Genomic DNA, 56959 nt, shown 5'->3' with positions numbered 1-56959 from the left:
ATGCCGCTGTTTCGCGATGAAGTGTTTGGCCCGGTGCTGGCGATTACGCCATTCGACGATGAGGCCCACGCCTTGCACTTGGCCAACGACAGCGTCTACGGCTTGGCGGCCTCGCTGTGGACCGACGACCTCAATCGCGCCCACCGTGTGGCGCGACAATTGCGGGCCGGAACGGTGTCGGTCAATAGCGTCGACGCACTGGACGTGACCGTGCCTTTTGGCGGTGGCAAGCAGTCGGGTTTCGGCCGCGACCTGTCCCTGCATTCATTCGATAAATACACCCAGTTGAAGACCACCTGGTTTCAATTGCGCTGATAACAAAACGGAGAACTGGCGATGACCACACCACGTGACACCCGCGACTACCAGGCCGCCGACGCTGCGCACCACATTCATGCGTTCGTCGATCAGAAAGCCCTCAACGACGAGGGGCCACGGGTGATGGTCCGTGGCGAGCGCCTGCACCTGTGGGACAACGATGGCCGGCGTTACCTCGACGGCATGTCCGGGCTGTGGTGCACCAACCTCGGTTATGGGCGCAAGGACCTGGCCGCCGCGGCGAGCCGGCAGCTGGAACAGCTGCCGTACTACAACATGTTTTTCCACACCACCCACCCGCAGGTGATCGAGCTGTCCGAGCTGCTGTTCAGCCTGCTGCCGGGTCACTACAGCCACGCGATCTACACCAACTCCGGCTCCGAAGCCAACGAGGTGTTGATCCGCACGGTGCGTCGCTATTGGCAGGTGCTCGGCAAGCCCGAGAAGAAAATCATGATCGGCCGCTGGAACGGATACCACGGTTCGACCCTGGCCGCGACGGCGCTGGGCGGCATGAAGTTCATGCACGAAATGGGCGGCATGATTCCGGACATCGAGCACATCGACGAGCCGTATTTCTTCGCCCACGAAGGCAACCTGACGCCGGCCGAATTCGGTCTGCGCGCGGCACAGCAACTGGAAACGAAAATTCTCGAACTGGGCGCGGACAAGGTCGCGGGTTTCATCGCCGAACCGTTCCAGGGTGCCGGCGGCATGATCTTCCCACCCGAAAGCTACTGGCCGGAAATCCAGCGCATCTGCCGCAAGTACGACGTGCTGCTGTGCGCCGATGAAGTGATCGGCGGCTTCGGTCGTACCGGCGAATGGTTCGCCCACGAGTACTTCGGTTTCGAGCCGGACACCCTGTCCATCGCCAAGGGGCTGACCTCGGGCTACATTCCCATGGGCGGCTTGATCCTGTCGAAAAAAATGGCCTCGGTGCTGGTGGAACAGGGCGGCGTGTTTGCCCACGGCCTGACCTATTCCGGGCATCCGGTGGCGGCGGCGGTGGCGATTGCCAACCTCAAGGCGCTACGTGATGAAGGCGTGGTGACGCGGGTCAAGGATGACATTGGTCCGTACCTGCAACAGTGCCTGCGCGAAGTGTTCGGCAAGCACCCGCTGGTGGGCGATATCCAGGGCACCGGCATGGTCGCGGCGCTGCAACTGGCCGAAGACAAAAACAGCCGCAAGCGTTTCGCCAACGAGAACGACATCGCCTGGCGCTGCCGTACGATTGGTTTTGAGGAGGGCGTGATCATTCGCTCCACACTGGGCCGGATGATCATGGCGCCGGCCTTGATTGCCAGCCGTGAAGAGATTGATGAACTGATCGGCAAGACCTTGAAAGCGGTGGATCGAACGGCGCAGGAATACGGCCGGCTCTGATCTTGCTGGAAGGTCCTGCGGACCTTATCGCGAGCAGGCTCGCTCCTACATTGGATTTGTGTCGATCATCGGTAATGAGGGCGACATAGACCCCTGTAGGAGCGAGCCTGCTCGCGATTGCTTTTGTCGAATCAACATACTTCTCAAGTCTTGCACCCACCTCGGGCATCCCCGCCCACAGCGCCCTTTAGCAGTGCGCGCTAACGAGTTTTTTCATCGTTCGCATCCACATATTTCCTCATTTTCCTAATCCCGCCCTTGGGCCAACATCGATCTCCCCAGCCAGCCCAATGCTGCACACCAAAGGGTCCATCAGAGACCACAGGCCGCAGCTGCTTCAGGGCCACTGGCCGTACTGCCCATGACAAAACTAAATCAACAGCTTTGGGAGTGCTCCATGATCAAGTCCTTGCTTACCCGCGTTGCCCATCCACTGGCGGTCACCGCCATCGCCGCGACGGTCGCCACTAGCGCCCAGGCCGGCACCCTGTCCATCGGTCATACCACCTGGGTCGGCTACGGCACCCTGTACCTGGCCCAGGACCTTGGCTACTTCAAGGAAAACGGTTTGACCGTCGAGTTGCCGGTGGTCGAGGAAGCGGCGATGTACATGGCCGCGCAAGCTTCTGGTGAGTTGTCCGGCTCGGCGTCGACCATCGACGAGGTGCTCAAGTACCGTCCGCAATTCTGCTTCAAGGCCGTGGCCGCGCTGGATGACAGCCATGGTGGCGACGGCGTGCTGGTAGGCAAGGACGTCAAGAGCCTGCAGGAGCTCAAGGGCAAGGCCGTTGCGGTCAACGAAGGTTCGACCTCGCAGTTCTGGCTCTCGTATCTGCTGAAAAAACACGGCATGAGCATGAGCGACATCACCGTGCAGAACATGACGGCCGACGACGCCGCCACCGCGTTCATCGCCGGTCGCGTACCGGCTGCCGTGACCTGGGAGCCGCACCTGTCGATGGTTCGCGACAAGCAGCAGGGCAAGGTGCTGATCGACAGCAGCAGCACACCGGGGGTGATCGTCGACGTGGTCGCACTGAACTGCACCGTGATCGAAAAGCAGCCGGAAGACGTCAAGGCTCTGGTGGCCGGTTTGTACAAAGCCGTGCAGTACACCAAGGATCATCCACAGGAAGCCTACAAAATCATGGCCAAGGGCGTTGGCGGTTACCTGGCCGATCCGAAGGAGCTGGAAGCCGCCGCCCAGGGCGTGCGTTTCTACGATCAGGCCATGAGCGAAAAACTCCTGGGCTCGCCGGGCAAACCGGGTGACAGCGCACCGCTGATCAAACTGGCCAACGAGACCGCCAGCGAGCTGCAAGGCAAGCCCTACAACGTCAGCAATGACGACCTCATCGACAACCGCTTCGTCACCCCGCTCTAGGAGGCTGCATGTTCAAGCGCAATTCATGGCTGAGCCGCTGCATCACGCCCAAGACCGGTCTGCCGGTCTCGGTGATCTGGAGCGCGAGCGGTCTTGCCTGGGTGCTGTTGGTCGGCCTGTGGGCCGGCTTGTCCTACGGTGGCGTGGTGCCGGGCATGTTCCTGCCGACGCCGGGTGCGGTGGTCGAGGCCGCTGTGCGCCTCGGTCGCGACGGCACACTCGGCCAGCATGTGTGGGCCAGCGTCGAAGTGGTGATGGTCGGCTTCATCCTGTCGTCCCTGGTGGCAGTGCCGCTGGGTTTGCTGATGGGCAGCTTCCGCATCGTCCAGGCCTTTCTTGAGCCGCTGGTGAATTTCATTCGTTACCTGCCGGTGACCTCGTTCGTGCCGCTGTTCATCCTGTGGATCGGCATCGGTCTGGAGCAGCGGGTGTCGGTGATCATTTTCGGCGTGTTCTTCCAGCAACTGGTGATGATCGCGGACGTGTCCAAAGGCATCTCCAAGGACCTGATCAACGCCTCCTATACCCTCGGTTCGAACCGTCGTGACGCGGTGCTGCATGTGATCGCCCCGGCGTCACTGCCGGGTGTGCTCGACACCCTGCGCGTGACCATGGGCTGGGCCTGGACTTACCTGGTGGTGGCTGAACTGGTCGCCGCTTCCAGTGGCCTGGGTTACCTGAGCCTCAAGGCCATGCGTGGCTTCCAGGTGGATGTGATTTTCCTCGCCATCGCGATCATCGGCCTGCTGGGCTTGGTCACCGATCAACTGTTCCGTTTCCTACGCCTGAGGATTACCGCATGGGCTCAGTAACCGCCGCCACTCATCGTTTTGTCGCCCCTCAGGCTGCCCAGGTGAACGCGCCTCGGCTGCAAGTGGACAAGGTCAGCCTGCGTTACAAGAAACCCGATGGCGGTACCTTTACCGCGTTGGAGGAAGTGTCGTTCGAGGTGCCGGACCAGCAATTCGCTGTACTGGTGGGGCCTTCGGGCTGCGGCAAGTCGAGTCTGCTGTACCTCACCGCCGGCCTGGCCGAACCGACCTCGGGCGAAATTTACGTCGGCGGCCAACAGGTGGAAGGCCCCGGTGCGGATCGCGGCATGGTGTTCCAGAGCTACACGCTGTTCCCGTGGCTGACCGTGCGCCAGAACGTCGAGTTCGGCCTCAAGCGGCGCGGCATGCCAGCGGCGCAACGCAAGGACATCGTCGATTACTACGTCAATGAGGTGGGCCTGAGCGGCTTTGCCGACAACTACGCCAAGCAGTTGTCGGGTGGGATGATGCAACGCGTGGCGATTGCCCGGGCGTTGGCCAACGATCCACAGATCCTGCTGATGGACGAACCCTTCGGCGCCCTCGACAGCCAGACGCGCCTGCAAATGCAGCAGTTGTTGCTGCGGGTGTGGGGCAACAGCAAGAAGACCGTGTTGTTCGTGACCCACGATATCGACGAGGCGATTCTGCTGGGTGACCGGGTCTACGTCATGGGCGCCAGACCTGGCCGGATCAAGCAGATATTGGATGTGCCGATCGAGCGTCCACGCAACCTGGACATGGTCATGGAGCGCTCGTTCATCGAGATGAAACGCGAGATCTTCGGGCTGCTGCATGATGATCTGGAGGAGGTGCATTAAGTCGGGCATACACAGACCCTGTGGGAGCGAGCTTGCTCGCGATGGCGGCGGCACATTCAACACATCTGTGTCTGATGGACCGCTATCGCGAGCAAGCTCGCTCCCACAGGTTATGTGTCTGGCTGGAGTGAGGTGTCAGGGCGCAGCCGGCAACAGGAACCGCGCAATCACCGGCAGGTGATCGGAGATGCGCAACGTATCGTCCTGCCGCACCATGGCCTCGACCCGTTTGATCCGCGGGCTGTAGAACAGGTAGTCGACGGTCCGGTCCGGGCCGTTTAGCCCGGGGTCGTTCGGGTAATGGGTCAACCAGCGCTCGCGGTCGATACCACTGGCTTCGTTGTTGGTCGGGATCATCGGATACTTGTCCCACAGGATGTGCAACGGGCTGTCGGCGGAGTAGGGCGTGCGTTGCGCATCGGACAGGCGTCGATACTGGCCTAGCGGCAACAGGTTGAAATCCCCGCCGATCAGCCACGGCGTGCCACGGCTTTCGAATTTATCGAGAGTCCTGGCCACGGCGGTCACCTGGTTTTGCAAGGTATTGTCGGCTTGGGTCGTACGGTCCAGATGGGTATTGAGCACCGCTATTTGCCCGCCATCGCTCAACGGCAAGTAGCTCACCAGCAAGGCGTTCCTTGGTTTGAATTGGCGGCTGACCGGATTGCCCGAGGTGATGGGCAGTTGCAGCCGTTCGGCATGTTCGATCTGGTAACGGCTCAGGGTTGCCAGTTGCCGGCCGACACTGCCGAAGATGTGCGGGTTCGGCACGAAGTCGGCTTTCCAGTCGAAGGCGCTGGTGCCACAGGGATACAAGTCGGCGAGCCGCTCCTGCAGCAGTTTGAACTGGTGCTGGTAATCGCTGGCCTTGGCGCCGTCGTCCAGCTCCTGCAACAGCACGATGTCCGGTTGTTCGTCGCGAATCACCCGCGCCACTTCGTCGAGGCTGAAAGCCATGTCTTCCGCTGTGGGGCGTTCGTCGGTACCGGCGGCCAGGTCATTCCAGAATACGTAGCGCTTGCCGGCCAGGTACTGGACGTTCCAGGTCATCACCTTCAACGCCTGCCCGGGGACCAGGGTGGGAGCCTGGGCACTGCAACTGACGGGCAACACTTCTTTGGCGTCGGGGCGCCAGGTCAGGCTGTAGATCATCACGGCGATCAGACCGATCACGATCAGCAGGCCCGGCAGGGTGTAGCGCAGTAGACGGGTCATGGCTCGGCTTATTAGCGTTACAGGAATGTTCCCGAGCATACCCGAGAGCGATGGTCGCGCCCAAGGTCAGAGCGAGCTGTCATTTCTCTCAGGTAGCGGGTTGATCAGCATGAACAACCGGAACAGCACCACGCTGGTAAACAGCTGCAGGAAACTTTGGGCGCTGTCGATCAACAGCGAGATCACCGGGTTTTGCGGTTCTGGATACGCCGCCAGGGTGGCCCCCTTGAGCAGCCACAACGGCCCCATCACACACAGAATGCACAGCAGGATGCGCAGGAAGTGACCGCTGGTCAGGCGCAGGCTTTCCTTCATGGCCGCCAGCGGTGCCAGGCCGCGCAACACCAGCAGGTATTCGCCAAACGCCAGGGTCACCATCAGATAGATGCCCGGCAGGAAATACAGCGACAGGCCCAGCAGAATCAGTACCGTATTGAGCGCCGTCAGCAGGGCGAAGCGTGGCCACAGGCTTGCCGCCATCGCCAGCAGGTCGCGGTTGCGCGGCGACTCGCCCCGGCTGCGGGCGTCGAGAAACAGAATCAGCGCGGCGGTGTACAGCGGGTACACCAGCAGGCCGACGATCACGCTGATGCCGGGGAAACTGTCCGGCTCCGTGGAGTGGTCGACCACTTGTTGCAGCAGCGCCTCAAGCATCACCAGCGGCAGGCACAGCTGCACGATCTGGCCCAGATTGCGCTTGAAGAAATACAGCGAGTCACGCAGGACATCTAACGGATTCATCAGTGGGTATCGCAGGTTGGAAGCAGTGGCTCACTTTAACCGATGAAGTGCTCGGGGACGCAAACGTAAACGTTCGGTAAAGGTTATTGAAACATCTTGTTTCAGCCTCCATTAAGGTCGAGCACCTTATCCTCAGTGGAAAAGGGCAACGATTTCCCCCGGCAATCTACGAGGTCGCCATGAACAGCGAAGAACAAACCCTGATCGATGGACTGTTTTCCAGGCTGCAACAGGCCGAAACGGACTCAGCCCCGCGCGACGCCCAGGCCGAGGCGCGGATCAAGGAACACCTGACGCGCCAGCCGGCGGCAGGTTATTTCATGACCCAGGCGATTCTGGTGCAAGAGGCGGCGATCAAGAGCCTCGACGAGCAGAACCAGCAACTGACCCGGCAAGTCCAGCAGTTGCAGGCCGAACTGCAACAGGCCAAGGCTCAGGCAACCCCGGCTCCGGCACCGAATAGCGGTGGCTTTTTGTCGAGTATCTTTGGCGGCAGCTCTCGTGATCCTCAGCCCGCGCCAACCCAGAGTGCACCGCCGTCGAGCGGTGGCTGGCGTGAGCCGGGACGCTCGTCGTTCGGTTCGCAATCGCCACAGCAGAACTTCGGCGCGCCGCCGCAAAACTTTCCACAGCAAGGCTATGCGCCGCAACAGCAGGCACCGGCAGCGGCCGGCAGCGGTTTCCTCGGTGGAGCGCTGAAAACCGCGGCCGGCGTGGCGGGTGGCGTGATGCTGGCACAAGGCATCAGCAGCCTGTTCCATCACAATCAGCAACCGGAAGTCGTCGAAGTCATCAAGGAAGAGCCGGCCCAGGTCAACGACCAGGGCAACAATGGCTGGGGCGATGACCAGCGCATGGCCGGTAACGATTCCTGGAGCAACGATCAGGGCGGGCTCAGCGACGCCGACTACAGCGATGACAACTCATCGTTCTTCGGCGGCGACGACGATTCCTTCGTCTGACACATCAGTGGCAAGGGAGCTTGCTCCCTTGCCACATAGCCGATTATTCGCGGAACAATCCTTTGGGCTGGCATACTGGGCGACTTTTCGGGCCTGGTGCCTGATTCAGCCTTGAGGAAAGCCGGTGAAAAAAATCGCAGTGTTCGCCGATGTCCAGAACCTCTACTACACCGTGCGTCAGGCTTATGGTTGCCACTTCAACTATGCCGCACTGTGGGCTGACATCAGCAAACAGGGCGAGATCGTCGAAGCCTACGCCTACGCTATCGACCGTGGCGACAGCAAACAGCAGCAGTTCCAGCAGATCCTGCGCAACCTCGGCTTCACCGTAAAGCTCAAGCCGTACATCCAGCGTAGCGATGGTTCGGCCAAGGGCGACTGGGACGTGGGCATCACCCTCGACATCATGGATGCCGCCGACCATGTCGACGAAATCGTCCTGGCCTCCGGCGATGGTGATTTTGACATGCTGCTGGAGCGCATCATCAGCAAACACGGGGTACAGGCGGTGGCCTACGGCGTGCCGGGCCTGACGGCGAACTCGCTGATCCGCGCCGCCAGCCGTTACGTGCCGATCGAAGGCGCGTTGCTGCTCAAGAATTGATTTTTACGGAGTTGAACCAGGTTTGGAACGCATCGCAGTCATCGACTTTGAAACCACCGGGATCTCCCCGAGCAGCAGCTGCCGGGCCACGGAAATCGCCGTGGTGATCCTTGAACAGGGGCGCATCGTCGAGCGTTACCAAAGCCTGATGAACGCCGGCGTGCGCGTCCCGGCCTTCATCGAGCAACTCACCGGCATCAGCAACGCCATGCTGCGCACCGCGCCGTCGGCGGAGCAGGTGATGAACGAAGTGAATGAATTCGTCGGTACCACGCCACTGCTGGCGCACAACGCCGCGTTTGACCAGAAGTTCTGGGACTTCGAACTGGGGCGGATCAAACGCACCCGCCTGCAGAACTTTGCCTGCTCGCTGCTACTGGCCCGCCGGCTGATGCCCGCCGCGCCGAACCACAAGCTTGGCACCCTCACCGCGTTCGCTAACCTGCCCCACACTGGCAAGGCCCACCGGGCCATGGCCGATGCCGAGATGGCGGCCAACCTGACGGCGCATCTGGCTGACGAACTGCGGCAGAAGCATGGTTTGCGCGAGCTGTCCCATGACTTGCTGTGCAAGTTGCAGAAGGTCCCGGCGGCGAAAGTGGGCGAGCACCTCAAGCGCTATCGCGGATTCTGAATACACCGCAAATCCCTGTAGGAGCGAGCCTGCTCGCGATGGCGGAGTGTCAGTCAACATGGCTGTGAACTCTAAACCGCAATCGCGAGCAGGCTCGCTCCTACAGGGGGGCTGCTGTGTCCTTGGGTTACTTGCCATTCCCTTCGATATGCCCCAACGGCACCCGCTTCTCGATGGCGCTGGACAACACAATCGAGGTCTTGCTGAACCCGAACGTGGCAATCCGGTTGATCAGTTCTTCCAGTTCCGGCATCGAGCCCACCGCTGCTTGCATGATCACGCACGGGTCGCCGGTCACCCGATGGCATTCAGTCAGTTGCGGGATTTTGATTAGGTCGTCGTAGGCTTTCTGGTTGCCGTGCTGGTTCAGGCGCAGTTCGATCACGCACTGGATCGGCAGGCCGAGCTTGGCCATGTCGACCTTCGCCTGATAACCGGTGATCACGCCGCTGGCTTCAAGCTTGGCCACGCGCTCGGCCACGGCCGGGGCGGACAGGTTGACCTTGCGCGCCAGCTCCGCGTAGGACGCGCGACCGTTTTCCAGCAGGGCGCTGAGCAGCATGCGGTCGTATTTGTCCATGGAGCGGCTCCTGAAAATGACTGACTTTCGAAAACATGGTTTATCGCAAAAAACTCCGTGTTTTGAAAAGTGTACCGGTGCGATAAACAGGTTTTGTAACTTATTTTCCGTCGTTGGCCTTTCTAGAATAGCCGTTCACTTGTCTTGCCTGCGAGCTGCTCCCCATGCCTGGCCTCCGTCGTTTTCCCTTACCGTTGATCGCTGCCTTTTTCGCGTTGTACGTGATTTGGGGCTCGACCTACCTGGTGATCCGCATCGGCGTGGAGTATTGGCCGCCGCTGCTGCTCGCCGGGATCCGCTTTGTCATTGCCGGGACCTTGATGTACGCCTTCCTGCGCTGGCGCGGGGCACCGGCGCCGACTTGGGTGCAATGGAAAGCCGCCGGGATGATCGGCGTCTTGCTGCTGGCGTGCGGTAACGGTGCGGTCAGTGTGGCCGAGCATACGGGCGTGGCTTCCGGGGTGGCGGCTTTGGCAGTGGCGACGGTGCCGCTGTTTACCTTGCTGTGTGGATATTTCTGGGGCGCACGTAATACCCGTCTCGAATGGGCCGGGATTGTCCTCGGCTTGATCGGCATCGCCATGCTCAACCTCGGTTCCAACCTGCAGTCGAGCCCGCTGGGCGCGGCCCTGCTGATTTTCGCGGCGGCGACCTGGGCCTTCGGCTCGGTGTGGAGCAAGCACTTGCCGCTGCCTCAGGGCGCAATGGCCAGTGCCGTGGAAATGCTGGTGGGCGGCGTGGTGCTGCTGATTGCCAGCGCAGTCAGTGGTGAACACCTGGAAAAGGTGCCGCCGATCGAAGGCTGGGCCGCGCTGGCCTACCTGACCGTGTTCGGTTCGATCATCGCTTTCAACGCCTACATGTACCTGTTGAAGCACGTGCGTCCGGCTGCGGCCACCAGTTATGCCTACGTCAACCCGGCGGTGGCGGTGTTGCTGGGGATCGTGTTTGTCGGCGAAACCATCGGTATCGAAGAAGCCCTGGCGATGGCGGTAATCATCAGCGCCGTAGTATTGATTGGCCTGCCGCAGTGGCGTCGCACGCCAGCGCGGCCAGTGGTGGCGACGGCAGTACCGACAGAATCCCGTGTGAATTAGGGTAAACTGCGCGCCATTGCATCTTGTTTTGCACACTTGTTTTGAACAACCCGCGCTGAATTTTCCTACGGTACTCCCATGACTTTCGCCACCCTTGGCCTGATCGAACCCTTGCTGCGCTCCCTCGAGAAGCTCGGCTACCAGACTCCGACGCCGGTTCAGGCGCAAGCCATTCCGGCGGTGCTGGCCGGTCGCGACCTGATGGCCGCGGCCCAGACCGGCACCGGCAAGACCGCCGGTTTCGCCTTGCCGCTGTTGCAACTGCTGGCCATGGAAGGGCCGAAAGTCACCGCCAACTCGGTGCGCGCGCTGATCCTGGTACCGACCCGCGAGCTGGCTGAACAGGTTCACGAAGCCGTGCGCCAGTACGCCGAAAACCTGCCGCTGCGTACTTACGCGGTGTACGGCGGCGTCAGCATCAACCCGCAAATGATGAAGCTGCGCAGCGGCGTCGACCTGTTGGTGGCGACCCCGGGCCGCTTGCTCGACCTGTTCCGCCAGAACGCGCTGAAGTTCAACCAGCTGCAAACCCTGGTGCTGGACGAAGCCGATCGCATGCTCGACCTGGGCTTTTCCGAAGAGCTGGCGAACATTTACCGCGCGCTGCCGAAGAAACGTCAGACGCTGCTGTTCTCCGCGACCTTCTCCGATGACATCCGCCTGCTCGCCGGGCAAATGCTCAACGACCCGCTGAGCATCGAGGTCAGCCCGCGCAACGTTGCGGCCAATACGGTCAAGCAATGGATCGTGACGGTGGACAAGAAGCGCAAGCCGGAGCTGTTCGTGCACCTGATGCGCAAGGGCAAGTGGAAGCAGGTGCTGGTGTTCGCCAAGACCCGCAACGGCGTGGACGCGCTGGTGGAGAAACTTCAGGGCCTGGGCATCAATGCCGACGGCATCCACGGCGACAAACCCCAGGCGACCCGTCAGCGCGCACTGGACCGGTTCAAGGCGAGTGAAGTGCAGATTCTGGTCGCCACCGACGTAGCCGCCCGTGGTCTGGATATCGAAGACTTGCCGTTGGTAGTGAATTTCGACTTGCCGATCGTCGCCGAAGACTACATCCACCGCATCGGTCGTACCGGCCGCGCGGGTTCGACCGGCGAGGCGATTTCCCTGGTGTGTGCCGATGAAGTGAATCTGCTGTCGGCCATTGAGATGTTGACTCGCCAGACCTTGAAGCGGCAGAACGAGCCGGACTTCGAACCTGAACACCGCGTGCCGGATACCGATGCCAGTGGTCAGGTGATCAAGAAGCCGAAAAAACCGAAGAAGCCCAAGGCGTCCGGTGGTGGCGGTGGTAAACGCAATCTGGGTCGGTGGGTTGATAGCGGAGAGGTTGCGCCGGCAGAGCCTTCGATCAAACCTGTGCGCAAGGTGCCGGTGTTCAATACCGGGCCGCGTAAGCGCAAGCCTTGATTACACTCTGCGTCTGTTAGGCCGCCATCGCGAGCAAGCTCGCTCCCACAGGGGGATTTGTGAACAACGCAGACCCCTGTAGGAGCGAGCCTGCTCGCGATGGAGGCGCCTCGGTCTTCAGCCCTTGCGTTGCAACCACTCAACCATTCCAAGTCCGGCCGCTCGCCCACTGGCGAAACACGCGGTCAGCAGATAGCCGCCCGTCGGCGCCTCCCAATCGAGCATTTCCCCGGCGCAAAACACACCCGGCATTTGCTTGAGCATCAATCGCTCATCCATCGCCTCGAACACCACACCGCCCGCGCTGCTGATGGCCTCGTCCAGTGGACGGGTTTTCACCAGGGTCAATGGCAATGCCTTGATCGCGTTGGCCAGCAAGGCCATGTCGGCAAAGCAGTCGGCGCTGGTCAGTTCACGCAATAGCGCCGCTTTTACCCCATCGATACCCAACTGACTGTGCAGGTGCTTGGCCATGGAGCGCGATCCCCGGGGTTTGCTCAACGCCGCCGCAACTTTATCCACAGGCCGGCCCGGCAACAGGTCCAGATGAAGGGTTGCCGAGCCGTGCTGGTTGATCGCCTCGCGGATCGGTGCCGACAGGGCGTAGATCAAACTGCCCTCGATCCCGGTGGCGGTAATCACACATTCGCCGAGCCGTGGCACGTCGTCGTTAAGGCCGATGGCGATGTTTTTCAGCGGCGCGCCGGCGAATTTGCTGACCATCAAGTCGCTCCAGGCCTGCACCTCGAAGCCGCAATTACTTGGCTGCAACGGCGCCAGTCCTACGCCCTGTTGCTCCAGTGGCAGCATCCACGCGCCGTCCGAGCCCAGCCGCGACCAACTGCCGCCACCGAGGGCGAGCAGGGTGGCATCGGCTTGCACGGTTTTTTCGCCTTCCGGGCTGTCGATGCGCAATCCGCCACGCTCGTCCCAGCCGAGCCAGCGGTGGCGGGTGTGGATAACTACGCCGCTGTCGCGCAGGCGCTTGAGCCAGGCGCGCAGCAGCGGCGCGGCCTTCATGTCGGTGGGAAATACCCGGCCGGAACTGCCGACGAAAGTTTCGATGCCCAGGTCATGAATCCACTGACACAGCGCATCGGCACCGAAGCCGCGCAGCAGCGGGGCGATCTGCGGGGCGCGTTCGGCGTAGCGCGAGAGAAACGCCGGGTAGGCTTCGGAGTGGGTGATGTTCATGCCGCCGACGCCGGCCAGGAGGAATTTTCGTCCCACCGAAGGCATGCCGTCGTACAGGTCGACCTTGATCCCGGCCTGGCTCAACACTTCGGCCGCCATCAGACCGGCGGGGCCACCGCCGATGATGGCGACGTGAGGGGGGAGGGCTGGCGAGGATTGGGTCATGGGGTGCGCTGCGGTCTGGCGGGATAAGCCGGGCATTCTACCAGCCCCGTCCCCTGTGGGAGCGAGCTTGCTCGCGATGGCGGCGGTACATTCAGCATCTGTGGGCCTGACAGGCCGCTATCGCGAGCAGGCTCACTCCTACAGGGTTTAGAGGTGTCTTTGAAAGGGTGGTTAAAAAACGACCATCTCTCTGTAGCCTATAAGCCGTGTGGCCTGTAGTCCCTTTCACTCAGGTTATCCACAGGCAGCTCCACAGGCATTGTGGGTAAAGCATCCACAACTCAGTGACAACCTGATGACTGCCAGACGCGCTGCGCGCTGTGATGGAGGATGCCGTGACGGCGGGCCAGGGCCTGGCGGTCCTTGCTGTAGCCGCCGCCGATTACCCCGACCAGCGGAATGTCGCGGCCCAGGCAATGGCGCATCACGCTTTCATCGCGGGCGCCGACGCCTTCGTCTGTCAGCTTCAGATAACCCAGGGCGTCGTCCTTATGCACATCGACTCCGGCGTCATACAGCACCAGATCCGGCTGGTAGAGCGGCAGCAGGTAGTTGAGTGCATCGTCCACGACCTTCAGGTAATCGGCATCGCCCATGCCCTTGGGCAGCGCAATGTCCCAATCACTTTCAGCCTTGCGCGCAGGAAAATTCTTTTCGCAGTGCAGGGAAACGGTCACCGCTTCCGGGGTGTTGTGCAGGATCCGTGCAGTCCCGTCGCCCTGATGCACGTCGCAATCGAAGATCAGCACCCGATTCACCCGGCCACTTTCCAGCAGGTAATGGCTGATCACCGCCAGGTCATTGAAGATGCAGAATCCAGCCGGGTAGTCGTAGTGCGCATGGTGGGTGCCGCCGGCCAGGTGACAGGCCAGGCCATGCTCCAGCGCCTGCTCGGCCGCCAGCAACGAGCCACCAACCGCCCGCACCGTGCGCCGGGCCAGGGCTTCGCTCCAGGGCAGGCCGAGGCGGCGCTGGTCTTCGCGGGACAACTCGCCACTCATGTAGCGTTCGATATACGAAGGGTCATGGGCGAGGGCGAGAATCTCTGCGGGGCACAGATCCGGGCGCAGCAAATCAGCGTCACTTGTCAGGCCGCTGTCCACCAGGTGATCGCGCAACAGGCGGAACTTGTCCATGGGAAAGCGGTGATCCGCCGGAAACTCGGGGCTGTAGTCTTCGTGATAAATCAGCGGGAGCGGCATGATGATTTCATTCAGGAATGAGAGACGGATCCTACCAGCGTTGTAGACTTGCGACATTGAAATGGGGGGGCGGGGCACGATGGAGCCAATACTGGAGCTTGAAAGCGCTCGACTGCTGTTGCGCCAGTGGCGCGATGAAGATTTAGCGGACTTTGCGGCGATGTGTGCCGATCCGCAGGTGATGCGCTATTTCCCGGCAACCTTGAGCCGGCTGGAAAGCGCATCATTGATCGGGCGAATCCGTGGTCATTTCGCCGAGCACGGTTATGGTCTTTGGGCCTTGCAGCGAAAGGACTCTGGCCAGTTCATCGGGTTTACCGGGCTGAGCGTGGTCGGATTCGACGCGCCTTTCACCCCCGCCACGGAAATCGGTTGGCGCCTGGCCCGCGAGCACTGGGGCCTCGGTTATGCCAGTGAAGCGGCCTGGACCGCTCTGCGCTGCGGGTTCGACCGCTTGCCGCTGAAAGAGGTTGTGGCCTTCACGACGCAAACCAATCTGCCGTCAGAGAAAGTCATGCAGGCCATCGGCATGCACCATGATCCGGCGTATGACTTCGATCACCCGCGACTCGAGGCCGATCATCCGTTGCGTCGGCATGTGCTGTATCGCATCAGCCGCGAACAATGGCTGCAAACCTTGCATGGATAACCTGACACGGACGTTTACAATGGCCCTCATGGGCCCGGTCCAGAAACTGAACCGACCGTTGCAGCCAAGGCTGCGCGGCAATGTTTTGCGTGAGGAGCATCTGAATGAGCCAAGTGTTGGATGATCTGGTCGACCTGCTGACCCTGGAACCGATCGAAGAAAACCTGTTCCGCGGCCGCAGCCAGGACCTGGGTTTTCGTCAGTTGTTCGGTGGTCAGGTGCTCGGCCAGTCGCTGTCGGCGGCCAGTCAGACGGTTGAAGAGGCGCGCCATGTGCATTCGATGCACGGCTATTTCCTGCGTCCGGGCGATGCCGGGCTGCCGGTGGTGTATCAGGTTGACCGGGTGCGTGACGGTGGCAGTTTCAGCACGCGCCGGGTGACGGCGATCCAGAAAGGCCACCCGATCTTCACGTGCAGTGCGTCGTTCCAGTACGACGAGGAAGGCTTTCAGCACCAGAGCGAAATGCCGGTCGTGGTCGGTCCGGAAAATCTGCCATCGGAGCTGGAGATCACCCAGCAACGCGCGCATCTGATCCCCGAGAAAATGCGCGAAAAGCTGTTGTGCCCCAAGCCGATCGAATTCCGCCCGGTGACCGAGAAAGATCCCTATAACCCGCTGCCGTCCGACCCGGTCAAGTACGTCTGGTTTCGCGCCGACGGGGCTTTGGCCGATTCGCCGGCGCTGCATAAGTATTTGCTCGCCTACGCATCGGACTTTGGCTTGTTGACCACCTCGATGCAGCCCCACGGCAAGTCGGTGTGGCACAAGGACATGCAGGTCGCCAGCCTCGATCACGCACTATGGTTCCATCAGGATCTGCGTGCCGATGACTGGTTGCTCTACGCGATGGACAGCCCGTGGGCCGGCAACTCGCGTGGGTTCTCCCGTGGCAGCGTATACAACCGCGCCGGGCAACTGGTGGCCTCGGTCACTCAGGAAGGCTTGATCCGTCATCGCAAGGACTGGGCATGAGCCTGGCCGACTTGCGTCACTGGGTGTTCGACATGGACGGCACCCTGACGGTCGCCGTGCACGACTTCGCGGCCATTCGCGTGGCGTTGGCGATCCCTGCCGAACACGACATCCTGACCCACCTCGCCGCGCTGCCGGCCGATGAAGCCGCAGCCAAACATGCGTGGCTGCTGGAGCATGAGCGGGACCTGGCCCTCGGTTCGCAACCGGCACCGGGCGCAGTGGAGTTGGTGCGCGAGCTGGCCGGGCGCGGTTATCGCCTGGGCATTCTCACGCGCAATGCCCGGGAGTTGGCGCATGTCACGCTGGAGGCCATTGGCCTGGCCGACTGCTTTGCACTGGAGGATGTGTTGGGCCGCGATGATGCTCCGCCCAAACCGCATCCGGGCGGGCTGCTGAAACTGGCCGATGCGTGGAAGGTGCCGGCGAGCGAGATGGTGATGGTCGGTGATTACCGCTTCGATCTCGATTGCGGGCGAGCGGCGGGTGCACGCACGGTGCTGGTGAATCTGCCGGATAATCCATGGCCGGAATTGACCGACTGGCATGCGGCGGATTGTGTGGAGTTGCGGCAGATGCTGTTGGCTTGAAGAGTTTGTCGCCTGCTAAATCGCCATCGCGAGCAAGCTCGCTCCCACATGTGATCTCTGGTGTTCACAAATGATGTGTTCACCGCAAAATCCTTGTGGGAGCGAGCTTGCTCGCGATGGCGTCAGATCAGGCAGTACATAACCTACTGACCAAACAAAGCCTTCTGCCCCTGCGGCGAGATAAACATCCCATCCCCGTCATGCCCGACTCCTGGCACTTCAACCAGTTGCTGCTTCAACCCTTGCGGTTGCAGCCGCTTCAGATAATCAAAGTAAAAACGCCCGCGCGCCAATCGATACGGCCCTTGCGCCCTGGCCTCACAGCTCTTGTCCAGCGCCGGATGATTCGGGTCGGTGTCCTGCTGGCCCAGTAGATAAACGATGTCACGCTTGAGGTACTTTTCCTGCAGTTGTGCGGGAGTTTGTCCTTCGGCGTAAGCGGGCAAATCCGTCAACCCATATTTCCAGCGATTGAACTGCGGGCACCCCGCGTGGCTGAACGCCACGGGCCGGCGCTCATCGAAATAAGCGTAGGAGGACGGATTGGCGATCACGTAGCGCACCTGCACGCCAGCCGCATCGAGGCCGGACTGCGCGTGACCGAGCAATGCATAGCGCTGAACCACCTGCGCGCCGCCGGAGTGCCCGGCGATGACGATTTGCTTCACCTCCGGAAACTGCTGGCGGTCACCCAGGCGGGCGATGATTTCGTCGAGCGCGGCGTAGGAACTCAGCCGAAACGGCGCCGTGGACTCTCCGCCGGCCATCCACTCATTGTCTTGCCAACGCAAAACCGTGTCGGCCACCGGATGGACCGCAACGTCGGTTTCATTGAGAAACTGCGGGGCGATCACCAGTGTCATCGCGCTCTGTCCGGCGAGTTCGGCGGCGTGTTCGCCGCTTTGCAGATAGGTTTGCGCATTGCGCGAGCGCCCGTGGATGAGGATCAGCACCCGTTCGATCTTTGCCGGGGCGGGGCTGATGCCCACCGCTATTTCACCTGATTTCAACAGCAGGCGCCCGGGGCTGAGTTCCTTGACGCCATGTTCCGCAGCCTGGGCACTTGCGCTAACGATCAGTACAGCCAGCAACCAATTCTTCATTTACAGATTTTTCGTCGCAAAGGTATCGCACTGGCTTACCTGGCCTTGGGCGAAACCGGTTTTGAACCAGCGCACCCGTTGCGCCGACGTACCGTGGGTGAACGAGTCCGGGACCACGCGGCCCTGACCCTGTTGCTGCAAACGATCGTCGCCGATGGCATTCGCTGCGTTCAATGCTTCTTCAATGTCGCCCGGCTCCAGCCAGTTCAGGCGCTTCTGCGCATTGTTGGCCCAGACGCCGGCCAGGCAGTCGGCTTGCAGTTCCTGACGAACCAGCAACCCGCCGTCGCCTTCCATCTGCCGGCCTTGTTGGCGTGCGGCCTGAATTTTCGCGGAAACCCCGAGCAATGTTTGCACATGGTGTCCGACTTCGTGAGCGATCACGTAGGCCTGGGCGAAGTCGCCCGCGGCGGAAAAGCGTTGGGACATTTCCTGGAAGAACGCCATGTCCAGGTAGACTTTCTGGTCGGCCGGGCAATAGAACGGGCCGGTCGCCGAGGTGGCCAGGCCGCAGGCCGAATTCACGCGGTTGCTGAACAGCACCAGGGTCGGGTCCTTATATTGGCGGCCGGCCTGCTGGAATATCGCACCCCAGGTGTCCTCGGTGTCGCCGAGGATTGAACGCACAAATTCCGCGCCTTCATCATTGGCCGGTGGCGCCTTGCGAGTCTGGTGGGTGGCGGGCGCCGATTGCTGCTCCATTTGCCCGGTCAGTTGGCCGAGGATTTGCAGCGGGTCCTGGCCGGTAATCCAGCCAATGCCGACGATCAGGAGGATCGCCGTCAGGCTCAGGCCTTTGCCACCGCCAAAACGCACGCTACTGCCACCGCTGGCAACATCATCGTCACGGGCGTCGACTACGTTGTCGCTGCGTCGGCCTTTTTTCCATAGCATGTGGGAATCCTCTTCTGTTCCGGGTAAAGCTCCGTGCGATGAGTGTTGCTGCCAAGTGGGAGCAGCGCCAGTCCGGTTGTCTGACTGCCGGTTGGGCGACTGGTTCCGAATTTTGCTTCGTGGGGCTTCTCTTCTAGAATCAGCCAAATTTTGTTTGGGGCCTACCATGGCTGGCAGTCAGATCGAACGTGTCTTCAGCGTGCTGGAAAGCCTGACCGGTGAACCGCAGGGTTTGCCGATGCAGACGTTGGCCGAGCAACTGGAAATCCCTAAAAGCGCGACTCATCGGTTGCTCGCCGAACTGATTCGCCTGGGTTACGTGCGGCAGAATCCGGACAACTTGCGCTATCACCTGTCGACCAAACTGGTGGCCATGGGCTTTCGATACCTGTCCGGCAGCGGTGCGGATATCGTTCAGCCGGTGCTCGATCGACTGGCCGGGGAAACCGGTGAATTGGTGCGTCTGGGGGTGATCCAGGGTGAGCGACCCGTCTGGATCGCCAAGTCCCAAGGCGCCCGCTCGGGTCTGCGCTACGACCCGGACATGGGCCGCGATGCACCTTTGTTCTACACGGCTTCCGGGCATGCGTGGCTGGCGTGCATGAGCGATGCCGAGGCGCTGTCGCTGGTCGAGCGGCAAGGGGCCGAATTGCCTCGGGACATCGGGCCTAATGCACCGCGTTCGAATATTGAACTGCTGGAGCGCTTGCGTCTGGCGCGGGAGCAAGGCTACGCCTGGGTCGAGGAAAGTTCGGCGGTGGGCACCTCGGCGATTGCCGCCGTGGTCCGTCATCCACTGGATGGGCGGGTTATCGGCGTGCTCAGTATTGCCGGGCCAAGCGCGCGAATGCCCGGTGCGCGCTTGCATGAGTTGGCGTCGACCTTGTTGAAGTATGCCGAAGAGCTTTCGCTGGCGAGCCAGGCGTCAGAGTTGTTCTATTGAGCGTGATGTCTGCTTGAATAGAGCGTGCGGTATTCGCACACTTTCTTGAGTCATTGATGTCGTAAAGTGGAACCAGGTTCTAAATTATTCCGGTCTCGCCTCCACTCATAAAAGGACTTCGTCTTGACGTCGCCCAGTAGCACCCCGCTTTCCGGCGTCAATCAGCCCTTCAAAGGGATCCTGCTGATCGTTGTCGCGACCTTCCTGTTTTCCAGCCACGACGCCTTCTCCAAATATCTCTCGGGTTTTTATCCCATTGTCATGGTGGTCTGGGCGCGTTACGTGGTTCACACCTTGCTGATGGCCGGGATTTTCCTGCCGCAATCCGGGCTGCGAGTGCTGCGTACCAAACGGCCATTGCTTCAGCTGATCCGGGCGCTGTGCCTGCTGGGTACCAGTCTGTTGTTCACCACAGGCTTGATGTACATCCCGCTGGCCGAGGCTACATCGGTCAACTTCCTCGCTCCGGTGCTGGTCACCGCGTTGTCGGTGCCGCTGCTTAAGGAACGAGTGACACGAGGGCAATGGCTGGCGGTGATATTCGGTTTTAGCGGGGTGCTGATCATCGTTCACCCCGGCGGTGATCTGTTTACCCCGGCGGTGTTGCTGCCGTTCTGCTCGGCACTGTTTTTCTGCTTCTATCAATTGCTGACACGCAAGCTCAGCGAGATCGACAGCCCGACCACCAGCAACTTCTTTGCAGGCTTGTGCAACACGCTGGTGATGAGTGCGCTGGTGCCGTTCTTCTGGCAGACGCCGAACCTGATGCATGGCGCGATGATGCTGGCGCTGGGGGCCTGCGGGATGACGGCACACCTGTTCCTGACCCAGGCTTTCCGCCTCGCGGCACCGGCACTGCTGGCACCGTTCAGCTATTGCCAGATCATCTTCGCCGGCCTGCTGGGCTGGCTGCTGTTTTCCCATACGCCGACACTGACCACCGTGCTCGGCATTGCCGTTATCTGCTGCAGCGGGTTGGCAGCAGCGTGGCAGCAAAGCCGCCGCTAAAAAAACTGTGGGAGCGAGCAGGCTCGCTCCCACAGGGGCATGGCGCCGAACGTTAGTCGGTAACGGTCGGAATCTTGCGCGGTGCCATGAAGTACATCCAGGTCAGCGCAATGAAGTACATCGCCGGAATCATGGTGAACAGCACGGTGTAGTTGTTGTTGGTGACGGTCAGGATATGGCCGACCAACTGGGTCATGAACATCCCGCCAATCGCCGCACACATGCCGCCGAAGCCGAACACCGTACTCATCATGTGCTTGGGCGTGTAGTCCATCACCAGGCTCCAGATGTTTGCAGTCCAGGCCTGGTGTGCGCCGATGGCCAGGGAGATGGCGAACACCGCGACCCACAGGTTGCTGGAGCCGGCCGCCATGATCACGCCGATGATGCAGCAGGCGAACAGGAACATGGACATCAGTCGCGCCTTGATCGGGTTGACTCCGCGACCGATCAGGAATGAGGAGAGGATGCCGCCGCCAACGCTACCGAAGTCGGCAGTGAGGTAGATGATGATCAGCGGAATGCCCATCTGGGTGACGTTGATGCCCAGGTTGTATTGCTGATTGAGGAACGGCGGCAGCCAGTACAGGTAGAACCAGAACACCGGCGCGGTCATCGAATAGGCGAGGGCGAAGGCCCAGGTGCCACGCATGCGCAGGATTTTCGAGAAGGGTACGCGGGTTTGTTCCGGCTCGACTTCGTTCTGGATGTAGTCCAGCTCCGACTGTTTGACGCTCGGGTGATCTTCCGGGTTGAAGTACTTCAGGCCCCAGAACAGCAGCCAGATCCCGCCCAGTGCCGACATGCACAGGAACGCGGCTTGCCAGCCCCAGACGTGCAGGATCAGTGGCAGCAGCATCGGCGTGAACATCGCGCCGACGTTGGTGCCAGCGTTAAAGATACCGGTGGCCACGGCGCGCTCGCCGGCCGGGAACCACAGGCGCGTGGTTTTCACGCAAGCCGGGTAGTTCGCAGCTTCAGTCAGGCCGAGGATGAAGCGACAAACCATGAAGCCGACCGCCGAAGTGGCCAGACCGTGGGCGCCGGTCGCCAGGCTCCAGAGCAGAACGGCGCAGAAGAACACGCGCTTGACACCGACCCGGTCGATCAACCGGCCCTGCAGAACGAACCCGATGGCGTAACCCACCTGGAACCAGAAGTTGATGTTGGCGTAATCCATCGCCGTCCAGCTCATTTCCTTGGCCAGGATGGGCTGCATCACGCCCAGGGCGGCGCGGTCGATGTAGTTCAGGGTGGTGGCGAAAAACACCAGCGCCAGCATGCCCCAACGGGTTTTGCCGACCGCCATGGCGCCGCGGATTTTGTCGCCGATGCCACCGGCAGTGGTGTTCATGGCCGCAGCCATGCGAGAGCTTTGGGAAGGAATCATGTGTGCCACCCGTTTTTTGAATTTGTTATTTGGTGTTTTGGACATCGCGGCCGGTGCTGCGTGTCCGGACTTAATGTGAGGGCGATGTTGGGCAGTGGACAAAAAATCGTCAATTCGCCAACCACCATTGTGTTCGATAATCGAACACAAAACTAACTGGGTAGTACACTTTAAATTGCCCAATGGACAACCCGGCTCAATAATCCGCTCACTCTTTTAAAAGCGGCGCAAATTCCCTGTAGCCGAAGCCTCCACCGGGAGCCGAAATATGCAGCGTTCCATTGCCACCGTATCCTTGAGCGGTACCCTGCCGGAAAAACTCGAAGCCGTTGCCGCCGCCGGGTTCGACGGCGTCGAGATTTTCGAGAACGATCTTCTCTACTACGACGGTAGCCCACGGGAAATTAAACAGATGTGCGCCGATCTCGGGATCGCCATCACCCTGTTTCAACCGTTCCGTGATTTCGAAGGCTGTCGGCGTGATCGATTGTCGCGCAATCTGGAACGCGCCGAGCGCAAGTTCGACCTGATGCAGGAACTGGGCACTGATCTGGTGCTGGTGTGCAGCAACGCCTCGGCCGAGTCCATCGGTGATGAACAAATTCTGGTCGACGATTTGCGGCTGCTGGCTGAACACGCCGGGGCACGCGGCCTGCGCATCGGTTATGAAGCGCTGGCCTGGGGCCGGCATGTGAACACATATCAACAGGTGTGGAACATCGTGCGGCAGGCCGATCACCCCAGCCTTGGCGTGTTGCTGGACAGCTTTCACACCTTGTCGCTCAAGGGCGATCCAAGTGCTATCGCCGAGATTCCCGGCGACAAGATCTTCTTCGTGCAAATGGCTGACGCGCCGATCCTGGCCATGGACGTGCTGGAGTGGAGCCGGCATTTTCGCTGCTTCCCGGGCCAGGGTGAATTCGACCTGCCGGGGTTCCTCGCACCGATCATCAAGAGCGGGTACACCGGGCCATTGTCGCTGGAAATCTTCAACGATGGTTTCCGCGCCGCGCCGCCACGGGCCAATGCCGCCGACGGCTTGCGCTCGTTGTTGTACCTGGAAGAGAAAACACGCGCGCGTCTGGCGCAGGAAGCCAAGCCTGCGGCCAACCCCGGGATTCTGTTCGAAACGCCCAAGGCCAGCGAGTACAACGGCATCGAGTTTCTGGAGTTTGCCGTGGACGAAAGCCTCGGCGCCAAGCTTTCCCTTTGGCTGGAGCGACTAGGTTTCGTCAAGGCCGGTCAGCATCGTTCCAAGAGCGTCAGCCTGCTGCGCCAGGGCGATATCAACCTGATCCTGAACTCGGAGCCTTACTCCTTCGGCCACAGCTTTTTCGAAGCCCACGGCCCGTCATTGTGTGCCACCGCCGTGCGGGTCAAGGACAGCGCCAGCGCATTGGCCCGAGCCGTGGCCTACAAGGGCCAGCCCTATCGCGGGTTGGTCGGCCCCAACGAATTGGAACTAGCGGCCGTGCGTGCGCCGGATGGTAGCCTGATCTATCTGGTGGATCAGCACGCCGATGTTTATGGCACCGACTTCAATCTGTACCCGCAAGCGCTGGTCAGCGGTGGCCTCAAACGCATCGACCACATGGCCATGGCGCTGCCGGCAGACAGCCTCGACAGCTGGGTACTGTTCTATAAGAGCCTGCTGGATTTCGAGGCGGACGATGAAGTCGTGTTGCCCGATCCTTATGGTCTGGTGAAGAGCCGTGCCCTGCGCAGCCGCGACAGTTCGATCCGCCTGCCACTGAACATTTCCGAAAACCGCAACACCGCGATCTCACACGCGCTGTCGAGTTATCGCGGCTCCGGTGTGCATCACATCGCGTTTGATTGTGATGACATCTTTGCCCAGGTCAGCCGTGCAAAAGAGGCGGGTGTGCCGCTGCTGGATATCCCGCTCAACTACTACGATGACCTGGCGGCGCGATTCGATTTCGACGACGAGTTCCTCAGCGAACTGGCCTACTACAACGTGTTGTACGACCGCGATGCCCAGGGCGGTGAACTGTTTCATGTGTACACCGAGCCGTTCGAGGGGCGATTCTTCTTTGAGATCATCCAGCGTAAAAACGGTTATGCCGGCTACGGCGCGGCCAACGTCGCGGTGCGGCTGGCGGCCATGGCCAAATCCCGTAGCGGCGCATTGCGCCAGGCGAAGTTGTAGGAAATTCGTAAACGCGGGATTAAACGTGGGCCGCGCGGCTTCCTTCACTGTGTTGCGCGGCCCATAATCGCCAGCCTGTGCAGTGATGGCCGTGAGCCCGCAATGACAATGACCTCAGAACTCCCCGCAGCCTCCGTAGAGCCGGGTGCAGAGCCGCGCAAGAGTCGCAAGAACAACCCGGAAAAGACCCGCGAAAACATCCTGCAGGAGGCGATTGTCGAATTCGTCCAGCAGGGGCTTTCCGGTGCTCGCGTCGATGCGATCGCCGAGCGCATCCACACCTCAAAGCGCATGATCTATTACTACTTCGGCAGTAAGGAACAGCTCTACGTCGAAGTGCTGGAGAAGCTTTACGGCGATATCCGCAACACCGAAAGCCGCCTGCACCTGACCGAACTGGCTCCGGTGGAAGCGATTCGGCGGATGGTTGAATTCACCTTCGATCACCATGATCGCAACGTCGATTTCGTGCGCATCGTCAGTATCGAAAACATCCACAACGCCGAGTATGTGAAGCGTTCCGAGGCGATCAGGGCGATGAACAACACCGTACTCGATTCCCTCGATGTGATTCTGCGTCGTGGCGTTGAAGAGGGTGTCTTCCGCGCCGGACTCGTCCCGCTGGACGTGCATCTGCTGATCAGTTCGTTCTGCTTCTATCGCGTTTCGAACCGCCATACCGTGGGTGAGATTTTCCAGATCGACTTGCCGGACGAACGCGTCAAGCAGCGTCATCGGGAGATGATTTGCGAGTCGGTGTTGCGCTACCTGCAAGCCTGATGCGGGGTGAGGGGATTGCCCCCTCACTTCACTCATTCAGCCATTCATGCTCTGGAAATGCTCAAGCATCCGCTGGGCATCAGGCACCACGCCGCTGAACAACTCGAACGCCTTCACCGCCTGAAACACCGCCATGTTGCCGCCGTCCAGCGTCCGGCAACCGATGGCGCGGGCGTTGCGCAGCAGTTCGGTTTCCAGCGGGAAGTAAACGATCTCCGCCACCCACAATTCGGCCCGCAGCAACGCGACCGACACCGGCATGCCCGGCAGTTTTTTCATGCCCATCGGCGTGGTGTTCACCAGGCCGTCAGCCCGGGTCATGGCGCTCGGCAGGTCATACCCAGCCACCGCCCGCCCGACGCCGAAATGCTGATTGAGGTTGTCAGCCAGATCCTGGGCGCGACGGATGTCCACATCGAAAATGCTCAGCTGTTGTACGCCTTCATTCAATAACGCGTGGGCCACCGCAGCACCTGCGCCGCCAGCGCCCATCTGTACGACACGTTCAACGGCAACGCCCTTCAATCCCCGGCGAAAACCCTCGGCAAAGCCCAGGCAGTCGGTGTTGTGGCCGATGCGTTTGCCATCCTTGAACACCACCGTGTTGACCGCACCGATACCGCGGGCTTCCGGCGAAAGTTCGTCGAGCAACGGGATGATTGCCTGCTTGCAGGGAAAGGTGATGTTCAATCCGGTGAAGTTCATGCGCTCGGCAGCCATCAGCAGGTCGGGTAGAGCGTTGCTGTCGAGTTTCAACGAATCGAGGTCAATCAAGCGATAGAGGTAACGCATTCCCTGGGAATCGCCTTCATGCTCGTGTAAGGCTGGTGTGCGGGAAGCCTGGATGCCGGCGCCGATCAGCCCGGCCAGTATCACGTTGTTCTGAGTCACGGCGATCACCCCTTCAAACGATGGCTGAAGTGTTCCAGCGCCAGGCGATAGCCGTGGCCGCCAAAACCGGCCAGCACGGCGGTGGCAATGGCGGATACGAACGAGTGGTGGCGAAACGGCTCGCGGGCGTGGACGTTGGACAGGTGGACTTCGATCACCGGCAGTTCGCTGGCGACGAGGGCGTCGCGGATGGCGACCGAGGTGTGGGTCCACGCGGCAGGATTGATGACGATCCCGGCGCAGCGACCACGGGCGGCGTGAATCCAGTCGAGCAATTCGCCTTCATGGTTGGTCTGGCGAAACTCCACTGCCAGACCGAACTCTTCAGCGGCGCGTGCGCACAGGGCCGAAATGTCCGCCAGGGTTTCGTGGCCGTAGGTCGCCGGTTCACGGGTGCCGAGCAGGTTCAGGTTCGGGCCGTTGAGCACCAGAACGATAGGGGACATCGGAATCTCTCCACTTATTATTTTTGGAATCGGCCGAGGTTTTCGGCCTGTGGAGATAAATTGTACTAACTAGTTAATTTGGTCAATTGAAGTGAAGGCACGCTGGCTGGTTGTGGGCGGTGATCGGACACTTTCGGTGTTCAGCGCGGCAAATGCTCCACCAGAAAATCAATGAACGCCCTCAGGCGCAGCGGCACATGACGACTTTGCGGGTAAAGCAGCGTGAATGGCCGCGAGCGCCCGCCATAGGGCTTGAGTACTTCCACCAGCGAGCCGTCGGCCAGTTCCTTTTCCACGATAAAACGGTAGGTCTGAAACAACCCCGCCCCGTGTTTGGCCAGGGTCACACCGCCCAGTACATCGTCGGAACAACTGAGGTTGCCCTCGGCCAGAATCTCCCGGGGCACGCCTTCATCGTTGAACAACCAGGCAATGCGTCGGCCGCTGCTGGGCAATTCGTACTGAATGCATTCGTGGTTTTCGAGGTCGTCGAGGGTTTGCGGGGTGCCGGCCCGTTTCAGGTAATCAGGGCTGGCGATCAACACCAGGGCGGCGTCTTCCAGCTGTCGGGCGATCAGGCCGGAGTCCGGGATGGCTCGCACACGAATCGCCATGTCGTAGCCTTCGCCGACGAAATCGATGTTGCGATTACTGATGTGCGACTCGACCTTCACCGCCGGATAACGCGCCCGAAATTCGGGCAACAGCGGCAGGATTCGATGATGCGCGTAGGTGGTCGGAATACTGATGCGCAAAGTACCGGACGGCACTTGCTGCTGGCCCATCACCTCACGCTGGGCCTCGACCAGTTGCGCCAGGGCCTGGCGGCATTCCTCGTAATAGCGGCGACCACTGTCGGTCAGCTTCACGCTGCGGGTGGTGCGCGCAAACAGGCGCACACCCAGGCGCTCTTCCATACGCGACACCGAACGGCTCACGGCAGCGGGCGTGACGCCTGCCACCAGCGCCGCGGCAGTAAAACTGCCGGCCTCGGCGGCCAGGCAAAACAGCTCGATGCTGCCCAACTGAAGATCGTCGAATTGTCGCTGCATGATTGATTACACCAAGGATCAAATGAAGAAGCTGGACCAGTATTTATCAGGTGCCAGTGCCTTAAAGAAAGGATTTCTTACCAATTCGCGTGGTGTTGCGCAGGTTCGGGAATCGCCAGGACGCTAGCCTGAGGGCGGAAGAAATGATTTCACCGGTCAATACCGATGGTCAGAATTTTCCAGGGAGTATCGGATTCTCGGATCCATTAACCTAACGGATGGGTTAGCATGAAGGTATGCAATTACAAAGGACTGTCGGTAGTGATCATGTTGCGAGACGAGCATTGTCCGCCTCATGCGCATGTGGAGGCGGGTACGTGGAGTGCGAGATTCAGGTTCAGCTTTTGGCACAACGGTGTCGAGCTCTGGGATGTAGTTCCGCTTTCGCGTCGGCCACCGTTGGCGGTGCTTGAGGGATTGCGCCAATCGCTCCAGCAACCTGCCCATTTGCGGCGCGCCCGGGGCATCTGGTGGCGAAAATTGCAAACGGCCTGTCTTGATAATCAATTGTGGGACTGGCAAAGCAACGAAGTCGTTGTGGTGAAAAGGGTTGTCAGTACTACCAATATGATTGGATCGGCTTGGTACGAACCTGAATCGAACAAGACGTTGCTGTCCCTGATAGGCGCACAGGAAAGTGTGGAGATCGAGTTATGAAAACGATAAAAGCCAAGGTTCAGGCTGATAATCCCGTAACGGAAAGTCGCCTGGACAAAGCCATCGAACGTGGCGAGTTACGTAGAAAAAATAGCCTGCAAGCGACAGCGGTTACCTATCTGGCCCCCTGTCTGGCCGTCGGCTTCGAAGATGGCAGCGGCGTATTGTTGCCCGTGGCCAACTATCCGGAGTTCGATGATTTCGAGGTCGAGGACTACGCCAGTCTGACTGTCGGCTACGCGGGTACTGCCCTGTGCCATGAAGGCAAGGACCTGCATGTATCTATCGCCGGGATGATTTCTGCCAGCAAGCCGCTGATGGCCATGGCGGCCTCGGTCGTCGCTTCGCGCAATGGTCGCCAGAGCAGCGCCGCAAAGTCTGAAGCTGCGCGGGCCAACGGCAGGAAAGGCGGGCGCCCGCGCAAGGTCGATGTTGTCTTGTAAGCTCCCACAAAAAAGCCGTCGTGAAGACGGCTTTTTTGTGCCTGGCAGGCGCCATCAACGCCGGGTCAACAACACCCCGGATTCCATGTGATGGGTCCACGGGAACTGGTCGAACATCGCGCACCGGGTGACGCGGTGGGTGTCGTGCAGTTGGGCGATGTTGGCCGCCAGGGTCTCCGGGTTGCAGGAGATGTACAGGATGTTGTCGAAGCGCCGGGTCAGCTCGCAGGTGTCCGGGTCCATGCCGGCACGGGGCGGGTCGACGAACACGCTACCGAACTCGTAGCTCTTGAGGTCGATGCCGTGCAGGCGGCGGAACGGACGCACTTCGTTCAGGGCTTCGGTCAGTTCTTCGGCGGATAGACGCACCAGGGTGACGTTATCCACAGCGTTTTCGCTGAGGTTGCTCAGCGCCGCGTTGACCGAAGTCTTGCTGATTTCGGTGGCCAGCACTTTGCGCACGCGGGTGGCGAGCGGCAGGGTGAAGTTGCCGTTGCCGCAATACAGCTCCAGCAAATCGTCGGTGCGATCGTCAAGCGCGTCGTATGCCCAGTTGAGCATCTTCTGGTTCACTGTGCCGTTGGGCTGGGTGAACGCGCCTTCCGGCTGGCGGTAGCTGAAGGTGCGGCCGCCGACTTCCAGCTTCTCGACCACGTAATCGTGACCGATAACTTCGCGTTTGCCCTTGGAGCGGCCGATGATGCTGACGTTCAGCTCGGCCGCCAGTTTCGACGCCGCCGCATGCCAGTGCTCGTCCAGCGGGCGGTGATAGCACAGGGTGATCATCGCGTCGCCGGCCAGGGTGGTCAGGAACTCCACCTGGAACAGCTTGTGGCTCAGGGGCGCACTCGCTTGCCATGCTGCCTTCAGCAGCGGCATCAACTGGTTGATGCGCCTGCTTGCGATCGGGAACTCTTCGATCAGGATTGGCGTGCGTTTGTCTTCTTGGGAAAACATCGCGTAGTGACGCTCGCCGGCCTCGCGCCACAGGCGGAACTCGGCACGCAGGCGGAAGTTTTTCAGCGGCGAATCGAAAACGGCTGGCTCCGGTGCATCGAACGGGGCCAGCAGGTCACGCAAACGAGTGACCTTTTCTTCGAGTTGAACGGCGTAGGCCTGGGAATCAAAAGTCATGCGTTGAACCAACCCAGCTTGATCACGAACAGAATCGACAGGATCACCAGCGCCGGGTTCAGCTCACGGCCACGACCGGACATCAGCTTGATGGCGGTCCAGGAAATGAAACCGAAGGCGATGCCATTGGCGATGGAATAAGTGAACGGCATGGCCAGCGCGGTGATCACCACCGGCGCGGCGACAGTGATGTCATCCCAGTCTATTTCGGCCAGGCCGGATGTCATCAGCACGGCGACGAACAGCAGGGCCGGTGCAGTGGCGAAGGCTGGAACGCTGGCGGCCAGTGGCGAGAAGAACAGCGCCAGCAGGAACAGGATCGCGACCACGACGGCGGTCAGGCCGGTGCGGCCACCGGCACTCACGCCAGCGGCGGATTCGATGTAGCTGGTGGTGGTCGAGGTGCCCAGCAGGGAACCGGCCATGGCTGCAGTGCTGTCGGCGATCAGCGCGCGACCCATTTTCGGCATGTGACCGTCCTTGCTCATCAATCCGGCACGCTTGGCGACGCCGATCAGAGTGCCGGAGTTATCGAACAGGTCGACGAACAGGAAGGCGAAGATCACGCTGACCAGACCAATGTCCAGTGCGCCCTTGATGTCCAGTTGCAAGAAGGTCGGGGCCAGGGACGGCGGCATCGACATCACGCCGCCGAACGGGGTGAAGCCCATCACGATCGAAACGATGGTCACCACCAGAATGCCGATCAGCACCGCACCGCGCACGGCAAGGGCTTCGAGGGCGACGATCAGGGCAAAACCGAGGGTGGCGAGGATCGGAGCCGGTTGTTTCAGGTCACCGAGGCCGACCATGGTCGCCGGGTTGCTGACCACGATACCGGCGTTGTGCAGGGCGATCAGCGCCAGGAACAGGCCGATGCCGGCAGCAATCGCCGAGCGCAGCGGTAGCGGGATACTGTTGATGATCCATTCACGGATGCGGAAGATCGACAGCAGAAAGAAACACACCGCCGAGATGAACACCGCGCCCAGTGCTACTTGCCAGGTGTGGCCCATGTGCAGGACCACGGTGTAGGTGAAGAAGGCGTTCAGTCCCATGCCTGGTGCGAGGGCGATCGGGTAATTGGCGATCAGGCCCATGGTCGTCGAGCCGATGGCGGCTGCCAGGCAGGTGGCGACGAACACCGCGCCCTTGTCCATGCCGGTCTCACCGAGGATGCTCGGGTTGACGAACAGAATGTAGGCCATGGCCAAAAAGGTCGTGACGCCCGCCAGAATCTCGGTCCGCACGTTGGTGTTGTGTGCCTTGAGTTGAAACAGCCTTTCCAGCATGTCTGCTCCCCGTGGCGCGTCGGGCGCCGTGAATGTATCGACCTCAACAGCAAAGCACAGGCAGCAGAACGCGCCTGGAAATTACTGTGGGCCGGAAAAAGCCGCGCATCATACCAGTAGCTTGGGGATATGGCTGCTTATGGCGGTGATCGTCGTCGATGTTTTGCGACAACACCAAGTACGCCATACTGCGCGCTGGTTTTTTGGGGGGGATGGGTCCTGCATGAAAAGGCGTCTGGTTAGCGTGTTCAGCGTATGGATGGCGTTGTTTCTCGGGGCTCAAACGGCCGTGGCGGCCTCGGCTGCGCCACTGACGCAATTGAAGGTGCTCAAGGTCGCGTCGCCGTCCTGTGGCGTTGAAAACATCGACGAAGGGCAAACCCGGACTCGCTGCGATCACAATGGCCCGAACATCACGGTGTACGTGCTGGAAGTCGGTTATGGACGCGAGGCCCATGTCGCCCTGGACGGTTTCGAAGTGAATGGCACCCGCACCCCGGTCTGCGCGTTCAAGAACGGCAACCTGACCAGTTGCACCCCCGGGGAAAAAACCGTCGGCTATTTGTATGCACTCGATCTGGCGGGCAAGCAGGAAGGCACGCTGACCTTCAGCAACACTTCGATCAACGCGCCCGGCAATACGATGTCGACGCAGCTTTACATCAAGTAACCACAGGTCCCGAACAAGGGGCAGGAAAGCTGACTACGCTTAAAAGATCATTCTGCGGACAATACCTGATGACCTTTAGAGCCTTGATTGCCCTCGCCGAGGGTACCGATGACCTGCAAACCGTGACCCTGATCGACGTACTGCGCCGCGCGAAAATAGAAGTGGTGGTGGCCAGTATCGAAGGGCGGCGCATGCTCACCTGCGCCCGCGGCACGCGCCTGACGTCCGATGCCATGCTGGTGGATTTACTGGCGCAGCCCTTCGACCTGATCGCCTTGCCGGGTGGTGCGGTGGGTTCGCAGCACTTGGCAGCACACCAACCCCTGCAACAATTGATCAAGGATCAGGCGGCAGCCGGTCGCCTGTTCGCCGGCATCGCCGAGGCGCCCGCCGTGGCGCTGCAGGCCTTTGGCGTATTGCGTCAAAGGCGTATGACCTGTTTGCCTTCGGCCAGCCATCAACTGTTGGGCTGTAACTTCGTCGATCAACCGGTGGTGGTCGATGGCAATTGCATCACGGCCCAGGGTTCAGGCGGCGCTTTGGCGTTTGCCCTGGCGCTGGTGGAGCAACTCTGCGGTAAAGCCACTCGCATGGCAGTGGCGGGGGAGTTGCTCGTTTAGAGAGCATCAGACTTTCGCCTCTTCCTTCTCTTCATCTTTAGCCACGTGCATGCGATCGCGGCTGGCCAGTGTCGGGAACAGTTTGACCCACACCCCGGTCACCACCAGCGTGCCGATCCCGCCCATGACCACCGCTGGCACAGTGCCGAACCAGTGGGCGGTCAGACCAGATTCGAATTCGCCCAACTGGTTCGAGGCACCGATGAACAAGCCGTTCACGGCACTGACCCGACCGCGCATTTCGTCCGGGGTTTCCAGTTGCACGAACGAGGCACGGATCACCATGCTGATCATGTCCGCCGCGCCCAACACCACCAATACCGCCAGGGAAAACCAGAACGAGGTCGATAGGCCGAAGGCGATGGTTGCCACGCCGAAGACGCCCACGGCGGTGAACATCACCCGCCCGACGTTGCGTTCCACGGCAAACCGCGCCAGGAACAGCGACATCAGCAGCGCGCCCACTGCCGGTGCCGAACGCAACAGTCCCAATCCCCAGGGGCCGGTCAGCAGAATGTCCTTGGCGAACACCGGCAGCAACGCCGTCGCACCACCCAATAGCACCGCGAACAGATCGAGGGAGATCGCCCCGAGAATGTCCGGACGACTGCGGATAAAGCGAATGCCTGCGAGCAGTGAATCCAGGGTGGCCTTGCCCTTGTTCAGCGGGGTTTGCCGGGCTGGCAGGTTGAGCATTAGCGAACAGGCGATGACATACAAAAACACCGTCGGGCCATACACCCAGACGCTGCCGAAGGCGTAGAGCAAACCGCCGAGGGCCGGGGCGACGATGGTGGCTGATTGCTGGGCCGATTGCGCGGCGGCCACCGCACGGGGAAACAGCGTGCTGGGCACGATGCCTGGCAGCAGGGCCTGGGTGGTCGGCATTTCAAAGGAGCGCGCGGCGCCGAGCAGGAAGGCCAGGATAAAGATCATTTCCCGGGTGACATGATCGGTGGCACTGCCAATGGCCAGCGACAGGGCAATCAGTGCCTGCAAGGACTGGCAGATCGCCGCGACCTTGCGTCGGTCATAGCGGTCGGCGACGTGCCCTGTGTGCAGCATGAACAGCACGCGCGGGGCGAACTCGACCAGGCCGACCAGACCCAGGTCGAGCACGTTGCCGGTCAATTGATACAGGTTCCAGCCGATGGCCACGGTGAGCATCTGAAAGCCGCTGGCGGTGAAGACCCGTGCCAGCCAGAACGCGAGAAAAGGGCGATGGTGACGTAACAGCAAGGGCTCTTGGCTGGGCATCTGCGGGAAAATCTGGGGAGAGGGGAACGACGAGATTATCACCAACCTGTAACAGAAAGTTGCCATAACAAAAACTTTAGTTAGCCAGACATCGATTTTCTCCAGGTTCCCACAGGAAAAGTATTTCAGCTCGTGACCAAGGCCGTGAGGCAACTTGTCACGCGGCAAAAGACCACGCGGTTCATCCCCGAAATTGGGACTACTCTTTCAACGTTGATTGATCCAGATCAAAACCCACAAAAGGAATTGATCCGGCGGCCGCAAGGCCAGATTTCCTGCGTTGTGATGCGTGCAAAAAAAGAACAAACAGAGATTCGCCACACTCCATATCCGTGGGGGCCGTGGGTGCAGGCTTCCAGCCAGCAGCCGTACTACCTGACAGAGGAAGACTTATGTTCGGTTTAGAGGCACTTGATCTCGCCCGAATTCAGTTCGCGTTCACCATCTCGTTCCACATCCTGTTTCCGGCCATCACCATCGGCCTGGCGAGTTACCTGGCGGTACTCGAAGGCCTGTGGTTGAAAACCCATAACGACACCTACCGTGACCTCTACCATTTCTGGTCGAAAATCTTTGCCGTCAACTTCGGCATGGGGGTGGTTTCCGGCCTGGTCATGGCCTATCAGTTCGGCACCAACTGGAGCCGCTTCTCGGACTTCGCCGGCTCGGTTACCGGGCCGTTGCTGACCTATGAAGTGCTCACGGCGTTCTTCCTCGAGGCCGGGTTCCTCGGCGTCATGCTGTTTGGCTGGAACAAGGTCGGACGTGGCCTGCACTTCTTCGCCACCGTGATGGTGGCCATCGGTACGTTGATCTCCACGTTCTGGATTCTCGCTTCCAATAGCTGGATGCAGACCCCGCAGGGCTTCGAGATCGTCAACGGTCAGGTCATACCCACCGACTGGCTGGCGGTTATCTTCAACCCGTCGTTCCCGTATCGCCTGATGCACATGGCCACGGCGGCGTTCGTCGCCACGGCCTTCTTCGTCGGTTCCTCCGCGGCCTGGCATTTGCTGCGCGGCAGGGACAATCCGGCGATCCGCAAAATGCTCTCGATGGCCATGTGGATGGCATTGATCGTCGCGCCGATCCAGGCAGTCATCGGTGATTTCCACGGCCTCAATACGCTTGAGCATCAGCCGGCAAAAATCGCCGCGATCGAAGGCCACTGGGAAAACAAGGGCGACGAGGCGACCCCGCTGATCCTGTTCGGCTGGCCGGACATGAAGGAGGAGAAAACCAGGTTCGCCGTCGAAGTCCCGTACCTGGGCAGCCTGATTCTCACTCACTCCCTGGACAAACAGGTCCCGGCACTCAAGGAGTTCCCGCCTGAAGACCGGCCGAATTCGACCATCGTGTTCTGGTCGTTCCGGATCATGGTGGGCCTGGGCATGCTGATGATCTTCACCGGTTTGTGGAGCCTGTGGCTGCGCAAGCGCGACACCCTCTACACCTCGCGGCCGTTCCTGTACCTGGCGCTGTGGATGGGGCCGTCCGGCCTGGTCGCGATCCTCGCTGGCTGGTTCACCACCGAAATCGGCCGTCAGCCGTGGGTGGTCTACGGCCTGATGCGCACGGCGGATGCGTCGTCCAACCACAGCTTCATGCAGATGAGCATCACCCTGATCCTGTTTGTCGTGGTTTATTTCGCGCTGTTTGGCGCCGGTCTTGGCTACATGATGCGCCTGGTGCGCAAGGGGCCGAAGACCGACGAAGGCAGGGAAACCAACGACGGTGGCCCCGGCCAGAAACGCACACCGGCCCGTCCGTTGTCCGCAGCCGACGACGATCATGCCGATGCCGGCCACAGCCTGACCAAGGAGATTTGAATCATGGGTATTGATCTTCCGCTGATCTGGGCCGTGATCATCATCTTCGGCATCATGATGTACGTGGTCATGGACGGTTTCGACCTGGGTATCGGCATTCTCTTCCCGTTCATTCCGGGCAAGACCGATCGCGATGTGATGATGAACACCGTCGCCCCAGTGTGGGACGGCAACGAGACCTGGCTGGTATTGGGTGGCGCGGCGTTGTTCGGCGCGTTTCCGCTGGCCTATTCCGTGGTGCTCTCGGCGTTGTACCTGCCGCTGATCCTGATGTTGGTCGGGTTGATCTTCCGCGGTGTGGCCTTCGAGTTCCGCTTCAAGGCCAGGGACGACAAGCGCCATCTGTGGGACAAGGCGTTCATCGGTGGCTCGGTCACTGCGACGTTCTTCCAGGGCGTTGCGCTTGGCGCGTTCATCGATGGGCTGCCGGTGGTCAATCGGCAGTTCGCCGGTGGTTCACTGGACTGGCTGACACCGTTCACGATGTTCTGTGGTGCGGCGCTGGTGGTGGCGTATGCGCTGCTCGGTTGCACCTGGCTGATCATGAAGACCGAAGGCAAGTTGCAGGAACAGATGCATGACCTGGCCCGGCCATTGGCCTTCGTGCTGCTGGCAGTGATCGGCATCGTCAGCATCTGGACCCCGTTGGCCCACGCAGAAATCGCCGCACGCTGGTTCACCATGCCGAATCTGTTCTGGTTCATGCCGGTGCCGATTCTGGTGCTGGTGACGATGTACAGCCTGATCCGCGCCGTGGCCCGCAACGCGCACTACACGCCGTTCCTGCTGACCCTGGTGCTGATCTTCCTCGGTTACAGCGGGTTGGGTATCAGCCTGTGGCCGAACATCATCCCGCCATCGGTCTCGATCTGGGATGCCGCCGCGCCGCCGCAGAGCCAGGGCTTCATGCTGGTGGGCACGCTGTTCATCATTCCGTTCATCCTGGGCTACACCTTCTGGAGCTACTACGTGTTCCGCGGCAAGGTCACCCATGAAGACGGCTATCACTAGCCCTGTGCACCACGAACCTTTGTAGGAGCGAGCTTGTTCCGGGCGGCGCTCCGACGATGGCGTCCTCACAGACGCCATCCACCTTAAACGGAGTAATGAGCCATGTCTGGCAAACATTCCCTGCGCGAAATTGAAGAAGCCGAAAAAAAGCCGCTGTGGCAGCGGCTCAGCTGGTTGGCCCTGATCTGGGTCGGCAGCGTGGGCGCCTTGTTCATCGTCGCCAGCCTGATGCGTCTGTTCATGAACGCGGCCGGTCTGACCACGCACTGACATCTCTCCCGTGGCCTCAGGGCACGGATTTACGACCCTCCGACCGGAGGGTTTTTTTTCGATCTGTTACTTGCGTGCCTTGAGGATCACGAATTTCGGATTGGCCGCCACTTGCTCGACGCCACGGAACAATCGCGCCAGTTTGCTGTGGTAGCCCAGGTGACGATTGCCGACGATGTAGAGCGCACCGCCCACGACCAGCGCTTCACGGGCTTGCTGGAACATCCGCCAGGCCAGGAAGTCGCCCACCACCTGTTGCTGGTGAAACGGTGGATTGCACAGCACGACATCGAGCGATTGCGGTTCCTGGCCGGCCAGGCCATCACCGGCGCGCACGATCACCTCCCGTTCACCCAAGGCTGCGCGCCAGTTCTCGGACGCCGATTGCACCGCCATGAACGACTCGTCCACCAGCGTGTAGTGGGCCTCGGGGTTTTGCAGGGCGCTGGCGATGGCCAGGACGCCGTTGCCGCAACCGAGATCGGCGACCCGCGCCGAACCGAGGTTTTTCGGCAGGTGTGGCAAAAATGCCCGGGTGCCGATGTCCAGGCCTTCGCGGCAAAACACATTGGCATGGTTGAGCAGTTCGATGGCCGGTTCGTCGAGTCTGTATCGCGTAGGGTAAGGCGACACCGCTGGCGTTTTGTCCTGAGCCGTGGCAATCAATAGCCGCGCCTTCTTCACCGCCAACGAGGCTTGCACGGGGCCGATGTAACGCTCCAGCAAGTCGCCCGCTGCCCGGGGCAGATGCTTGATCATGGCTGCGGCAACCACTTGGGTACCGGGTGCCAGTTGGCCTTGCAGGCGAATCAGTTGTTCTTCCAGCAGCGCCAGGGTTTTCGGTACACGGATCAGCACGCAGTCGAACGGCCCGGCAAGGGTTTCGCTGGCGGGTACGCTCGGCACCGCATCAAACACCAGGCCGTTGCGCACCAGATTCTTTTCCAGCCCCTGCAAGGCCAGGAACGAATCACCGCTGCTGACCACTTGCACCTTGCCCGCCAGGCTGGCCGCCAACGCGCCGAAACTGTCATTGAGCACCAATACCCGGGTGTCCGACGCCGGCTGCTGTTCGGCCAGATGATTGAGCAGGTATTCATCGGCTGCATCGAAAGCTTGCAGCGGTTCGTTCTGCTGTTCGGGCTGGCGGATCAGGTCGAGGCTGGCGAAGGGTGTTTCGAGCAAAGGCATGGGGCGGGGCTCTGGGTAATCAACGGATGTCCCGCTGCCTAAGGCGTTGGAGCGGGCGGAGCCGACCGAGTGTACTGCGTCGTGAAGGTCTACACGCCATCACTCAGGAGGGACCGCAAATGGTACGTTTTTTTTGCCTGGATTACCCGCAGGTTTTCCCGTAGTCGGGCGCTTTCAGATGGCTCCCGACCGAGCCGCGGCGATGACTGCCGCAATCTTGTTGTTGACGCCGAACTTCTCGATAGCCCTGTGCACATGAAAGTTGATGGTGCGTTCACTCAAATTGAGGATCCTGGCAATTTCATAGGCAGTCTTGCCATCGGCCGACAGTTTCAATACTTCGAGTTCCCGCCGTGACAAGGGGGGAGCCTGGGGGGGAGCCGGTTTTTTCGGTTGCATTGCGATCGCCAGAGCGTGCAAATGGCGGCTGATGAACACCGAGAACCCAAGATGCTCGTACAGCTCATAGGCTGAAATCGGGCAATGGCTTCTGGCCAGGCTGAAAATGCTGCGCAGACCGGTTTCCTCATCAAAGATCGCCTGGGACCAGCCATGCTGCAAGCCTTGTTGTCGCAGCAACTGCCATAACCATGGCGTCCTGGAAAAAAGCTCTTCACTCCAGAGAACAGGCAACATTGAATGATTGCAATGCGCCACTATCGGGTCTATTTGCGTGGCGTTGTTTTTTTCATATTGAGTATTCCACTCATGGGGGAAGTTGTTCAGGTTCACCGTACTGGTGTCGACCCCGAATGAGTTCGAAGTAATTGAAAAGCCACAAAATTTATATCCAAGGTTTCTAGCGAAACTGAGCGCGATTCGATAGGCAGTATTGATCTCTTGTGTGCGCGCCAATTGTTTGAGCTGCGACTCCTTCCAGATCTCCATACAGTGATCTCCATTAGTGTGTCTTCTGGGTGCAGAATTGGATCCAAGATCCGGCACGCCACGAAGTGTAGGACATTTCCTACGGAAGTGGTTCGACAATTTTGTTATTTTGACTGTTGGAAAAGTGTGCTCAAGGTTCTTAGGAAATAAATGGTTATGAAATGCCACATATAATTTTATATGTAGGGTTGTATTCGTATTCTGTAATCGACTACTAGTGCGCATTAATGCCACTACAAATTGTCGGTGGTTACGCTGCTTTCTTTGCGGGACACTGGGGTATCTGTTGATTGGAGCCTTCCATGTCCGTCAGTGAAGAAAAATTTACGCGCCAGACCTTGCTCGAGGTTCATCCGTTGACTCCGAACCTGTTTACCCTGCGCGCCACGCGGGATGCAGGGTTTCGTTTTCGGGCGGGGCAGTTTGCCCGGTTGGGCGTCACCAAGGCTGACGGCAGCACGGTATGGCGCGCCTACTCCATGGTGTCCTCGCCCTTTGACGAGTTCCTCGAGTTCTTTTCCATTGTCGTACCGGGCGGTGAGTTCACCAGTGAGCTGAGCCGCCTGGGCGTTGACGACACATTGCTGGTCGACCGCCAGGCCTTCGGCTACTTGACGCTGGACCGTTTTGTCGATGGCCGCGATCTGTGGTTGTTATCCACAGGCACGGGCATCGCGCCGTTCCTGTCGATACTCCAGGATTTCGAAGTCTGGGAGAGATTCGAGCGGATCATCCTGGTCTACAGCGTTCGCGAAGCCCGGGAACTGGCTTATCAGGAGTTGATCGCGGGGTTGGCGCAACTTGAGTATCTGGCTGAATACGCACACAAATTGCAATTCATCGCCACAGTCACTCGTGAGCAGCATCCTGGCGCATTGAACGGACGGATCACCACACTGATTGAAAGCGGCGAGTTGGAGCGCAGCGCGGGAGTTGCGCTGACGCCTGAGCATTCACGGGTCATGCTGTGCGGCAACCCGCAGATGATCGATGATACGCGCAAGTTGCTTAAACAGCGGGACATGCACTTGAGCCTCAGCCGGCGCCCCGGCCAAGTGGCGGTGGAAAACTTCTGGTAAGCAAAACGGCGCCTCAAAGGCGCCGTTTTATGCCAATGCAGTCAAGGCCGGTTGTTTTGGGCCTTGAGCAAGTCGCGGATCTCGCCCAGCAACTCTTCTTCCTTGGTGGGAACCGGCGGCAGGCTAGGGGCCACGGACTCCTCACGCTTCAGGCGGTTGATGGCCTTGACGCCCATGAAGATCGCAAAGGCGACGATGACGAAGTCGATGATGGTCTGGATGAACTTGCCATAGGCCAGCACCACCGCAGGAATGGCGCCGTCTGCTGCCTTGAGCGTTATGGCCAGATCACTGAAGTCCACGCCACCGATCAGCATCCCGATTGGCGGCATGATCAGGTCACCGACAAACGACGTAACGATCTTGCCGAAGGCCGCACCGATGATGATGCCGACGGCCATGTCGACCACGTTGCCTTTGACCGCGAAGGCCTTGAACTCGTTTAGCACGCCCATAGGTTATTCCTTGTTACAGATGAGGTAGATGTGCGCAGTGTAAATCAGCCAATCGCATCCTGCTCGAATCAACTGCCTGCTGTGCTTGCCAGCCATTGACCCGGGTGGCGTTGAAAAATTCACCGATTGATCTCATCTGAGGTCGGGCAGGCCTTCTGCGGAGTTCGCATGCGACGTTTTTTTCAGCGAAATAGCGTCATTTGTGTGGGCGAGCCAAGGTTGAGCGACCATTCCTGAATCGGGACGTTCAAGATGATCGGGCAGTTAGTGGCCGAGAGGTCGCATTGAAAATTAAATGCAGCTGCAGTGATATTAACTGTTCCGTTAGTTCGGGGCGTCTGACAAGTTGCGCGTTTCTCTGAATCACTGCTGCGTGTTGTGTGAATGTTTTAGAAGTTGTGCAAAAAGTATGTAAGTGAACAAAGTCTGTATAGGTTTTCAAAACGTGCGGTATGGCATGTCCCTAGAATTTATTGGCCGAGTTGAGTAAAAAACTTATACAAGGTTTGTAGGTTGGGTGCATCTGAATATACCTGTGTTTAATAAGGTTATTTGAAGTCGTCAATAGGGGCGCGAAATATCTGGCCGCACTCGCGCGCCCTGGCTGAGCTATCATCGCGTTTTTTTCCGGGAGTTCCGATGGCCAAGGCCAAGCGCATGTACGGCTGCACCGAGTGCGGCTCAACCTTCCCCAAATGGGCCGGCCAGTGCGGTGAGTGCGGGGCCTGGAACACGCTTACCGAAACCATGGTGGAAAGCGGCGGGGCAGCCGCCCCCAGCGGTCGTACCGGCTGGACCGGCCAGCAGGCGCAGATCAAGACTCTGGCCGAAGTCAGTGTCGAAGAAATTCCGCGCTTCTCCACCGCTTCCAGCGAGCTGGACCGGGTTCTGGGTGGTGGTCTGGTGGATGGCTCGGTGGTGCTGATCGGTGGCGACCCTGGCATCGGCAAGTCGACCATTCTGTTGCAAACCTTGTGCAACCTCGCCAAGAGCATGTCGGCACTGTACGTCACCGGTGAGGAATCCCAGCAGCAAGTGGCCATGCGTGCGCGGCGCCTGGGGTTGCCTCAGGATCAATTGCGGGTCATGACCGAAACCTGCATCGAAACCATCATTGCCACGGCCCGTCAGGAAAAGCCCAGGGTGATGGTGATCGACTCGATCCAGACGATCTTTACCGAGCAATTGCAATCGGCACCGGGCGGTGTATCCCAGGTGCGCGAAAGCGCGGCGTTGCTGGTGCGTTATGCCAAACAGAGCGGCACGGCGATTTTTCTGGTGGGCCACGTCACCAAGGAAGGCGCGCTGGCTGGCCCTCGGGTGCTGGAGCACATGGTCGACACCGTGCTGTATTTCGAAGGTGAGTCTGACGGGCGCCTGCGTCTGCTGCGGGCGGTGAAGAACCGCTTCGGTGCAGTCAATGAACTGGGCGTTTTCGGCATGACCGACAAAGGTCTGAAAGAAGTCTCCAACCCGTCGGCGATTTTTCTGACCCGTGCCCAGGAAGAAGTCCCGGGCAGTGTGGTGATGGCAACATGGGAAGGCACACGGCCGATGCTGGTGGAGGTTCAGGCGCTGGTGGACGACAGTCACCTGGCCAACCCGCGTCGGGTCACGCTGGGGCTGGATCAAAACCGGCTGGCGATGTTGCTGGCTGTGCTGCACCGTCACGGTGGCATTCCGACCCACGATCAGGACGTGTTTCTCAACGTGGTCGGCGGGGTCAAGGTGCTGGAAACGGCGTCCGACCTCGCGCTGATGGCAGCGGTGATGTCCAGTTTGCGCAACCGGCCGTTGCCCCACGATCTGCTGGTATTCGGTGAAGTCGGGCTTTCCGGTGAAGTGCGTCCGGTGCCGAGCGGTCAGGAGCGTTTGAAAGAAGCTGCCAAGCACGGCTTCAAGCGGGCCATCGTGCCCAAGGGTAATGCGCCGAAAGAGGCGCCGGCTGGATTGCAGATTATTGCTGTGACCCGGCTGGAACAGGCACTCGACGCGCTGTTCGAGTAACTGACAGACGAAACACAAACCCTGTAGGAGCGAGCCTGCTCGCGATTGCAATCTGACAGTCACATTGCTGCTGGCTGACACACCAAAATCGCGAGCAGGCTCGCTCCTACAGGGGGAATTCGATAATGGCTAGATTTCGATCAGGGCACCCAGTTCGCGTTCCAACTCTTCTGGATCAGCGAGGTTGAGCTCGATCAATCGCCGCAGGCGCTCGATGGACTCCAGGCTGATGTGCCGGCAAACAAACCCGAGTTGGCCATGGTCGTCGTGGGCCAGTTGCACATCCATGGTGATGCCGGCGTCTTCGCCCAGATGAATGTCGACCAGAAAATCCTGCTGCGGATTGCCCAGCCACGGATCGGGTCGCTCGATCAGCAACCCCTTGAGCGACAGATCAATCAACGTCACCGGCCAGGTGAACTCACCCTGACTCAGCTCGGTTCGGGCATCGAACGCAATACGTTTGAAGCGGCGACGTTCGGCGGGGTGCTCGCTCATGGCGCGATCCTCGTAGATGTACGCTGACTATAGACCTGCATACTTCAAGGCGGCCAGCGCGTGCAGGTGTCCAGACCAATGTCGGGGTATGGTCTTTGCCGTCAGGAGAGCTAAACTCGGAGTGGTTGTCTTTCTTGTCCACTCTGGCTGGAATATCAAAATGAAAAATAACAATAGCCCGCTACGCCATTTGCCTTGGCTGGTGCTGGCAATCACAGGTGCGTGCGCCCTGGGTGTCGTGGCATTGCGCCGGGGCGAGGCAATCAACGCCTTGTGGATTGTGGTCGCTGCCGTGGCCATCTATCTGGTCGCCTATCGCTACTACAGTCTGTTCATCGCTAACAATGTCATGCAACTCGATGCGCGACGGGCCACGCCTGCCGTGCTCAACAATGACGGTCTGGACTACGTTCCTACCAACAAACACATTCTCTTCGGTCACCACTTCGCCGCCATCGCCGGCGCGGGGCCTTTGGTCGGCCCGGTACTGGCGGCGCAAATGGGCTACCTGCCCGGCACGCTGTGGCTGATCGCCGGCGTGGTGCTGGCCGGTGCCGTGCAGGACTTCATGGTCCTGTTCATGTCCACCCGCCGCAACGGTCGCTCCCTGGGCGACATGGTCCGCGAGGAAATGGGCCGCATCCCCGGCACCATCGCGTTGTTCGGCTGCTTCCTGATCATGATCATCATCCTCGCGGTGCTGGCGTTGATCGTGGTGAAAGCCCTGGCCGAGAGCCCGTGGGGTATTTTCACGGTGATGGCGACCATCCCGATCGCGATGTTCATGGGCATCTACATGCGCTACATCCGCCCGGGTCGCATCGGCGAGATCTCGGTGATCGGCGTGCTGTTGCTGCTCGGCTCGATCTGGCTCGGCGGGCAGATTGCCGCGGATCCGGTGTGGGCCAAGGCGTTCAGCTTCACCGGTGTGCAAATCACCTGGATGCTGATCGGTTACGGTTTTGTCGCGGCGGTGTTGCCGGTGTGGTTGATCCTGGCACCCCGTGACTACCTGTCGACCTTCCTGAAAATCGGCACCATCGTCGCCCTGGCCATCGGCATTCTGATCACCATGCCCGAGCTGAAGATGCCGGCCCTGACCCAGTTCATCGACGGCACCGGCCCGGTGTGGAAGGGCGGGCTGTTCCCGTTCCTGTTCATCACCATCGCCTGTGGCGCGGTCTCGGGTTTCCATGCGCTGATCGCCTCCGGCACCACGCCGAAACTGCTGGATAACGAAACCAACGCCCGCTATATCGGTTACGGAGGCATGCTGATGGAATCGTTCGTGGCGATCATGGCCATGGTCGCTGCGTCGGTCATCGAACCGGGCGTGTATTTCGCCATGAACAGCCCGGTGGCCGTGGTCGGCGGTGATGTGGTGGCCGTTGCGACAGCCGTCAGCAACTGGGGCTTTGCGATTACCCCGGAAGCCCTGCAAGCGGTGGCCCACGATATCGGTGAAACCACCATCCTGGCACGTGCCGGCGGTGCACCGACCCTGGCGGTCGGTATCGCGCAGATCCTGCACAGTGTTCTGCCGGGCGAGAACACCATGGCGTTCTGGTACCACTTCGCGATCCTGTTTGAAGCATTGTTCATCCTGACCGCGGTCGACGCCGGTACCCGTGCCGGGCGCTTCATGCTCCAGGACCTGCTCGGTTCGTTCGTGCCGGCCCTGCGTCGCACCGAATCCTGGACTGCCAACCTGATCGCCACCGCCGGTTGTGTGGCCATGTGGGGCTGGTTGTTGTACCAGGGCGTGATCGATCCACTGGGTGGCATCAACACCCTGTGGCCGCTGTTCGGCATCTCCAACCAGATGCTGGCCGGTATCGCGCTGATGCTCGGCACCGTGGTGCTGATCAAGATGAAACGCCAGCGTTATGTGTGGGTCACCATGTTGCCGGCGGTGTGGCTGTTGATCTGCACCACGACAGCGGGCTTCATCAAGCTGTTCGACGCCAACCCGGCGATCGGCTTCCTGTCGCTGGCCAAAAAATACAGCGATGCGCTGGCCAACGGTCAGATCCTCGCCCCGGCCAAGGACATCACCCAGATGCAGCACGTGATCTTCAACGCCTACACCAACGCAACGCTGACCGCGCTGTTCCTGTTCGTGGTGTTCAGCATCCTGTTCTATGCGCTCAAGGTCGGTATTTCCGCCTGGGGCAGCAAGGGGCGTACGGATAAAGAATCGCCATTCCAGGCGCTGCCGGAAGTGTGATCGAGGATTTGCACCATGTTCAATGACCTGAGTCGCCTCGGCAAATACCTCGGTCAGGCCGCGCGCCTGATGGTCGGCATGCCCGACTACGACAACTACGTCGAGCATATGCAGACCAAGCACCCGGACAAACCGGTGATGAGCTATGAGATGTTCTTTCGGGAGCGTCAGGAAGCCCGTTACGGTGGCAAGGGTGGATTGACAGTCCGCCATCGCGAGCAAGCTCGCTCCCACATTTGTTTTGTGTTGTTTTTTCCTGTGTGAAAAAGGAGATCCAGTTTGTCCTCTCCCATCCCCGTAACAATCCTCAGCGGCTTTCTCGGCGCCGGCAAGACCACCCTGTTGCGTCACCTGCTCAAGGCCGAGCACGGCCTGAGAATCGCCGTAATCGAGAACGAATTCAGCGATGCCGGCATCGATACCCAGTTGTTGGGTGACGAGCCGGTGCAAGTGATGACGCTGTCCAATGGCTGCGTCTGCTGCACCATCCATACGGACCTGACCAAGGCGCTTTACTTGTTGCTGGAGCGTCTGGACCAGGGCGATATCGCCTTCGACCGGCTGGTGATCGAATGCACCGGCCTGGCCGACCCGGCGCCGGTGGCGCAAACCTTTTTCATCGACGAAGAGTTGCGCGAGCGCTATATCCTCGACGGCATCATCACCTTGGTCGATGCCGCCCACGCTGATCTGCATCTGACCCAGACCATCGCCCAGGCGCAGATCGGTTTCGCCGACCGCTTGTTGGTGAGCAAGCGTGATCTGGTGGACGAACCGACCTTCACCGCGTTGAGCGAGCGCCTGACCCGCATCAACCGGCGTGCGCCGATCCGCGTGGTTGACCATGGCAAGATCGACCTGGCCGAGTTGCTCGATGTGCGCGGCTTCAACCTCAACGCCGACCTCGGTGGCGGCGTGAGTTTGCGACCGGTCAGCCGGGCCCCGTCCATCGACCGCATTTCCAGCCTGGTGCTGCGCACTGAAAAACCGCTGGATATCGACAAGCTCAGCGAGTTCATGAACGAGTTGCTGGAGGAGCATGGCAAGCAATTGCTGCGCTACAAAGGCGTGTTGAATATCCTCGGCGAATCCCGTCGCATGGTGTTTCAGGGGGTGCTGAAGCTGTATGGTTTCGACTGGGATACCGAGTGGGCTGAAGACGACGTGCGTGAGAGCGTGATCGTGTTCATTGCCGATGACTTGCCGGAAGAAAAGATTCGCGAGGGGTTTGCGCGGGTGGCGGCTGATTAAATTCAGAAATTGCAGCGAGCCTTAAGCCGCCATCGCGAGCCTGCTCCGGGCGGCGTTCCGACGAAAGCGGTCTAACCTGCGGCACAATGTTGGCCCAGTGCCGATGCAGGGTTCAGCAACAAGTCTTCCAGATAATCCAGGTGCCGGTTGAGCACAATTTCTGCCTTCGCAGCATCCCATCGCTCCAGCGCATCCAGGATCTCCATGTGCGCCTGCCATACGCAATAATCCATCGACTGCAGCTCAAACTGCGCAAGCGCCAACGAAGTCAGCTGCACCAGGCTGTCTAGAAAGTGCGACAACGGTGCATTACCTGCCATTTCTGCCAATCGCAGGTGAAACTCTCCCGACAAACGGATCGCCCGGCCACGCTCAGTGCATTGACGCTCGCTATCGACCAGCTCCCGCAGGTGCTTCAAACCTTGAGCGCAGGGGCGCTGACAGGCCAGCCGCACGAGCATGATCTCGGCCAGACGCCGGGCATGCAGTGTCTGCCGGGTCTGCTCGACATCAAGCTCGGCGACGCGGGGACGATGGTTGACTCGTAAGATGATGATCTGCTGATGGGACAGTCGCGTCAGCACATCACGCATGTCGCTGCGCCGTGCACCGAACATCTGCGCCAGGCTTTCTTCCGTAAAGCGACTGGCCGAATGGATGCGCTGTTCGAAAATGGCGTCCAAGACCCGCGAATACAGATCACCCACCGAAGGGCGGACGGGCAGGGTAGCGAGCGTTTGTGGCGAGGCGTAGCTGTTCATGGCCAATCTCCAGTTCGAAGAGGTTTCAACTGCCGAGGTTGTCTTCCGGGATGTTCAGTTCGATGCCCATGCGCTGGCCCTCGCGCAAAATGTGCCGACGCATCTCGGCGCTGGCCTGGGCGCTGTTCTTGCTGCGGATCGCCCGCACCACCGCTTCGTTTTCTTCAAGGCGCTCTGCCAGATGCTCCGGGGAGTTGCGCAACACTTCGGCGCTTTGCTTGAGGGCATTGCTGGTTTGCTGGACCACGCTCTGGAAGATCGGGTTCGACGTCAGTGTGAACAGCTCTTCGTGGAACGCGATGTAGGCGCTTACGCCGGCTTCACTGTCGTTGGCCTCCAGGGCTTCGCGCATGTCCATCAAGGTCAGGCGCAGTTGCCCGACTTCCTTGCTGCTGATGGACTGCGCCACGAGGCCGACGATGAACGGTTCGAGGGTGTAACGCAGTTGCAGCACGTCTTCCAGGCTCGCTGCGGCCACCGCGCTTTCGTGGGACTGGCCATCGCTGAGACTGGCCTCGAGTACCACTACGCCTTTGCCCGGCATCGAGCGCACCAGGCCAAGGGTTTCCAGGACGATGACTGCCTCACGCAGGCTCGGGCGGCTGATACCCAGCTGTTCGGCCAGTTCACGTTGCCCCGGCAGCATTTCGCCGGAGCGCCACTGACCACGGGCCAGAGCGGCCCGAAGTTTTTCCACGACTGAAGTTACGACGGTTGACGAGGTAATCACTGTTCGCTCCATGAGCATCTAAAAGTGGTGAAAGTGTGCCGACCAAGGCGAGGCCGGCACACCGTTGATTCAGAATTCCTGCTGATGCGCCGGTGCGACCGGTTTACGCGGCTGGAAGGTATAACCCGCCTGGCCGGAAAGTACCTTGTTCGCCCGCTGCACATCGATGTCCTTTTCCCAGCGCGCGATGGCGACGGTCGCCACACAGTTACCGATCAGGTTGGTCAGCGCCCGGCCGATGCCCATGAACCAGTCCACGGCCAGCACCAGCACCAGACCCACCACCGGAATGGCCGGAATGGCTGTCAGGGTGGCCGCCAGGATCACCAGCGCCGAGCCCGGAATGCCGTGGGCACCTTTGGAGGTGATCAACGACACCAACAGAATCGTCAGCAGGTCGGTCATCGCCAGCGGCGTGCCGGTGGCATTGGCGATGAACACAATGGCCAGGGTCAGGTAGATCGAAAAACCGTCGAGGTTGAACGAGTAACCGGTAGGTATCACCAACCCGACCGTCGAACTGCCGATGCCCAGATGCTCAAGCTTGCGCATGATTTGTGGCAGCACGGCGTCGGACGAAGCGGTGCCCATGACGATCAACAGTTCTTCGCGCAGGTACTTGAGCAACGGCCACATCTTCAAGCCAGAGAGGCGCATCACCAGGCCGAGAATCAGGGCCACGAAGGCAGTACAGGTCAGGTAGAACAGGCCGACCAGGCTGCCCAGGTGTTGCAGCGAGTCCAGGCCATATTTGCTGGTGGTGAAGGCGATCGCGCCGAATACACCGATCGGTGCCAGGCGCACGATCATGCCCATGATGCGGAAAATCACGTGGCTGAGTTCATTGATCAGCCGGGAAATGCCCGACGCCGCCTCGCCCACCAGATTCAGCGCACTGCCGAACAGCACGGAGAACAGCAGGACCTGCAGGATGTTGTTATCGGCAAAGGCACCGATCACCGACGTCGGAATCAGGTCCATCAGGAACTGTGTGGTTGTGTGCATGTGCTGACCGCGCTGGGCAATGTCGCCCATATCGGCTGCGGAAAGCTGCTCCAGGTGAATGTTCGCACCGCTGCCGATACCGGTGCTGAAGGCGAATACCAGTCCGATCACCAGAGCGATGGTGGTCAGCACTTCAAAGTAGATCACCGATTTCAGACCGATTCGGCCGACCTTCTTCAGGTCGCCGGCACCGCTGATGCCACTGACCACTACGCAAAACACAATCAGGCCGATGAGCATTTTGATCAGCTTGATGAAACCGTCACCGAGTGGTTTGAGCTGAGCGGAGTATTCGGGAAGGGTCAGCCCGCAGACGATGCCGAGCACCAGTCCGAGAACCACTTGGAGGAAGATTGAACGCGAGCACCATCTGAGCATGGGAGGAATCCTGGTCGGTGTCCTGGCTGCCGTGCGCAGGGCGCATCGACTTCAGGACTTAATTATTGTGGTCTTACCGGTATGTCCAGTGCAGGCGCAGTCTAGGCGCTATTTTTGGGTGTTCGCAAGTAAAAATTAGAAAATTGGCATGACCGGTCTGACCAGTGGTGCTGGTCCTGTAGGAGCGAGCCTGCTCGCGATGGCTTCAATGACAATGCGTTGAACCAGCAAGCACGCGTTACCGTTGACGACCTTCGCGAGCAAGCTCGCTCCTACACAGGTGTTTCGCAGGCGAAAAAAAACCGGCCATCTCTGGCCGGTTTTTTTAACTGCGGTTTAGCGGGGCTGATTAAGCGCCGTACACCGGCAGTTTCTTGCAGATGGCCTTGACCTTCTCACGAACGGCGTCGATCACCGCTTCGTTGTTCAGGTCAGCCAGGATGTCGCAGATCCAGCCGGCCAATTCCTTGCACTCTGCTTCCTTGAAGCCGCGAGTGGTCACAGCCGGAGTACCGAAGCGCAGGCCGGAAGTGACGAACGGAGAGCGTGGGTCGTTTGGCACGGAGTTCTTGTTCACGGTGATGAACGCTTTGCCCAGAGCGGCGTCGGCGTCTTTACCGGAGATTTCCTGCTTGATCAGCGACAGCAGGAACAGGTGGTTCTGAGTACCGCCGGAAACCACGTCGAAGCCGCGTTCGATGAACACGCCGGCCATGGCCTGGGCGTTCTTCACCACTTGCTGCTGGTAAACCTTGAACTCAGGCTGCAGCGCTTCCTTGAAGCAGATCGCTTTAGCGGCGATCACGTGCTCCAGCGGGCCGCCCTGGGCGCCCGGGAATACGGCGGAGTTCAGTTTCTTCTCGATGTCGGCGTTGGCGCGAGCCAGGATCAGGCCGCCACGTGGACCGCGCAGGGTCTTGTGGGTGGTGGTGGTCACCACGTCAGCGAAAGGAACCGGGTTCGGGTAGACGCCAGCGGCGACCAGACCGGCCACGTGGGCCATGTCGACGAACAGGTAAGCGCCAACCTTGTCGGCGATTGCACGGAAGCGCGGGAAGTCGAGGATCTGCGAGTAGGCAGAGAAACCGGCCACGATCATTTTTGGCTTGTGCTCGACAGCCAGCCGCTCGACTTCGTCGTAGTCGATCAGGCCGTTGGCATCGATGCCGTACTGGATGGCGTTGTACAGCTTGCCGGAAGACGAAACGCTGGCACCGTGGGTCAGGTGACCACCGTGGGCCAGGCTCATGCCCAGGATGGTGTCGCCAGCAGACAGCAGGGCCAGGTAAACGGCGCTGTTGGCTTGCGAACCGGCGTGCGGCTGAACGTTGGCGTAGTCGGCACCGAACAGCTCTTTTGCTCGATCAATTGCAAGCTGCTCGACGATGTCGACGTACTCGCAACCGCCGTAGTAGCGCTTGCCCGGGTAACCTTCGGCGTACTTGTTGGTCAGTACCGAGCCTTGAGCTTCCATCACCGCTGGGCTGGTGTAGTTTTCCGAAGCGATCAGCTCGATGTGTTCTTCCTGGCGCTGAGCTTCTTGCTCCATGGCGGCAAAAAGGTCGGCGTCGTACTTGGCAATAGTCAAATCACGGCTGAACATGGCGGTCCTCAAGGATCGGGGGCGGAAAAGGGGGGCATTCTAACCCAATGGGTTTTAGATGGCATATGAAACGGCATCATGTCGCAGACAAGTGGTGTTCATGCGGGGATTAGCGGTGATCGTGCCGGCCCCATCGTCGGAACGCCGCCCGGAGCRAGCTYGCTCCGGGCGGCGTTCCGACGATGAGGCCAGTAGCCGCGCCGCAAATCTCAGTCGAACATGAACAGCGCATCATTGCTGAACTGCCCTTCGAACCGAGCCGCCGGCATCGGGCGACCGAACAGGTAACCCTGCACCTCGTCGCAACCGTGCTCCCTCAGGAAGTCCAGCTGCTCATGGGTTTCCACACCTTCGGCGATCACCGCCAGGTTCAGGCTGTGGGCCATGGCGATGATTGCCCGGGCGATCTGCGCATCCTGCTCACCCGACGGCAGGCCGTCGACGAAGGTGCGGTCGATCTTCAGTACGTCGATCGGGAACTGCTTGAGGTAGTTGAGCGATGAGTAACCGGTACCGAAATCGTCGACCGCAATGCTCAGGCCGAGGTTTTTCAGGCCATCGAGAATCTGCATCGCCTCGCTGACTTCGCGCATCAGGATACTTTCGGTCAGTTCCAGTTCCAGGCACGCCGGCGGCAGGCCGGTTTCCTTGAGGATGGTGGCGATTCGCGTGCCGAGCTGGCCATCGGAGAACTGCCGCGCCGAGATGTTCACCGACACCTTCGGCACCCGTACCCTGGCCTGATGCCAGGCCTTGAGTTGGCGGCAGGCTTCGCTGATCACCCAGTCGCCGACATCCACCACCAGCCCGAGCTCTTCGAGCACCGGAATGAAATCCCCCGGCGGCACCAGACCGCGGCGTGGATGGCGCCAGCGCAGTAGCGCCTCGGCACCGGTCAGGCGCTTGCCGTCACCGCTGAACTGCGGCTGGTAATACAGCACGAATTCGTTCTGTTCCAGGGCATGGCGCAAGTCGCTTTCCAGTTCCAGTCGCTCCAGGGCGCTGGCATTCATGTCCGCCTGATAGAACTGGAAGTTGTTCTTGCCGCGCTCCTTGGCGTGGTACATCGCCGTGTCGGCATTCTTCATCAGCTGGCTGAGTTCGTTGCCATCCTGCGGGCTCAGGGCGATGCCGATACTGGCCGTGACGAAGAATTCGCGGCCTTCGAGCACGAACGGTTTCACCAGGCTGGCGAGAATCTGCTCGGCCACATGAATCGCCCGGTTCAGGGCGATTTCACGGTTGGCTCGCGGTTGCAGGAGCAAGGTGAATTCATCACCGCCCATGCGCGCCACGGTGTCGTCATCGTCGACGCAACCGAGCAGGCGCGTGGCCATTTCCTTGAGCATGCGGTCGCCGGCAGCGTGGCCGAGGGAGTCGTTGATCGGCTTGAAGCGATCGAGATCGAGGAACATCAGCACCACCCACGACTTCTGCCGTTCGGCCGATTGCAACGCCGTGTGCAGGCGATCCTGGAACAGCGATCGGTTGGGCAGGTGTGTCAGGGCGTCGTAGTAGGCGAGGCGGTGAATCCGCTGCTCGCTGGCCTTGCGCTCGCTGATGTCGCTGAAGAAACATACATAGCTGGCCAAGTCGCCTTCGTCATCGAGTACGGCGGTGATCCCGACCCAGGCCGGGTAGTGCTCGCCATTGCGACGCTTGAGCCAGACTTCGCCTTCCCAGGTGCTGTGCTGGCCCAATTGCTTGAGTACGTAACGCAGGTGGGATTCCTGTTGCTCGTCGACGGTCAGCATGTTCGGCAACTGGTCGAGGACCTGCTCCACGGCATAGCCGCTGACACGGCTGAAGGCCTCGTTGGCCTGGACGATGTAGCCGGCCGGGTCGGTGATCAGGATCGCCGAGGTCGAGTGTTCGAATACCGTGGCAGCCATGCGCAAGTCTTTTTCCGCCCGGCGTTGCTGGCTGATGTCGCGGCCGACGCCGAGCACGCCTTCGAACGTACCCTGTTCGTCCCAGACCAATACCAGGCGCAGTTCGATCGGGATCTTGCGCCCGTCGGCCCGCAGGCAATCGAACAGGAACAGTTGGGTTTGCACCTGGCTGCGCAGCAGCGCCAGTTGGTCCGGCTGATCCAGCGCTTTGCTGACCCGGTCCATCAGGTGGTAGATGCCAGTCAGTTGTTGCGGGTTGGCGATGGTCGATTGCCAGCCGTTCTGGAAAATCCACTCGGCGTCGTAACCCAGCACCGCTTGCACCGAAGGGCTGACGTAATTGAGGTTGAGGCGGCTGTCGGTGGAGAAAATCACATCGCTGATGCTTTCGGCGAGCATCCGGTAGCGCTGCTCGCTGTCGCGCAGGGATTCACTGGCTTCGATCTGGTCGGTGATGTCCTTGGCAACGCCGATGATCCGCGTGACCTGGTCCTCCTTGTCCCGGGCCAGTGCCTGCTCGCGAATCTCGAAGCGTCGCCACTGGCCGTCCCGATGGCGGAAGCGCAACTGGCACTGCATCAACTGGCGATAACCGGCCTGGCGCTGGACCTGGCGGGAGCGATGGTAATAGTCGGCGTCTTCGGGATGCAGGAGGATTTCCCAGAAGTATTCGCCCATCTGGTGCAGCTCGGTGCGGTTGTAACCCAGGGTCTGGCCCAGATGATGGTTGCTGTAGATCATGCGCTGGCTGATCACATCCTGCACATACAGGTGATCCGGTACGGTGCGCACCACGTCCGACCAAAATCCTTCGCGCTCCTGCAGTGACAGTTCGATGAGCTTGCGGCTGGTGATGTCGGTGATGCTCAGGATCACCGCGTTATAGTCGTCCTGGGTTTGCGGCAGGCGCAGCACCAGCCATAGATGCTGGTCGCGACCGCTGGCATCCTGCAGTTTGATTTCCAGCTCGAGCTGTTGCTGCTGGTTGAGCATCGCGTCGAGCACCTGGTTGCCGATGGCGGTGCCGTCCTGCGGATGGCCGTCGATCAGCAGTTTCCAGGCTTTGTCGGCGCTATCGACATTAAGCAATTGCAGCGCGACCTGGTTGACCGCGGTGATCCGCAGTTCCTTGAGCAATTGCCGGCGTTGTTCCGGGATCGCCAGCCACGCGTGCAGTTGCTCGCTGCCCTGCAGTTGTGCCTTGTCGAAAAAGACCTTGAGCCCGGACATGTCGAGGACACACAAAGCCACGCCGGTGCCTTCGAAAATGTCCTGATAACGCCGGCGGCCTTCACTCAATTGGCGCTGACGCCGGCGCATGTTCAGCAAGGCGATGAACGGCAGCATGGAAAACGCCAGGCCCAGCAGACATTTGCCGATGAACGCCGGCAGCAGCTCTTCCAGCACGCGCTGGCGGTCGAACAAGCCGCGCAGTTGCCAATCGCTGCTGCTCAGCGGCACCGTCAGCACGCTGTTGGCGACATCGTCCTCGGTCAGCGTGCCCGGATTGACCGAGGGCAGCGCATCGTCGCGGCTGATGACCTGATGATTGATGCGGTTCTCCACCAGCCACATTGGGCGGCGGCCGGCCTCGCTTTGCTTGGTCAAGGACGAAAAAAAGCTGGGGGGCAGGCGCAAGACCCAATAGCCTCGGGAACTGCCGCTGGCCTGATGCAGCAATAAATGCACCACGGAACCGTCGGAGGCGTTGCTGAAGTAGTGCGTCTGGGCGTGGCTGCGGCGTACCAGTTCAGCCAGGTAGTCGCTGTCATCGCTGTCCGGAGCGCTGTCACTGATGACTCTTCCCGAGGGGCTGAGCAATGCCAGGCTGCGCAGATCAGGCAGCGACTGTTGCAGCTTGCGCAGCAGCGCCTGCAGCTCATCGGCGTCATGCGGTTGCTCGACGATCGGCAGCAGGTTGAGGGCGATCTGCGCGTTGAGCGCCATGTTCAGGCTGACCTGCGCGGCCAGATCGGCGGTGTAGTCGATGGTGTATTGACGCTGGTTTTTCTGGGTTTCGCGCAACTGATCGAGCAATTGCCAGAACAACAGGGCCAGCAGCAATAGTGCGAGTGTCGCCAAGGCGCCCTTCAAGGTCCCGCGCAGGGGGGAGCCGGGCGCTGTGGCCGGCTCACTGGAAGTCAGGGGCGGAGGGACATTGGACAAGCTGTAATCCTGCGGTTTGGCTGGACTGGCGCGACGTGCACTATAAGCCGGACGCCCGAAGGGCGGCTAGCATGCCTTGAGTTGTGGCGAAGTGCCAGCCCCTGCCCGTCGGCTGGACTGCCATCTGTCATTAAGGTAGCTTTGCCGGTTACGCGGGAGCGTTCCAGCTCCTAGACTCAGACTTTTTCAGCGTCGCCTCACGCAGGCGACGCGCACGGTCTGGCCGGGCATCGCCTGCGCTCCAATCATTCATCAGTCACTGACCCTAGGTTCTCCATGGCTCAATACGTATTCACCATGCATCGGCTGGGCAAAGTTGTTCCGCCGAAGCGGGAAATCCTGAAAAACATTTCTCTGTCTTTCTTCCCCGGCGCCAAGATCGGCGTGCTCGGCCTCAACGGTTCGGGTAAGTCCACGCTGCTGAAAATCATGGCCGGCGTCGACACCGAGTTCGAGGGCGAGGCCCGCCCAATGCCGGAGCTGAACATTGGCTACCTGCCGCAGGAACCACAACTGGATCCGACCAAGACCGTGCGTGAAGTGGTCGAGGAAGCGGTCAGCGTGATCAAGGACGCCCAGGCGCGCCTGGACGAGGTCTACGCGGCCTACGCCGATCCGGATGCCGACTTCGACAAACTGGCGGCTGAACAGGCCAAGCTCGAAGCGATCCTGCAAGCCAGCGACGGTCACAACCTGGAGCGCCAGCTGGAAGTCGCCGCCGACGCGTTGCGTCTGCCGGCCTGGGATGCCAAGGTCGAAGTTCTGTCCGGTGGTGAAAAGCGTCGTGTAGCCCTGTGCCGCCTGCTGCTGTCCGCCCCGGACATGCTGCTGCTCGACGAACCGACCAACCACCTGGACGCCGATTCCGTCGCCTGGCTTGAGCACTTCCTGCACGACTTCCCGGGTACCGTGGTAGCGATCACGCACGACCGTTACTTCCTGGACAACGTTGCCGGCTGGATTCTGGAACTGGACCGCGGCGCGGGCATTCCTTACGAGGGCAACTATTCGGGTTGGCTGGAAGCCAAGTCCGATCGTCTGGCTGCAGAATCCAAGCAGCAGTCGGCCCACGAAAAAGCCATGAAGGAAGAACTGGAGTGGGTGCGCAAAGGCGCCAAGGCCCGCCAGTCCAAATCCAAGGCCCGTCTGCAACGCTTCGAAGAAATGCAGTCGCAGGAATTCCAGAAGCGCAGCGAGACCAACGAGATCTACATCCCGGCCGGTCCGCGCCTGGGCGACAAGGTCATCGAATTCAAGAACGTCACCAAGGGCTACGGCGACCGCGTGCTGATCGACAACCTGTCGTTCTCCATGCCTAAAGGCGCCATCGTTGGTGTGATCGGCGGTAACGGTGCCGGTAAGTCGACCCTGTTCCGCATGCTGATGGGCAAGGAAACGCCGGATTCGGGCAGCATCGAAGTCGGTGAAACCGTGCAGCTTGCCTGTGTGGATCAGAGCCGCGAGGATCTGGACGGCAGCAAGACCGTGTTCCAGCAGATCTCCGACGGTTCCGACCAGATCCGCATCGGCAACTACGAGATCCCGTCGCGTACCTACGTCGGTCGCTTCAACTTCAAGGGCGGCGATCAGCAGAAGTTCGTCAAGGACCTGTCCGGTGGTGAGCGCGGTCGCTTGCACCTGGCCCTGACCCTGAAAGAGGGCGGCAACGTCCTGCTGCTCGACGAACCGTCCAACGACCTCGACGTCGAAACCCTGCGTTCCCTGGAAGAAGCCCTGCTGGACTTCCCGGGCGCCGCCATTGTGATCTCTCACGATCGGTGGTTCCTTGACCGCGTCGCGACGCACATCCTGGCGTACGAAGACGACTCGCAAGCGGTGTTCTTCGAAGGTAACTACAGCGAATACGAAGCCGATCGTAAAAAGCGTCTTGGCGAAGCAGCTGCCCAGCCGCATCGTGTACGGCACAAGAAACTGGCCTGATTTCGGGTTGGTTGCATAAGAGAGCGGAGCCTTCGGGCTCCGTTTTTTTGTGCGCCCAGCATGGGCGCAATCTTGCGGGTGAAAGTCCCGTCGTAAGCTGACCACAGCGAACGAAGTGAAGCGCAACTGCATGAGGGCGACCGAGTGTGGGGAGGAAGCGTGAATCGAAACCGCGAGCCGATGGACAAGAACCGGATATAAGGCGAAGCCGATCAGGGCGAGCGAGCAAAAGATCGCGAAGCTCTTGTGGTCAAGGAGAAGCTCTTGTGGTCAAGGA

The 56959-nt window shown here is 60.3% G+C and carries 53 protein-coding genes (1 of these 53 cut by a window edge); 30 read left to right on the top strand and 23 right to left on the bottom strand.

Annotation, left to right across the window (positions count from 1 at the left end):
- The 5 genes from AC1DU9_RS07995 to AC1DU9_RS07975 all read left to right on the top strand — a co-directional run.
- Window positions 1–315, top strand: partial view of an aldehyde dehydrogenase gene (locus AC1DU9_RS07995; protein WP_477809985.1) — the final stretch only. 1176 nt of this gene lie to the left of the window's left edge; the window shows 315 of its 1491 coding nt (coding positions 1177–1491); its start codon lies off the left edge, out of view; its stop codon occupies window positions 313–315.
- 21 nt (window positions 316–336) lie between these two features.
- A complete protein-coding gene (locus AC1DU9_RS07990) occupies window positions 337–1707 on the top strand; it encodes an aspartate aminotransferase family protein (RefSeq protein ID WP_477809984.1) in 1371 nt (456 codons plus the stop codon).
- Between the two features lie 397 nt (window positions 1708–2104).
- A complete protein-coding gene (locus AC1DU9_RS07985; protein WP_223460967.1) occupies window positions 2105–3091 on the top strand; it encodes an ABC transporter substrate-binding protein in 987 nt (328 codons plus the stop codon).
- A gap of 8 nt (window positions 3092–3099) precedes the next feature.
- Window positions 3100–3903 carry an ABC transporter permease gene (locus AC1DU9_RS07980; protein ID WP_477809983.1) on the top strand — a complete coding sequence of 268 codons (804 nt, stop codon included), beginning with the start codon at window positions 3100–3102 and terminating at the stop codon, window positions 3901–3903.
- The gene (locus AC1DU9_RS07975; RefSeq protein WP_223460970.1) at window positions 3891–4724 is read left to right on the top strand and encodes an ABC transporter ATP-binding protein; all 834 of its coding nucleotides are present in this window, start codon (window positions 3891–3893) and stop codon (window positions 4722–4724) included. The genes AC1DU9_RS07980 and AC1DU9_RS07975 overlap by 13 nt, the downstream gene beginning before the upstream one ends.
- A 135-nt stretch (window positions 4725–4859) precedes the next feature.
- Here AC1DU9_RS07975 and AC1DU9_RS07970 read toward each other — a convergent pair whose 3' ends face one another.
- Together AC1DU9_RS07970 and AC1DU9_RS07965 are read right to left on the bottom strand one after the other, a co-directional pair.
- The gene (locus tag AC1DU9_RS07970; protein ID WP_477809982.1) at window positions 4860–5939 is read right to left on the bottom strand and encodes an endonuclease/exonuclease/phosphatase family protein; all 1080 of its coding nucleotides are present in this window, start codon (window positions 5937–5939) and stop codon (window positions 4860–4862) included.
- Window positions 5940–6005: 66 nt separating this feature from the next.
- Window positions 6006–6680, bottom strand: coding sequence for a YciC family protein (locus AC1DU9_RS07965; RefSeq protein ID WP_223460975.1), 675 nt, complete (start codon window positions 6678–6680; stop codon window positions 6006–6008).
- Between the two features lie 179 nt (window positions 6681–6859).
- Between AC1DU9_RS07965 and AC1DU9_RS07960 the strand changes: the two genes are divergently transcribed.
- The 3 genes from AC1DU9_RS07960 (at window position 6860) to AC1DU9_RS07950 (ending at window position 8880) form a co-directional block, all read left to right on the top strand.
- Window positions 6860–7642 (top strand): DUF2076 domain-containing protein, encoded by a 783-nt coding sequence (locus AC1DU9_RS07960; RefSeq protein ID WP_223460977.1) that lies wholly within the window; start codon window positions 6860–6862, stop codon window positions 7640–7642.
- A gap of 124 nt (window positions 7643–7766) precedes the next feature.
- Complete coding sequence (locus AC1DU9_RS07955; RefSeq protein WP_007990686.1) at window positions 7767–8246, top strand: LabA-like NYN domain-containing protein; 480 nt, start codon at window positions 7767–7769, stop codon at window positions 8244–8246.
- Between the two features lie 22 nt (window positions 8247–8268).
- Entirely contained in the window at window positions 8269–8880 is a 612-nt protein-coding gene (locus AC1DU9_RS07950; RefSeq protein WP_477809981.1) for a 3'-5' exonuclease, read from the top strand.
- 127 nt (window positions 8881–9007) lie between these two features.
- Here AC1DU9_RS07950 and AC1DU9_RS07945 read toward each other — a convergent pair whose 3' ends face one another.
- Complete coding sequence (locus AC1DU9_RS07945) at window positions 9008–9460, bottom strand: Lrp/AsnC family transcriptional regulator (RefSeq protein ID WP_223460983.1); 453 nt, start codon at window positions 9458–9460, stop codon at window positions 9008–9010.
- Window positions 9461–9624: 164 nt separating this feature from the next.
- On the opposite strand from AC1DU9_RS07945, the gene yedA reads away from it, so the two are divergent.
- Window positions 9625–10557 carry a drug/metabolite exporter YedA gene (gene yedA / locus AC1DU9_RS07940; RefSeq protein ID WP_223460984.1) on the top strand — a complete coding sequence of 311 codons (933 nt, stop codon included), beginning with the start codon at window positions 9625–9627 and terminating at the stop codon, window positions 10555–10557.
- Between the two features lie 78 nt (window positions 10558–10635).
- Window positions 10636–11976 (top strand): RNA helicase RhlE1, encoded by a 1341-nt coding sequence (locus AC1DU9_RS07935; RefSeq protein WP_223460986.1) that lies wholly within the window; start codon window positions 10636–10638, stop codon window positions 11974–11976.
- 117 nt (window positions 11977–12093) lie between these two features.
- Here AC1DU9_RS07935 and AC1DU9_RS07930 read toward each other — a convergent pair whose 3' ends face one another.
- Window positions 12094–13335, bottom strand: a complete 1242-nt coding sequence (locus AC1DU9_RS07930) for a TIGR03862 family flavoprotein (RefSeq protein WP_223460988.1) — start codon at window positions 13333–13335, stop codon at window positions 12094–12096.
- Window positions 13336–13616: 281 nt separating this feature from the next.
- Window positions 13617–14537 (bottom strand): histone deacetylase family protein, encoded by a 921-nt coding sequence (locus tag AC1DU9_RS07925; protein WP_223460990.1) that lies wholly within the window; start codon window positions 14535–14537, stop codon window positions 13617–13619.
- A 79-nt stretch (window positions 14538–14616) separates the two neighbouring features.
- On the opposite strand from AC1DU9_RS07925, the gene AC1DU9_RS07920 reads away from it, so the two are divergent.
- The 3 genes from AC1DU9_RS07920 (at window position 14617) to AC1DU9_RS07910 (ending at window position 16750) form a co-directional block, all read left to right on the top strand.
- Complete coding sequence (locus tag AC1DU9_RS07920; RefSeq protein WP_223460992.1) at window positions 14617–15186, top strand: GNAT family N-acetyltransferase; 570 nt, start codon at window positions 14617–14619, stop codon at window positions 15184–15186.
- A 104-nt stretch (window positions 15187–15290) separates the two neighbouring features.
- Entirely contained in the window at window positions 15291–16160 is an 870-nt protein-coding gene (gene tesB / locus AC1DU9_RS07915; RefSeq protein WP_223460994.1) for an acyl-CoA thioesterase II, read from the top strand.
- A complete protein-coding gene (locus AC1DU9_RS07910) occupies window positions 16157–16750 on the top strand; it encodes an HAD family hydrolase (protein WP_223460996.1) in 594 nt (197 codons plus the stop codon). The genes tesB and AC1DU9_RS07910 overlap by 4 nt, the downstream gene beginning before the upstream one ends.
- Before the next feature lie 143 nt (window positions 16751–16893).
- On the opposite strand, the gene AC1DU9_RS07905 is transcribed toward AC1DU9_RS07910, so the two are convergent.
- Together AC1DU9_RS07905 and ypfJ are read right to left on the bottom strand one after the other, a co-directional pair.
- Window positions 16894–17853, bottom strand: a complete 960-nt coding sequence (locus AC1DU9_RS07905) for an alpha/beta fold hydrolase (RefSeq protein ID WP_223460998.1) — start codon at window positions 17851–17853, stop codon at window positions 16894–16896.
- Window positions 17854–18747 carry a KPN_02809 family neutral zinc metallopeptidase gene (ypfJ, locus tag AC1DU9_RS07900; RefSeq protein WP_223461000.1) on the bottom strand — a complete coding sequence of 298 codons (894 nt, stop codon included), beginning with the start codon at window positions 18745–18747 and terminating at the stop codon, window positions 17854–17856.
- Between the two features lie 166 nt (window positions 18748–18913).
- On the opposite strand from ypfJ, the gene AC1DU9_RS07895 reads away from it, so the two are divergent.
- Complete coding sequence (locus AC1DU9_RS07895; RefSeq protein ID WP_223461002.1) at window positions 18914–19690, top strand: IclR family transcriptional regulator; 777 nt, start codon at window positions 18914–18916, stop codon at window positions 19688–19690.
- Between the two features lie 123 nt (window positions 19691–19813).
- Complete coding sequence (locus AC1DU9_RS07890) at window positions 19814–20698, top strand: DMT family transporter (protein ID WP_223461004.1); 885 nt, start codon at window positions 19814–19816, stop codon at window positions 20696–20698.
- Window positions 20699–20750: 52 nt separating this feature from the next.
- Here the strand turns inward: AC1DU9_RS07890 and AC1DU9_RS07885 are convergent, their stop codons facing one another.
- Window positions 20751–22088 carry an MFS transporter gene (locus AC1DU9_RS07885; RefSeq protein ID WP_223461006.1) on the bottom strand — a complete coding sequence of 446 codons (1338 nt, stop codon included), beginning with the start codon at window positions 22086–22088 and terminating at the stop codon, window positions 20751–20753.
- Window positions 22089–22356: 268 nt separating this feature from the next.
- On the opposite strand from AC1DU9_RS07885, the gene quiC reads away from it, so the two are divergent.
- On the top strand, window positions 22357–24258 hold the full coding sequence (quiC, locus tag AC1DU9_RS07880) for a 3-dehydroshikimate dehydratase QuiC (protein WP_223461008.1): 1902 nt from the start codon (window positions 22357–22359) through the stop codon (window positions 24256–24258).
- A gap of 102 nt (window positions 24259–24360) precedes the next feature.
- Complete coding sequence (locus AC1DU9_RS07875; protein ID WP_223461011.1) at window positions 24361–25038, top strand: TetR/AcrR family transcriptional regulator; 678 nt, start codon at window positions 24361–24363, stop codon at window positions 25036–25038.
- 36 nt (window positions 25039–25074) lie between these two features.
- Here AC1DU9_RS07875 and AC1DU9_RS07870 read toward each other — a convergent pair whose 3' ends face one another.
- The 3 genes from AC1DU9_RS07870 to AC1DU9_RS07860 all read right to left on the bottom strand — a co-directional run bounded on the left by AC1DU9_RS07870 (window position 25075) and on the right by AC1DU9_RS07860 (window position 27427).
- Window positions 25075–25929, bottom strand: coding sequence for a shikimate dehydrogenase (locus AC1DU9_RS07870; protein WP_223461013.1), 855 nt, complete (start codon window positions 25927–25929; stop codon window positions 25075–25077).
- A 5-nt stretch (window positions 25930–25934) separates the two neighbouring features.
- The gene (aroQ, locus tag AC1DU9_RS07865) at window positions 25935–26375 is read right to left on the bottom strand and encodes a type II 3-dehydroquinate dehydratase (protein WP_223461015.1); all 441 of its coding nucleotides are present in this window, start codon (window positions 26373–26375) and stop codon (window positions 25935–25937) included.
- A 140-nt stretch (window positions 26376–26515) separates the two neighbouring features.
- Complete coding sequence (locus tag AC1DU9_RS07860; RefSeq protein ID WP_223461017.1) at window positions 26516–27427, bottom strand: LysR family transcriptional regulator; 912 nt, start codon at window positions 27425–27427, stop codon at window positions 26516–26518.
- Between the two features lie 228 nt (window positions 27428–27655).
- Between AC1DU9_RS07860 and AC1DU9_RS07855 the strand changes: the two genes are divergently transcribed.
- The gene (locus tag AC1DU9_RS07855) at window positions 27656–28084 is read left to right on the top strand and encodes a DUF4160 domain-containing protein (RefSeq protein ID WP_223461019.1); all 429 of its coding nucleotides are present in this window, start codon (window positions 27656–27658) and stop codon (window positions 28082–28084) included.
- A complete protein-coding gene (locus tag AC1DU9_RS07850) occupies window positions 28081–28527 on the top strand; it encodes a DUF2442 domain-containing protein (RefSeq protein ID WP_223461021.1) in 447 nt (148 codons plus the stop codon). The genes AC1DU9_RS07855 and AC1DU9_RS07850 overlap by 4 nt, the downstream gene beginning before the upstream one ends.
- Window positions 28528–28581: 54 nt before the next feature.
- On the opposite strand, the gene trmA is transcribed toward AC1DU9_RS07850, so the two are convergent.
- Together trmA and AC1DU9_RS07840 are read right to left on the bottom strand one after the other, a co-directional pair.
- On the bottom strand, window positions 28582–29661 hold the full coding sequence (gene trmA, locus AC1DU9_RS07845; RefSeq protein ID WP_223461023.1) for a tRNA (uridine(54)-C5)-methyltransferase TrmA: 1080 nt from the start codon (window positions 29659–29661) through the stop codon (window positions 28582–28584).
- Window positions 29658–30953 carry an NCS2 family permease gene (locus AC1DU9_RS07840; RefSeq protein ID WP_223461025.1) on the bottom strand — a complete coding sequence of 432 codons (1296 nt, stop codon included), beginning with the start codon at window positions 30951–30953 and terminating at the stop codon, window positions 29658–29660. The genes trmA and AC1DU9_RS07840 overlap by 4 nt, the downstream gene beginning before the upstream one ends.
- Before the next feature lie 223 nt (window positions 30954–31176).
- Between AC1DU9_RS07840 and AC1DU9_RS07835 the strand changes: the two genes are divergently transcribed.
- Together AC1DU9_RS07835 and AC1DU9_RS07830 are read left to right on the top strand one after the other, a co-directional pair.
- Entirely contained in the window at window positions 31177–31623 is a 447-nt protein-coding gene (locus tag AC1DU9_RS07835) for a DUF4879 domain-containing protein (RefSeq protein ID WP_223461027.1), read from the top strand.
- A gap of 68 nt (window positions 31624–31691) precedes the next feature.
- Window positions 31692–32243, top strand: coding sequence for a DJ-1 family glyoxalase III (locus AC1DU9_RS07830; RefSeq protein ID WP_223461029.1), 552 nt, complete (start codon window positions 31692–31694; stop codon window positions 32241–32243).
- A 6-nt stretch (window positions 32244–32249) separates the two neighbouring features.
- On the opposite strand, the gene AC1DU9_RS07825 is transcribed toward AC1DU9_RS07830, so the two are convergent.
- Window positions 32250–33500, bottom strand: a complete 1251-nt coding sequence (locus tag AC1DU9_RS07825; RefSeq protein ID WP_223461031.1) for an MFS transporter — start codon at window positions 33498–33500, stop codon at window positions 32250–32252.
- A gap of 392 nt (window positions 33501–33892) precedes the next feature.
- Here AC1DU9_RS07825 and AC1DU9_RS07820 point away from each other — a divergent pair, with 392 nt between their 5' ends.
- From AC1DU9_RS07820 to AC1DU9_RS07810, 3 genes are all read left to right on the top strand, one after another.
- Window positions 33893–35329, top strand: coding sequence for a cytochrome ubiquinol oxidase subunit I (locus AC1DU9_RS07820; RefSeq protein ID WP_223461033.1), 1437 nt, complete (start codon window positions 33893–33895; stop codon window positions 35327–35329).
- Between the two features lie 3 nt (window positions 35330–35332).
- Complete coding sequence (cydB, locus tag AC1DU9_RS07815) at window positions 35333–36340, top strand: cytochrome d ubiquinol oxidase subunit II (RefSeq protein WP_223461035.1); 1008 nt, start codon at window positions 35333–35335, stop codon at window positions 36338–36340.
- Window positions 36341–36442: 102 nt separating this feature from the next.
- Entirely contained in the window at window positions 36443–36610 is a 168-nt protein-coding gene (locus AC1DU9_RS07810) for a DUF2474 domain-containing protein (protein WP_223461037.1), read from the top strand.
- A 66-nt stretch (window positions 36611–36676) separates the two neighbouring features.
- Here the strand turns inward: AC1DU9_RS07810 and AC1DU9_RS07805 are convergent, their stop codons facing one another.
- A complete protein-coding gene (locus AC1DU9_RS07805) occupies window positions 36677–37801 on the bottom strand; it encodes a methyltransferase (RefSeq protein ID WP_223461039.1) in 1125 nt (374 codons plus the stop codon).
- A gap of 174 nt (window positions 37802–37975) precedes the next feature.
- Entirely contained in the window at window positions 37976–38689 is a 714-nt protein-coding gene (locus AC1DU9_RS07800; RefSeq protein WP_223461041.1) for an autoinducer binding domain-containing protein, read from the bottom strand.
- A gap of 302 nt (window positions 38690–38991) precedes the next feature.
- On the opposite strand from AC1DU9_RS07800, the gene AC1DU9_RS07795 reads away from it, so the two are divergent.
- Entirely contained in the window at window positions 38992–39768 is a 777-nt protein-coding gene (locus AC1DU9_RS07795; RefSeq protein WP_108216399.1) for a ferredoxin--NADP reductase, read from the top strand.
- A gap of 41 nt (window positions 39769–39809) precedes the next feature.
- On the opposite strand, the gene mscL is transcribed toward AC1DU9_RS07795, so the two are convergent.
- The gene (gene mscL / locus AC1DU9_RS07790; RefSeq protein ID WP_108216400.1) at window positions 39810–40223 is read right to left on the bottom strand and encodes a large-conductance mechanosensitive channel protein MscL; all 414 of its coding nucleotides are present in this window, start codon (window positions 40221–40223) and stop codon (window positions 39810–39812) included.
- 639 nt (window positions 40224–40862) lie between these two features.
- Here mscL and radA point away from each other — a divergent pair.
- Window positions 40863–42230: a DNA repair protein RadA gene (radA, locus tag AC1DU9_RS07785; protein WP_223461043.1), complete on the top strand. Its 1368-nt coding sequence runs from the start codon at window positions 40863–40865 to the stop codon at window positions 42228–42230.
- A gap of 129 nt (window positions 42231–42359) precedes the next feature.
- On the opposite strand, the gene AC1DU9_RS07780 is transcribed toward radA, so the two are convergent.
- Entirely contained in the window at window positions 42360–42728 is a 369-nt protein-coding gene (locus AC1DU9_RS07780) for a PilZ domain-containing protein (RefSeq protein WP_223461045.1), read from the bottom strand.
- Window positions 42729–42888: 160 nt separating this feature from the next.
- Here AC1DU9_RS07780 and AC1DU9_RS07775 point away from each other — a divergent pair, with 160 nt between their 5' ends.
- The 3 genes from AC1DU9_RS07775 to yjiA are packed head-to-tail and all read left to right on the top strand — an operon-like array spanning window position 42889 to window position 46206.
- Window positions 42889–44955, top strand: coding sequence for a carbon starvation CstA family protein (locus tag AC1DU9_RS07775; protein ID WP_223461048.1), 2067 nt, complete (start codon window positions 42889–42891; stop codon window positions 44953–44955).
- 15 nt (window positions 44956–44970) lie between these two features.
- A complete protein-coding gene (locus AC1DU9_RS07770) occupies window positions 44971–45219 on the top strand; it encodes a YbdD/YjiX family protein (protein ID WP_477809980.1) in 249 nt (82 codons plus the stop codon).
- 15 nt (window positions 45220–45234) lie between these two features.
- A complete protein-coding gene (gene yjiA / locus AC1DU9_RS07765; RefSeq protein ID WP_223461050.1) occupies window positions 45235–46206 on the top strand; it encodes a GTPase in 972 nt (323 codons plus the stop codon).
- Window positions 46207–46277: 71 nt separating this feature from the next.
- On the opposite strand, the gene AC1DU9_RS07760 is transcribed toward yjiA, so the two are convergent.
- The 5 genes from AC1DU9_RS07760 to AC1DU9_RS07740 all read right to left on the bottom strand — a co-directional run bounded on the left by AC1DU9_RS07760 (window position 46278) and on the right by AC1DU9_RS07740 (window position 54741).
- The gene (locus AC1DU9_RS07760; protein WP_223461052.1) at window positions 46278–46967 is read right to left on the bottom strand and encodes a GntR family transcriptional regulator; all 690 of its coding nucleotides are present in this window, start codon (window positions 46965–46967) and stop codon (window positions 46278–46280) included.
- Between the two features lie 25 nt (window positions 46968–46992).
- Window positions 46993–47697 (bottom strand): FadR/GntR family transcriptional regulator, encoded by a 705-nt coding sequence (locus tag AC1DU9_RS07755; protein ID WP_108216407.1) that lies wholly within the window; start codon window positions 47695–47697, stop codon window positions 46993–46995.
- Window positions 47698–47766: 69 nt separating this feature from the next.
- The gene (locus AC1DU9_RS07750; protein ID WP_108216408.1) at window positions 47767–49080 is read right to left on the bottom strand and encodes a C4-dicarboxylate transporter DctA; all 1314 of its coding nucleotides are present in this window, start codon (window positions 49078–49080) and stop codon (window positions 47767–47769) included.
- Window positions 49081–49429: 349 nt separating this feature from the next.
- On the bottom strand, window positions 49430–50683 hold the full coding sequence (glyA, locus tag AC1DU9_RS07745; RefSeq protein ID WP_223461054.1) for a serine hydroxymethyltransferase: 1254 nt from the start codon (window positions 50681–50683) through the stop codon (window positions 49430–49432).
- Window positions 50684–50892: 209 nt separating this feature from the next.
- Window positions 50893–54741 (bottom strand): sensor domain-containing protein, encoded by a 3849-nt coding sequence (locus tag AC1DU9_RS07740; protein ID WP_223461056.1) that lies wholly within the window; start codon window positions 54739–54741, stop codon window positions 50893–50895.
- A gap of 276 nt (window positions 54742–55017) precedes the next feature.
- Between AC1DU9_RS07740 and ettA the strand changes: the two genes are divergently transcribed.
- Complete coding sequence (gene ettA / locus AC1DU9_RS07735; RefSeq protein ID WP_090451500.1) at window positions 55018–56682, top strand: energy-dependent translational throttle protein EttA; 1665 nt, start codon at window positions 55018–55020, stop codon at window positions 56680–56682.
- Window positions 56683–56959 lie beyond the last annotated feature (277 nt).

This window comes from Pseudomonas sp. P4_C1, from assembly GCF_056402155.1.
The sequence above is the reverse complement of the archived record's forward strand: the minus strand, read 5'-3'. Positions and strand labels throughout refer to the sequence as shown.

Coding starts and splice junctions, on each gene's coding strand:
- AC1DU9_RS07990 (WP_477809984.1), top strand. CDS start 337: ATGACCACACCACGTGACACCCGCGACTACCAGGCCGCCGACGCTGCG.
- AC1DU9_RS07985 (WP_223460967.1), top strand. CDS start 2,105: ATGATCAAGTCCTTGCTTACCCGCGTTGCCCATCCACTGGCGGTCACC.
- AC1DU9_RS07980 (WP_477809983.1), top strand. CDS start 3,100: ATGTTCAAGCGCAATTCATGGCTGAGCCGCTGCATCACGCCCAAGACC.
- AC1DU9_RS07975 (WP_223460970.1), top strand. CDS start 3,891: ATGGGCTCAGTAACCGCCGCCACTCATCGTTTTGTCGCCCCTCAGGCT.
- AC1DU9_RS07970 (WP_477809982.1), bottom strand. CDS start 5,939: ATGACCCGTCTACTGCGCTACACCCTGCCGGGCCTGCTGATCGTGATC.
- AC1DU9_RS07965 (WP_223460975.1), bottom strand. CDS start 6,680: ATGAATCCGTTAGATGTCCTGCGTGACTCGCTGTATTTCTTCAAGCGC.
- AC1DU9_RS07960 (WP_223460977.1), top strand. CDS start 6,860: ATGAACAGCGAAGAACAAACCCTGATCGATGGACTGTTTTCCAGGCTG.
- AC1DU9_RS07945 (WP_223460983.1), bottom strand. CDS start 9,460: ATGGACAAATACGACCGCATGCTGCTCAGCGCCCTGCTGGAAAACGGT.
- yedA (WP_223460984.1), top strand. CDS start 9,625: ATGCCTGGCCTCCGTCGTTTTCCCTTACCGTTGATCGCTGCCTTTTTC.
- AC1DU9_RS07935 (WP_223460986.1), top strand. CDS start 10,636: ATGACTTTCGCCACCCTTGGCCTGATCGAACCCTTGCTGCGCTCCCTC.
- AC1DU9_RS07930 (WP_223460988.1), bottom strand. CDS start 13,335: ATGACCCAATCCTCGCCAGCCCTCCCCCCTCACGTCGCCATCATCGGC.
- AC1DU9_RS07925 (WP_223460990.1), bottom strand. CDS start 14,537: ATGCCGCTCCCGCTGATTTATCACGAAGACTACAGCCCCGAGTTTCCG.
- AC1DU9_RS07920 (WP_223460992.1), top strand. CDS start 14,617: ATGGAGCCAATACTGGAGCTTGAAAGCGCTCGACTGCTGTTGCGCCAG.
- tesB (WP_223460994.1), top strand. CDS start 15,291: ATGAGCCAAGTGTTGGATGATCTGGTCGACCTGCTGACCCTGGAACCG.
- AC1DU9_RS07910 (WP_223460996.1), top strand. CDS start 16,157: ATGAGCCTGGCCGACTTGCGTCACTGGGTGTTCGACATGGACGGCACC.
- AC1DU9_RS07905 (WP_223460998.1), bottom strand. CDS start 17,853: ATGAAGAATTGGTTGCTGGCTGTACTGATCGTTAGCGCAAGTGCCCAG.
- ypfJ (WP_223461000.1), bottom strand. CDS start 18,747: ATGCTATGGAAAAAAGGCCGACGCAGCGACAACGTAGTCGACGCCCGT.
- AC1DU9_RS07895 (WP_223461002.1), top strand. CDS start 18,914: ATGGCTGGCAGTCAGATCGAACGTGTCTTCAGCGTGCTGGAAAGCCTG.
- AC1DU9_RS07885 (WP_223461006.1), bottom strand. CDS start 22,088: ATGATTCCTTCCCAAAGCTCTCGCATGGCTGCGGCCATGAACACCACT.
- quiC (WP_223461008.1), top strand. CDS start 22,357: ATGCAGCGTTCCATTGCCACCGTATCCTTGAGCGGTACCCTGCCGGAA.
- AC1DU9_RS07875 (WP_223461011.1), top strand. CDS start 24,361: ATGACAATGACCTCAGAACTCCCCGCAGCCTCCGTAGAGCCGGGTGCA.
- aroQ (WP_223461015.1), bottom strand. CDS start 26,375: ATGTCCCCTATCGTTCTGGTGCTCAACGGCCCGAACCTGAACCTGCTC.
- AC1DU9_RS07860 (WP_223461017.1), bottom strand. CDS start 27,427: ATGCAGCGACAATTCGACGATCTTCAGTTGGGCAGCATCGAGCTGTTT.
- AC1DU9_RS07855 (WP_223461019.1), top strand. CDS start 27,656: ATGAAGGTATGCAATTACAAAGGACTGTCGGTAGTGATCATGTTGCGA.
- AC1DU9_RS07850 (WP_223461021.1), top strand. CDS start 28,081: ATGAAAACGATAAAAGCCAAGGTTCAGGCTGATAATCCCGTAACGGAA.
- trmA (WP_223461023.1), bottom strand. CDS start 29,661: ATGACTTTTGATTCCCAGGCCTACGCCGTTCAACTCGAAGAAAAGGTC.
- AC1DU9_RS07840 (WP_223461025.1), bottom strand. CDS start 30,953: ATGCTGGAAAGGCTGTTTCAACTCAAGGCACACAACACCAACGTGCGG.
- AC1DU9_RS07835 (WP_223461027.1), top strand. CDS start 31,177: ATGAAAAGGCGTCTGGTTAGCGTGTTCAGCGTATGGATGGCGTTGTTT.
- AC1DU9_RS07830 (WP_223461029.1), top strand. CDS start 31,692: ATGACCTTTAGAGCCTTGATTGCCCTCGCCGAGGGTACCGATGACCTG.
- AC1DU9_RS07825 (WP_223461031.1), bottom strand. CDS start 33,500: ATGCCCAGCCAAGAGCCCTTGCTGTTACGTCACCATCGCCCTTTTCTC.
- AC1DU9_RS07820 (WP_223461033.1), top strand. CDS start 33,893: ATGTTCGGTTTAGAGGCACTTGATCTCGCCCGAATTCAGTTCGCGTTC.
- cydB (WP_223461035.1), top strand. CDS start 35,333: ATGGGTATTGATCTTCCGCTGATCTGGGCCGTGATCATCATCTTCGGC.
- AC1DU9_RS07810 (WP_223461037.1), top strand. CDS start 36,443: ATGTCTGGCAAACATTCCCTGCGCGAAATTGAAGAAGCCGAAAAAAAG.
- AC1DU9_RS07805 (WP_223461039.1), bottom strand. CDS start 37,801: ATGCCTTTGCTCGAAACACCCTTCGCCAGCCTCGACCTGATCCGCCAG.
- AC1DU9_RS07800 (WP_223461041.1), bottom strand. CDS start 38,689: ATGGAGATCTGGAAGGAGTCGCAGCTCAAACAATTGGCGCGCACACAA.
- AC1DU9_RS07795 (WP_108216399.1), top strand. CDS start 38,992: ATGTCCGTCAGTGAAGAAAAATTTACGCGCCAGACCTTGCTCGAGGTT.
- mscL (WP_108216400.1), bottom strand. CDS start 40,223: ATGGGCGTGCTAAACGAGTTCAAGGCCTTCGCGGTCAAAGGCAACGTG.
- radA (WP_223461043.1), top strand. CDS start 40,863: ATGGCCAAGGCCAAGCGCATGTACGGCTGCACCGAGTGCGGCTCAACC.
- AC1DU9_RS07780 (WP_223461045.1), bottom strand. CDS start 42,728: ATGAGCGAGCACCCCGCCGAACGTCGCCGCTTCAAACGTATTGCGTTC.
- AC1DU9_RS07775 (WP_223461048.1), top strand. CDS start 42,889: ATGAAAAATAACAATAGCCCGCTACGCCATTTGCCTTGGCTGGTGCTG.
- AC1DU9_RS07770 (WP_477809980.1), top strand. CDS start 44,971: ATGTTCAATGACCTGAGTCGCCTCGGCAAATACCTCGGTCAGGCCGCG.
- AC1DU9_RS07760 (WP_223461052.1), bottom strand. CDS start 46,967: ATGAACAGCTACGCCTCGCCACAAACGCTCGCTACCCTGCCCGTCCGC.
- AC1DU9_RS07750 (WP_108216408.1), bottom strand. CDS start 49,080: ATGCTCAGATGGTGCTCGCGTTCAATCTTCCTCCAAGTGGTTCTCGGA.
- glyA (WP_223461054.1), bottom strand. CDS start 50,683: ATGTTCAGCCGTGATTTGACTATTGCCAAGTACGACGCCGACCTTTTT.
- ettA (WP_090451500.1), top strand. CDS start 55,018: ATGGCTCAATACGTATTCACCATGCATCGGCTGGGCAAAGTTGTTCCG.